Raw genomic sequence first — 54,905 nt, forward strand, 5'->3', positions numbered from 1 at the left:
GCTTTTTTCGTCGAAGCCGATGCCATTCACGATGTCGCCACGGTAGGCGGGCAGGGTGACCCCGTCGATGGTTTCATCGTTGGCCGAACGCGGCTTGGCGAACTGGCCGGCCATGCGCCCGACTTTCACCACCGGGCAGCCGGCGGCGAAGGTCATCACGATGGCCATCTGCAGCAGCACCTTGAAGGTGTCACGGATTTTCGCGGCGGAGAACTCGGCAAAGCTCTCGGCGCAATCGCCGCCTTGCAGCAGGAACGCACGCCCCTGGGTCACTTCGGCAAACTGGCGGCGCAACTCGCGGGCTTCCCCGGCAAACACCAGTGGCGGGTAGCTGGCCAGGTTCTGCTCCACTTGCAACAAGTGCGTAGCGTCCGGGTACTGGGGTTGTTGCTGGATCGGCAGGGCGCGCCAGCTGTCGGGGCTCCAGGGTTGGCTCATCATGAACTCGATTGGCTGATTGACGGTCGGGCGCCAATGTTATCAGCAATTAGTGCGTGACCTGTTGCCGCTGGTTGGCCGACAATCGCGCCTTTGCCGTGCAGCAAACCTGTTAGGAGTAGTGATGACCGAGGAGCGTGTCGAGCGCCTGCTCGCCGAAGTCCATGATGATTTCGGCATGATCCGTGTGCTCGAAGTGGCCGATTACCGTTTTCTCGAGTTCGGCGATGCCATCGAGCAAAGCTGCGTGTTCACTGCTGACCCGAGCTGGCTGGAGTATGACTACACTCGCGCGATGCTGATCGGCGCGTTGTGCCATGAACAGCCGGAAAGTGCGCTGTTCCTCGGCCTGGGCGCCGGCACCCTGACCCAGGCATGCCTCAAGTTCCTGCCATTGGAGGACGTGGAGGCCATCGAACTGCGCCCCGATGTGCCGCGCCTGGCCATCGAATACCTGGGGTTGGACGACGACCCACGGCTGTACATCCGTATTGGCGACGCCCTGCAATTGCTCGACAGCGCCGAGTCGGCCGACCTGATTTTCGTCGACCTCTATACCGACGTCGGCCCCGGCGTCGGGCACCTGGCCTGGTCCTTCCTGGAAAACTGCCAGAAAAAACTCAACCCCGGCGGCTGGTTGGTGATCAACCAGTGGGCCACCGACGACGGTAAACCCCTGGGCGCGGCGTTGTTGCGTGGCTTGTACCACCGGCATTACTGGGAGCTGCCGGTGAAGGAGGGCAATGTGATTCTGCTGGTGCCTTCGGAACTGGATCAGGTGCTGGACCTGGGGGCGCTGTCCGCTCGCGCTGAAGCCTTGGCGCCGCGCCTTGGGTATTCGTTGCAACCGCTGATCAAGGCGATTCGGCCGGCGACTTAGTCGCCTGTCACGACGCCATCGGGGGCAAGTCGAATCGTCGCACCGCCCCTCCCACCTTTGAAATGCGTTCCAAGTGTGGGAGGGGGCTTGCCCCCGATGGCATTGGTACTGCCAACTCAAATACCTTTGAACACCCCAGGCCGCTTCTCAACCATCGCCCGCACCCCTTCCTTGGCATCCTCGCTATTGAGCAACTTGTTCACCAGCGCTGGCAATGCGGCGGCGGCAACGGCTTCACCTTCCATATGCGCCAGCCGTGCCGACATCAGCGTCGCCTGCACGCCCAGTGGCGCCTGGCGGGCGATGCGGTTGGCGAGTTCGACGGCGCGGGGCAGCAGGTCTTCGCTGGCCATCACTTCCTGCACCAGGCCCAGGCGCAGAGCGTCATGGGCGTCGAACTCATCACCGGTGAGCAGCCAGCGCATCGCGTTGCCCCAGCCGGCGATCTGATGAAAGCGCAACGTCGCGCCGCCGAACGGAAAGATCCCACGCTGTACTTCCATCTGCGCAAAGCGCGTGTTGCTCGCGCAAAGATTGATATCTGCCGCCAGCATCAACTCGATGCCGATGGTCAGGCAGTAGCCCTGGGCCGCGACGATCACCGGCTTGCTCACCCGTGGGCCGGCGAACACGCCCCAGGGGTCGCATCCACCCAACGGTGGTTGCCAGCCGCCGGCCATCACTGCGCTGACGTTGGCCAGGTCCAGTCCGGCGGTGAAGTGGTCGCCATGGGCGAACACCACCGCCACTCGTGCATCGTCATTTCGATCAAATTCGCCATACGCCAGGCTCAGCTCATTGAGCAGGTCCAGGTCGAAAGCGTTGCGTTTGGCCACCCGGTCCAGGCCCAGCAGCAGGACATGGCCCCGGAGTTCACGGCTGACGCGGCTGCTGCTGGCTTGATTCATCGGGTGTACCCTCGAGGGCGGGGAAAGCTTTCAGACCAAAGGGGCCGAAAGGTCGGGTGAACCGTTTAAGCTTTATGCCCAGCAGGGCCGGGCCTTTGAAAAATAGACCCTGCCAGTGTTATCTGCAAAGGCTGTGACGCAGCGCGGTTTATCGGCGCTTTCCGATAAAAAAAGCTCCCTTTTTCAGGTATTTCCGGTATAGTGCGCGCCGGCCTTTAACCGGGCCGCGTTTAGGTAGCGCAATTCCCCGAAGTCAGCTTCGGCTGCACGTCCGCACAGCGGACTCTTCCTTGACGAATCTTTTTCATTCATTCGTTTTCGCAAATCCCCGCCGACAAAGCAGCCAGGGCGACTCTTGAGTCTCAACACGGCATGCGCAGCTTTGGAGCATGGGTCTTTGCGGATGCACTTAGAGGCAGACCCATGACCCAGGAAACCGGCGGCTTCGCCGCTTTTAATCTTAACCCGAATATTCTTGCAGCCGTCGCAGCGACCGGCTACGAAGAGCCTTCGGCGATTCAGCAGCAATCGATCCCGATCATCATGGCCGGCCAGGACATGATTGGCCAGGCGCAAACCGGTACCGGTAAAACCGCCGCGTTCGCCCTGCCTATCCTGCACTGCATCGATCCTGCCAAGCGCGAACCGCAAGCCCTGATCCTGGCGCCAACCCGCGAGTTGGCGCTGCAAGTAGCAACCGCTTTTGAAACCTACGCCAAGCAAATGCCAGGCGTCACCGTTGTGGCCGTTTACGGCGGCGCGCCGATGGGCCCGCAACTCAAGGCTATCCGTAACGGCGCACAGATCGTTGTCGCCACCCCGGGCCGTCTGTGCGACCACCTGCGTCGTGACGAGAAAGTGCTGTCGACCGTGAACCACCTGGTTCTCGACGAAGCTGACGAAATGTTGAAGCTGGGCTTCATGGATGACCTGGAAGTCATCTTCAAGGCACTGCCACCGACCCGTCAGACCGTCCTGTTCTCGGCCACCCTGCCACAGTCGATCCGTGCCATTGCCGAACGCCACCTGCGCGATCCGCAACACGTGAAGATCCAGACCAAGACCCAGACCGTTACCGCGATCGAACAGGCTCACCTGTTGGTTCACGCTGACCAGAAGACCTCGGCTGTATTGAGCCTGCTGGAAGTCGAAGACTTCGACGCCCTGATCATGTTCGTGCGCACCAAGCAAGCGACCCTGGACCTGGCCAGCGCCCTGGAAGCCAAAGGCTACAAGGCCGCTGCGCTGAACGGCGACATCGCCCAGAACCAGCGTGAGCGCGTCATCGACTCCCTCAAGGATGGCCGCCTGGACATCGTTGTGGCGACCGACGTTGCTGCCCGTGGCCTCGACGTTCCACGTATCACCCACGTGTTCAACGTTGACATGCCGTACGATCCAGAGTCCTACGTGCACCGTATCGGCCGTACCGGCCGTGCTGGTCGCGAAGGTCGTGCACTGCTGCTGGTAACGCCGCGCGAGCGCCGTATGCTGCAAGTGATCGAGCGCGTAACCGGCCAGAAAGTGGCCGAAGTGCGCCTGCCGGATGCCCAGGCCGTTCTCGATGCCCGCATCAAGAAACTGACCAACAGCCTGGCGCCACTGGTGGCTGACGCTGAATCGACCCACGGCGATCTGCTGGACCGCCTGACCGCCGATATCGGTTGCACCCCGCGTGCCCTGGCTGCAGCCCTGCTGCGCAAAGCTACCAACGGTCAGGCCCTGACCCTGGCAGCCATCGAGAAAGAACGTCCACTGGTTCCGAACAGCGCGCCACGCGGTGATCGCCCAGAGCGTTCCGGCGACCGTCCAGACCGTGGTGATCGTGAGCGTCGCGCTCCGGTTCCATTGGCTGAAGGCCGTGCTCGTTGCCGTACCGCGCTGGGCGCGCGTGACGGTATCGCTGCCAAGAACCTGCTGGGCGCTATCCTCAACGAGGGTGGCCTGGCACGTGAAGCCATCGGTCGCATCCAGGTCCGTGACAGCTTCTCCCTGGTGGAGCTGCCGGAAGACGGTCTGGAAAAACTGCTGGCCAAGCTGAAAGACACACGCGTTGCCGGTAAGCAGCTGAAGCTGCGTCGTTATCGCGAAGATTGATCCGCCTTTGGGCTGATTGATCGCACATAAAAAATCCCGACTGGTTCGGGATTTTTTATGCCTGAATTGTTTGCACGGCATACAGCCCTTGCCGGCTCCTGCAAGGGCTGGCGCTAGCCGAAGCGGTAGATGTCCATGCCCAGCGCGCCCATCGTGAAGCCCTGGTGCGCCACGCTGAAGTCGCCACCGGCGCCCCGCGCAAAATACAGCGGCAACAGATGCTCATCACTGGGATGGCTGCGCACGGCATTTGGTGCCTGACGGCGATAGTCGTGCAACGCGGTTTCATCGTTGGCCGCCAGCTTGTCGACGACCCAATCGCGAAAAGCCAGCGCCCATGGCGTGATGGTCTCCGGCCCGGCGCGCCAATCAAGCTCACCGAGGTTATGGGTGATACTGCCCGAGCCGATCAGCAGCACGCCTTGCCCGCGCAGGCTGGCCAGGGCATGCCCGACGCGGGTCTGCAGGACTGGGCCCATGCGACTGGGCAGCGAAACCTGCACCACCGGGATATCCGCCGCCGGGTACATCAGCGAAAGGGGTACCCAGGTGCCGTGGTCGAAGGGGCGACGGTCGTCAATGCGGGCGTTCAGGCCATCGGCGTGGAGTAGCTGGACAATCTCGCTGGCCAGTTGCGGGTCGCCCGGCGCCGGGTATTGCACGGCAAACAATTCGCGCGGGAACCCGCCGAAGTCGTGCCAGGTTTCGGGCGCCGCACTGCCGCTGACCAGCAGCTCATGGCTTTCCCAATGCGCCGACACCACCACGATTGCCTTCGGCCGTGGCAGCTCGGCCGCCAGACGCTGCAACGCCGGGCCGCTGGCGCCAGGTTGCAGGGCGAGCATGGGCGAACCGTGGGAGATAAACAGGCTGGGGAACATAAGTGGGGTCCTGAGCGTTAACATGGGCCCATCTTCAATCAGATCATTGATCTAAATCTAATATAAGTTTTAGTGCCTTTTGATCGAATTTCCGGGGGGATCCATGGAGCCTAAGTTTTGGCAGGAGCGCTGGGCGCGCAATCAGATCGGCTTCCATTTGCCTGAGGTCAACCCGTATCTGCAACGACACTGGCCGCAGCTCGCTCTCGCCGAAGACGCCCAAGTGCTGGTGCCATTGTGTGGCAAGAGCCTGGACCTGATCTGGCTGGCCAGCCGTGGGCTGCGGGTGCTGGGCGTGGAGCTGTCGGAGCAGGCCGTCGAGGCGTTCTTCAGTGAGCAGAACCTGGTGCCACGCATCACACGGCAGGGCGCCTTCACGGTTTATCAGGCTGATCGGGTCGAGGTGTGGTGTGGCGATTTCTTCGCCCTGGACGCCGACGTCCTGGCCGGTTGCACCGCACTGTATGACCGCGCCGCACTGATTGCCTTGCCGCCGCTGATGCGTGCGCGATACGCCGAACACCTGAACAGCTTGCTGCCTCCAGGTTGCCAGGGGTTGTTGATCACCCTCGATTACGACCAGGCGCAGAAAGCCGGACCACCGTTTGCGGTGACGGATGACGAGGTGAAGGTGCTGTTCGGTTCGGAATGGACCTTGGAGGCGCTGGAGGAGCAAGACATTCTGGGTGAGAGCTGGAAGTTCGTGCAGGACGGCGTCACGCGGCTCGACGAGCGTGTCTATCAGCTAACGATGCGTTGACAATATAAGCGCCCACAAAGAAGGGGCGATCAAATCGCCCCTTCTTGTGTAACGGCTGGTTATCAGCCCCGACGGCGCAGTGCGTCGATCCGCTCTTCCAGCGGCGGGTGGCTCATGAACAGGCGAGCCATGCCCTGTTTGATACCACCGTTGATGCCAAAGGCGGTCAGGCTATCCGGCATATGCACCGGCAGGCCTTGTTCGGAGCGCAGGTGTTGCAGGGCCGCGATCATCGCCCCGGTACCGGCCAGGCGTGCCCCGGCTTCGTCTGCACGGAATTCCCGTTTGCGCGAGAACCACATGGTGATCGCGCTGGCCAGGAAGCCCAGCACCACTTCAGCGAAGAGGGTCGCCACGAAGTAGGCAATGCCGCGGCCCTCTTCGTTCTTGAAGATCACCTTGTCGACAAAGTTGCCGATGATACGGGCGAAGAACATCACGAAAGTGTTCACCACGCCCTGCACCAACGCCAGGGTGACCATGTCACCGTTGGCCACGTGGCCGATCTCATGGGCCAGCACGGCCTTCACTTCATCGTACGAGAAGCGTTCCAGCATGCCCTGGCTGACGGCAACGAGTGCATCGTTCTTGTTCCAGCCGGTGGCAAAGGCGTTGGCTTCATAGGCCGGGAAAATCCCGACCTCGGGCATCTTGATGCCCGCTTCACGGGACAACTGCTCGACGGTCTGCAGCAACCATTGCTCATGCCGGGTGCGTGGCTGGGTGATGACCTGGGTGCTGGTGCTCATCTTCGCCATCCACTTGGAGATGAACAGCGAGAACAGCGAGCCGGCAAAACCAAAGACCGCACAGAAAACCAGCAGCTGATTGAGGTTCAGGTCAACCCCGTTGGCCGCCATGAACCCGTTGAAGCCGAAAAGGCTCAAGGTGATGCTGGCAATCAGCACGACCGCAAGGTTAGTGGCCAAGAACAGCAGGATGCGCATCATGGTTGTAGAGTTCTCCTCATGCTTAATATGTCGCGTACTGCGGGGTATATAAGGTGCGGCATGGGGTGATTCAACCGAGCGACTATTTCAAACTGTGTCCTACAGCCTGAATGTAGAGCCTTGAAGGGCGTTTCGCTCATGGAAAAGGCTGCTTTATCGTTTCGCCGTTGCCTTGCAGCCCTGTAATCATAGGGGGTAGGTGATGTTTGCGGTGCCAGTGAAGTGCTCAAGCGGGTGAGGCGCAGAGAAGTGTTGCCAGATACTCGCTGTACGACCGATTGTCGGTCGTACAGCGGCGTTTCCGTTATTGGCGATAGGACTTGAGGAAGTTGCCGATGCGACCGATGGCCATGTCCAGGTCATCCACACGCGGCAGCGTCACCACGCGGAAGTGATCCGGCCACGGCCAGTTGAACGCGGTGCCTTGCACCACCAGCAGCTTTTCCGACAGCAGCAGGTCGAGCACGAACTTCTCGTCATTGAGGATCGGGCACACCTTCGGATCGATCCGCGGGAAGGCATACAGCGCACCCATGGGTTTCACGCAGCTCACGCCCGGGATCGCGTTGAGCAGTTCCCAGGTGCGGTTGCGCTGTTCCAGCAAGCGGCCCTGGGGCAGGACCAGGTCATTGATGCTCTGGTAGCCGCCCAAGGCGGTCTGGATGGCGTGCTGGCTCGGCACGTTGGCGCACAGGCGCATGTTGGCCAGCATGTCGATGCCTTCGATGTAGCTTTGCGCGTTGTGCTTGGGACCGGAGATGGCGATCCAGCCGGAGCGGAACCCCGCCACGCGGTAGGACTTGGACAGGCCGTTGAAGGTCAGGCACAGCAGGTCCGGCGCCAGGGAGGCGGTGCACACGTGCACGGCGTCGTCATAGAGGATCTTGTCGTAGATCTCATCGGAGAACACCACCAGGTTGTGCTGGCGCGCCAGTTCGAGCATGCCCAGCAGCACTTCCCTGGAATACACGGCGCCCGTCGGGTTGTTCGGGTTGATGATCACCAGGGCCTTGGTGTTCGGGGTGATCTTGGCCTTGATGTCGGCCAGGTCCGGGAACCAGTCGGCACCTTCGTCACACAGGTAGTGCACAGGGTGGCCACCGGCCAGGGTCACGGCGGCGGTCCACAGCGGGTAGTCCGGCGCCGGCACCAGCACTTCGTCGCCATTGTTGAGCAGGGCCTGCATGGACATCACGATCAGCTCGGACACGCCATTGCCCAGGTAGATGTCTTCGATGCCGACACCTTCGACCTGTTTCTGCTGGTAGTACTGCATCACCGCCTTGCGCGCGCTGAACAGGCCCTTGGAGTCGCTATAGCCCTGGGCGGTGGGCAGGTTGCGGATCACGTCCTGGAGGATCTCGTCCGGCGCTTCGAAACCAAACGGCGCCGGGTTGCCAATGTTCAGCTTGAGGATGCGATGGCCTTCCTCTTCCAGGCGTTTGGCGTGCTTGAGCACTGGGCCGCGAATGTCGTAGCAGACGTTGGCGAGCTTGTTCGATTTGCTGACCTGCATGGCGATGTGATCCTGAAAATGAACGATCCAGACGGTGGGGACACTACCGTACTGTGAATCCTGCGGGGCCCGCACCCATAAATACGTTTGAATGCCGGTAGCGCGGGTGCCAGACTGGCGTTTTGAAGAGGCGCAATCATACGTGCCGCCTGATCCATGGAAAAGACACAGATCAGGCTTTTTCAGTTGCCGAGGTGTACCGATGGAAAAGTTGGAAAAAACCCTTCAGGAATGGCAGGACATGCTGGACCCGGCGCAGTATCAGGTGTGCCGTCTCAAAGGCACCGAGCGGCCGTTCTCCGGCAAGTACAATGCCACCACCACGGACGGCGTTTACCACTGCATTTGCTGCAACGAGCCACTGTTCGACGCCAAGACCAAATTCGATGCCGGCTGCGGCTGGCCGAGCTTCTACGAGCCGATTGCCGACAGCGCGATGATCGAGATCCGTGACGTCAGCCACGGCATGATCCGCACCGAAGTCACCTGCGCCAAATGCGACGCGCACCTGGGCCACGTGTTCCCGGACGGCCCGCCGCCGACCGGCCTGCGTTATTGCATCAATTCGGTCTGCCTGGACTTGGTGCCGCGTTGATACACCTTCTGTAGACGCCCGGCTTGCCGGCGATGACGATCTCACGGGCGCCATCGCCGGCAAGCCGGGCTCCTGCAGGGTCCGGTGATGATGGGGTATCAGTCCAGTCAATTAAATTGCACGCAATTGAATTGCTTACTATGTTTACCCTTCTTTTCTCCTGATCGAGGCACTGCCATGAGTGACAACCTGCTGAGCATCCCTTGCACCACCATCAAGGGTGAGCAAAAGACCTTGGCCGATTTCGCCGGCAAGGCCATCCTGGTGGTCAACACCGCCAGCAAGTGTGGCTTCACCCCCCAGTACAAAGGCCTGGAGCAACTCTGGCAGCAGTACAAGGACCAGGGCCTGGTGGTGCTGGGTTTCCCTTGCAACCAGTTCGGCAAGCAGGAGCCCGGTAACGAAGGCGCGATCTCCGAATTCTGCGAGCTGAATTTCGGTGTCAGCTTCCCGCTGTTCAAGAAGATCGATGTGAATGGCAGCGATGCCCACCCTTTGTTCGTGCAGCTTAAAAAACAGGCGCCGGGCCTGCTCGGCTCCCAAGGCATCAAGTGGAACTTCACCAAGTTCCTCATTGGTCACGACGGCCAGGTGGTCAAGCGTTTCGCCCCGACCACCAAACCGCAGGACCTGACCCAAGAGATCGAAGCCCTGCTCAAATGACGGTATCCCTGGCCCTCGACAATCAGTTGTGCTTCAAGCTCTACGCGGCCTCTCGGGCGGTGACCCGCGCCTACAAGCCAATGCTCGATGAGCTCGGCCTGACCTACCCGCAATATCTGGTGATGCTGGTGTTGTGGGAATGGCACGCCGCAGCGCCGGCGCAACCCACGGTCAAGGCCTTGGGTGAGCGCCTGATGCTTGACTCGGGCACGCTGACGCCGCTGCTCAAGCGCCTGGAACACCTCAAATGGGTCAGGCGCCAGCGCAGCGCCGAGGATGAGCGGGAAGTGCACTTGAGCCTGAGCCAAGCCGGTGTGCAATTGCGCGACCAGGCCCATGGCCTCAAGACCCGGCTGTTGTGCGACAGCGGCGTCGACCTGAACCAGGCCGACACCTTGCGCGATGGCCTGGACCAATTGCTCCGACAGATCAGAGACTTGTCGTCTTCGGCACCCACAGATCCAGCAAACCGCTGAGTTCTTCTCGACGGAACGGCTTGGCCAAATAATCATTCATGCCCGCAGCCCGGCAACGCTCGCGTTCTTCGGACAAGGCGTTGGCGGTCAGCGCGACAATCGGCAGGTCCGGCCAGCGCCCGCTGCGACGGATCTGCCGGCTGGCCTCGTAGCCGTCCATCACCGGCATATTGCAGTCCATCAACACCAGGTCGAAGCGTTGTTCCTCCAGGAACTTGAGCGCCTCGCCACCGTGGGCGGCCACGACCACCTCGCACCCCAGTTTGCTCAGCATGCCCTTGGCCACCAATTGATTGACCGGGTTGTCCTCTACCAGCAGGATGCGCGCCCGGTGTACCAGCGGCGCGGCTTCCATCTGAACCGGGTCGAGGATCAGTTGGGTGTCGCTGCGCAAATTACGTTGCAGGATCTGATAAAGCGCGTTGCGGCTCAACGGGCGTGCCTGTTGCTGCAGCGGTGCCAGCGCTGCGACTTCTTCGCTGGGCATGAAATTGCCATAAGCGGTCACCAGCAGGATCGGTGCGGTAATGGATGGGCGCAGGCGAAACAGGCATTCGGGGCAGTCGGTGATCAGCAGGTCCGGGGTTTGCCCGCTCAAGTCTTCGTCACGTGGATAGCAGTGGGGCGTCAGCCCCCAGTGGGGCAGCAGGGTCGTGAGCAGTTCCGTCAGGCCGCTGCCGGCATTGGTGATGGCGATCACTTCACCGTTGAGTGGCGCCGGTTGCACGGCGGGCAAATGGATTGGCAGCGGCAAGTCTGCACAGAATTGGCTGCCGAAGCCGACCTCCGAACTGATGCTCAATCGGCCCTTCATCGCTTCACACAGGTTATGCGTCAGGGCCAGTCCCAGGCCTGTCCCGCCAAACTGGCGGGTGATACCGGCGCCGGCCTGGGTGAACGGCTGGAAGATCTTCACCTGGGCTTCCTGGGCAATGCCGATGCCGGTATCACAGACCTCAATGCGCACGCGTCCATCAAGCGCGCTGAGGCGCACATCCACACGGCCGAAACGCGTGAATTTCAGGGCGTTGGACAGCAGGTTGCTGACGATTTGCCGTACGCGGGTCGGGTCGCCCAACACCTGGGCGGGAAACTGCGGGTCGATCAGGCAGGTCAGCTCCACACTCGGCGCCGCGTTCTGCGACAGCAGGTTGGCGGTGTCTTCGACCAGCGAGCCCAGGTCGAACGGGATGCGCTCCAGCTCCAACTGACCGGCGTCGAACTTGGACAGGTCGAGGATATCGTTGAGCAACTCCACCAGCACCTTGCCCGAGTCATGGGCGATGGACAGTTGCTGGCGCTGCTCAGCGTTGAGCGGGCTGTCCAGCGACAGCGCGATCATCCCCAGCAGGCCGTTGAGCGGGGTGCGGATCTCGTGGCTCATGTTGGCCAGGAACGCCGCCCGTGCCTGGGCCATGCCCAGTGCGTGTATCTTCGCCGCTTCCAGCTCATCGTTGGACTGGCTCAGCCGCTGGTTGCTGGCCTTGAGCTCCAGAGTACGGGCGGAGACGATGTCTTCCAGTTGCCCCAGGTATTCGGTCAGTCGGTCCTCGGCGTGACGGCGTTGCTGGATCTCGGTCTCCATGTTTTCGAATTGCTGGTTGGCAACGTTCACCAACACGCCGATTTCGTCATGCTCGTGGCCTGGCGGGCAGTCCAGGCGTGCCTGTTTGCGGTTGCTCAGCTCGCGGATAATGCGCACCAGCGGCTGGGTCAACATCACGTAGAACAAGCCCAGCAGGATGCCGGTCAGCAACAGGCTGCGGACAAAGCCATTGAGCAGGGTGATCTCGGCACGGCGCAGAAAGCGGCTGCCAAAGGCATAGGTGTCCACGTCCAGGCGCAGTACGCCGAGGGATTCGTTGGGCATATGGCTGAGGAACAACCGGTCTTCGAACTGGCGGTTGGCGCCGAACAGGAAGTCGCTGAGGGGCCGGTAGGTGTTTTCCTTGCGCGGCCGGTCGACGTCGGCCAGCACCACGCCGTTGTTGTCGATCAACTGGGCGTGAATGATCGCGGGGGAGTGCAAAAGGCCCAGGGTCAGTTCCTGGGCCAGTTCGGCGTCGATGTTGTAGGCGATGCGTGATGCGGGGTTGTGGCTGATTTCGATCAGCGAGCGAATTTCACGGTTGATGGATGCGTCTTCGCTGGCATAATCAATGCCGATTTGGATCAGACTGAGCAAGGTTCCCAAGACGAAACCGACCAGCACAGTCAATCGGGCTTGTTTATAAGACAAGCGGTGGGCGAACTTGATATCCATCGAGTGTTTAACCACTTCACGTTTCCCTTCGCCCGGCAAGCATAGCTGAACATCCACAGGCTCTGGCTTACCCGGCATGAATCGTTTTTTTACGCAGCCTCGTGCGGTCTGCCGCAGGGCTGCCAATACGCCATCTTTTGCAAGAACTTGCCAGAGGAATAATCGTGGATTCTCGATTGAATGCCTTTCTTGAACGGGCCGATGCCGTGCTCGCCCGCCTGGAACCCTTGTTGCCCGCGCCGCGCCAAACCATCGATTGGAGCCAGTGCCTGGCGGCCCGCTGGCAGCGTGAAGGCCGCAGTGGTTTCCTGTTGCCGCTGGATGTGAGCCTGGAGATGCGTCTGTCCGACTTGATCGGCGTGGATAAACAACGTGAAACACTGGCGCGCAACACCCAGCAATTCATCGATGGCCTGCCCGCCAACCATGCGCTGCTGTGGGGGTCGCGTGGCACTGGCAAGTCGTCCATGGTGCGCGCGTTGCTGGCACAGCACGCCAAGGCCGGCTTGCGCCTGATCGAAATCGAACGTGATCATCTGGCCGACTTGCCGCGAGTGGTCGAGCAACTGGTCAAGCTGCCACAGCGTTTTATCCTGTTCTGCGACGACCTGTCGTTCGAGGCCGGCGAGGGTGATTACCGCGTGCTCAAAAGCGTGCTCGACGGCTCCCTCGAACAAGCCCCGGAAAACGTGCTGCTGTACGCCACTTCCAACCGCCGCCACTTGGTGCCGGAAAACCAGAGCGACAACGACAACTGGAAACGCGTGGATGGCGAGTTGCACCCGAGCGAAGCCGTGGAGGACAAGATTGCCCTGTCCGACCGTTTCGGCCTGTGGCTGTCGTTCTACCCGTTCACCCAGGAGCATTTCCTGGATGTGGTGGAGCACTGGATCGGCGAGCTGGCGAGCAAGGCCGGTTTGCAGTGGCAGCGCGATGAAGCCCTCGATATCCTCGCCGTGCGCTGGGCTACCGGCCGCGGCAACCGCAACGGCCGTTGCGCCTACCAATTCGCCCGTTACTGGGTGGGTCTCAAATTGCTGGAGCGTCAACCATGATCGATCTACACAGCGCCGGCACTGGCCTGGATGGCTACGCCATGCTCTGCGCGCAACTGGAGTCGCTGCTGGCCGATGAGCGTGACTTCATCGCCAACAGTGCGCAGTTCTCGGCGTTCCTGTTCAACCAATTGGACGACTTGAACTGGGCAGGCTTCTATCTCAACCGTAACGAAGAACTGGTGCTCGGGCCGTTCCAGGGCCAGATCGCCTGTGTGCGCATCCCGTTCGGTCGCGGGGTGTGCGGTACGGCGGCGGCATCGAGGCAAACCCAGCGGGTCGAGGATGTGCATGCGTTTCCCGGGCACATTGCTTGTGACAGCGCATCGAACAGCGAGTTGGTGGTGCCCTTGGTCAAGGCCGGTAAACTGATTGGCGTCCTTGACCTCGACAGCCCGTCGCTCGCGCGTTTCACCCTCCAGGATCAGGCGGGTATCGAACAACTGGCGGCGATTTTCCTGCGCTTGACCGACTGCTGATCACGTTAAGGGGCGGCAACCGCCCCTTACTCGCCATCCAGGCCGTGAAGCTGCACGTGCAGTAGCCGCTCCAGTTCCAGCATGAGCTTTTCCAGGGCTTTTGCCCCGGTTTCGATCGATGCCCATTCGTCACCGCGGGCACACGCCTGTTCAAGCGCTTCGCACTGCCCGGCCAATGACGTCGCCTGGACAATACGCGCAGCCCCTTTGATCCTGTGGGCCTGTTCGATGATCTCGTCGAGCGGGGCGTGTGCGGCCATCAACGCGTTCAGCGCCTGGCGATCCTGTCGACTGCTGCTCAACAGCTCCTTGAGCAAACGCCAGTTCAGTTGTCGATCGCCGCCGGTCAAGGCTTCGAAGTTGCCAAGGTCCAGGTGCAGCTCGGCGGGTTGAGGAGCGATCTGCGCCAGTTGACGCTCCAGTGCCGTGAGGCTGATGGGTTTGAACAGGCAATCGTTCATGCCCGCCTCGGCGCAGCGTTGCTTCTCTTCGGGCTGGGCATTGGCGGTAAAACCCAGCACCACGCACGGTGCCAGTTGCTCGCGCTGTTCGTATTCGCGGATCGAGCGACTCAACTCGTAGCCATTCATGATGGGCATGTTGCAGTCGGCAATGACCAGGTCGAAGCGTTCCTGGCGCCAGGCCTGGAAACCGGCAGCGCCGTTCTGGGCCGCCGTGAACTGATGGCCCAGGTAACCCAGCTGCTGGCACATCAGCAAGCGGTTTGCGGGATGGTCATCCACCACCAGCACATTGAGTACCGGCGCGGTTGCAGGCACTTCCGGTTTCAGTTCATTCGTTGCCTGGTCTGGCTGCAGGCGCGTCATTTTCAGGCTGACATGCACCTGGGTACCCACCATGGGCACGCTGCTCAGGCTCAGTTGCCCGCCCATCATTTCGCACAGGCTGCGGCAGATCACCAGCCCCAGCCCGGCGCCGCTCCTGGCCAGCTGTCCGGAGTTGTCGGCCTGGGCAAAGGGTTCGAACAGGCGCAACTGATCATCCCGGCTGATACCGATCCCGGTGTCCTCGACCACCAGTTTCATTTCGACCTGTTGTGCCCATTCGGTGGGCACCACGTCCACCTTGATTTTCACCTGGCCGCGCTCGGTGAACTTGATGGCATTGCTGACCAGGTTCGACAGTACCTGCTTGAAACGCAGCGGGTCGATCAGGACTTCGGTGTCGTCGTGGTCGGGCTTGAATTCAAGGGACAGGCTGAGGGTTTTCTGGCGCGCCAGGCCGTCGAAGACGCGCGCCACCGACTCGATCACCTCGCGCAGGTTGACCCGCTCCGGCGCCAGGCTAAGGCGGCCGGACTCGATGCGTGCGATGTCGAGGATATCGCCGATCAGCTCCAGCAGGTCCTTGGCCGAGTTGTATGCCACTTCGATGGCCGGGCGATCGAGATGGCCCTGGTCGGCGCGTTTGAGGGTCAACTCCAGCATGCCGATCACCGCGTTCATCGGCGTGCGTATTTCATGGCTCATGGTGGCGAGGAACGTGCTCTTGGCGCGGTTGGCTTCGTCGGCGCGCTCCTTGGCTGCGCGAATTTCATCGAACAGTTGGCGTCGCTCGCTGATGTCGATCCAGCCACCGATGATCCCCTGTACTTCTCCGGTAGAGTCGCGGTACGGCAGGATCCAATGGTAGATCGTCAGTTTCTGCCCGTGAATGTGCAGGGTGCGATCCAGGATCAGCGGGTTGCCTTCGGCCATCACCCGCTGGTAGTCGGCATGGTATTGGGTCGCGTCGGTTTCAAGGGCCTGGCTCATCTGGATCGCGTTTTTGCCGATCACGTCTTCGCGCTTGACGTCGAACACCTGCAGGTAGCTGTCGTTGCAGGTCTGCAGCAGGCCTTTGCGATCACGCACGTAGATCGGATGCGGGGTTTCGTTGACCAGCGCACGCATGAACTCGAACTGGTCATTGAGGGCGCGCTCGGCCATTTTGCGGTGCCTGATCTGGCGGCGCATGTAGGCATTCCAGGTCAGGGAGATCAGCAGCAAAAGCCCGGTACCGATGATGATGCGGGCGATCAGTTGGTGATAGTCGCGCCAGTAACTGTCGGAGGCGGCCGTATAGCCACGCCAGCGGCTGTTGATCACGCCGAGTTCATCCGGCGCGATGCTCAGCAGGGCCTTGTCGAGAATCGAGCTGAGTTCGGTGGCACTGCGCGCTGTCGCCAGGGCGAAGGTGGCTGGCAAGGTGCCGATACTGGTGCTGATCTGCAGTTTGTCCTGGAACACTTGGGACGACAGTAAGTAGTTGGCGACCACCAAGGAGTTCACCGCACCTTCCACTTGGCCGTTAGCCAGCATTTCCGATGCCCTGAAGGTGTCGCTGGCTCTTACCAGTTGGATGCCCGGGAAGTCGCGGTGCAGGAGGGGCTCCAGCGGGTTGCCCGGGGTGATCGCCAGGCGCTTGCCGGCCATCTGCTCCAGGCTCGAGGGCGCATCGGGCTCTTTGCGTGTCAGCAGCACATAGGAGTTTTCCAGGTAGGGGCGGCTGAAATTCAGTTGCTCCTCTCGTTCAGTGCTGGGCACGATTGCACCGATGATATCGACGTTGTTGGCGTCGACCTGTTCGATCATCGCGTTCACGTCACGCCCGCGTTCGATCTCGAAACGCAGCCCGGTTCGCAGGCGAATGAGTTCCAGCAGGTCGGCGGTGATACCACGGAAGTTGCCGTCGACGTCGAAGAACGTCAGCGGGGCGAAGGCTTCGTTGACGATCACCTTGACCACCGGGTGATCCTTCAACCAGCGCTCTTCGCGTTGGGTCAGTTGCAGCTTCTGGGCCGTCAGCAGGATATCGCTACCGGCACTCCAGCGTTTGGCGATGGTTTCCCGTTCACTGGTGGGCACGGCGGTCAGCACAGCGTCGACGATGCTCAAGAGGGTGCGCTGATGCTGGGCCATGGCAAAGCTGAATCCGTAGGCTTCGTGTTTACCGAAGTTGGCCATGCGGATGTTCTTCAGGTAGCCCTTGTTGATCATGTAGTGGGTGGAAATGGTATCGCCGAGGAACACATCAGCCTGGTCGAATGCCACCGCATTCAATGCGTTCTGATAAGACGGGTAGGCGCGGATGATCGCCTCGGGGTACAACTTTTCCACCTCGCCCAGAGGCAGGTAATGGTAGACCAAGGCCAGACGCATACCGGCCAGGCCACTATCCAGGCTACGGGTCTCTCCTTCGCGGGTGACCAGTACCGGCTGATCCACGGCATACGGTTCGGACAGCAGCAGGTTCGGGTTCGCCGCCTCAAAGCCGTTGGAGGTGCCCAATAAATCAATATCCCCCGTTTCAAGGGCGCGGATGGCGGCGTCTCGGGAGGCGTAGCGCAACACCGTTACCGGCAAGGCCAGGGCCTTCGACAGCAGGCCGGCGTAGTCGGCGGTGAGCCCCTCATAGTCATGACCACTGGACGTGAGGTCGAAGGGCGGGTAGTCAGGCGATGCGGTGCCCAATACCAGTTCGCGCTTGTTTTGCAGCCATTGGCGTTGGGCCTTGTTCAGGTGGGTTTCCAGTTGAACCGAGCCTGCACGGCTCAACAAGGTGAAATGCTCCGGGCCCGTTTGGTGGTTCGCGAGCACGGCGGTGCTGAAGCACAAACCGGCACTCAATGTAATCAGATAGTCCTTTATACGCCTGGGCATCCGCTTTCTCACACTAGCGCGTTTCGTTTTGCCATCTCGATAAGTTCTACCAAGGATTTGGCTTGAAGTTTTTGCATCAGCCGCTTTTTATAAGTACTTACTGTTTTGTTGCTCAGGAACATGCCTTTGGCAATTTCCTTGTTGGTGCGGCCTTGTGCAAAAAGTTGCAATACCATTAGTTCCCGGTCGTTGACGGTCTTGAACAATTCAAGCTCCTGGGATTCCACGCCATCTACACCGTTGGCGGTCAACGCCTGGCTGGGAAAATAGTTGTAGCCGGACAACACTGCGCGGATGGCGCTGAGCAACTCGCTCAGGTCGCCTTCCTTGCACACGTAGCCATCGGCGCCCGAGCGCATGCAGCGTGTGGCGAACAGCGTGGGGGACTGGGCGGTCAGGATCAGGGTCTTCATCGGCGTATTCATTGCGTTGAATCGGCACAGCACCTCGAGCCCATCCAGCTTGGGAATACTGATATCCAGGATGATCAGATCAGGCAGGCATTCGCGGACCATTTGGATGGCGTCGCACCCGTTGTCCGTTTCACCCACCACTTTGTAACCTTCATGCTCCAACAACATGCGGATGGCAAGCCGTATAACCGGGTGGTCATCGATAATAAAAACTGAGTTCATGATCACATTCCGTACAAGTGCAAATAAAGCGGGCACATTAGCTCAGAAGAGGCGGCAGGAGCATGAGCGCAGGGGGGAGTAGATATAAAACAGGAAAATTCCTACATTAAAAAAGGTAAAGGCCTACTAATCGCGAAGGCTTTGTGAAGTGATCTGTCAGTGCTTTTAAAGTGAGTGAGTTAAAGGCTGGAGATAGGGAACTAACTGGCGCCCTGCAGGCATGTTTCTTAGGTTCATGATGTTTAAAGTCCTACATCTTCAACCTGAGTAAAGGGCAGATCAAACGTGCAAGTTCATCTTTGTTCAACGGCTTCGATAAGTAGCCAAGCAGCGGCAGGCCACGCTCCGCGGCTTGGGCTATCAGGTTGGCGAGTTCCGCCACGGGCAATCCGCTCAGCAGGATGGCCGTCGTGGTAAAGCGCCGGCGGCTGGCGATTTCAATCAGCTCGAGGCCTGGCAGGTCGGGCAGGCATTGATCGCACAGGATGATGTCGAAGGGCGCCTCGGCCTGTGACATCAAGCAGATGGCCTGTTCGGCGTTTTCGGCCGGGGTCAGTCGTGCGAAGCCGAAGCTTCTGAGCAGGCACTGGGTGGCGAGAAGCTGAAACGGATGATCCTCCACCAGCAGGATACGAAGCGGGTAACTGGGCATTGGGGGCACACGGTGAGTCAAGCGTCGATGGAGGGCGCGTAGGAACAATTCGCCTGGGTCGCCCGGAGCGTGCGTGATTATTCATCGGGTGCTTGTGCGAATTCGATCAGGCCGCTCTGTTCCCTTCGTAGGTCAATTCCTTTCAGGTAACAGGCAGCTTGATCGTGTTCGTTATTGAGGGCTGGAACGTCCTGTCATTTCCCGCGCCATCTCCGTGGCATAGCTGTCGGTCATGCCCGCGATAAAGTCGATCATGCGCAGGAACGATGCGTGCAACGGCCACTGGGGGTTCGGCGCATTGTTGCCGAGCAAGTCGAGAATGCGTCGGTTCTTGAACGACGGCGTCCGCCCGCCATGCTGTTCCAGCGCTGCGCCGCAGAAGGCGTTCAGGAGAATTTCCAGGGTGGTGTAGGCGCCGATTTCATGCAGGGTCTTGCGCTTGTCCTGGAAGATTTTCTTGCGTGCCATGTCCTTGGCATCCAGTACGCAGCGTTTGGCCGGGCCATGCATGTGCTCCACCAGGTCGCCGGGCAGGGTGCCGGCGAGCAAGGCCTCCTGTTGTTCGACGAAGGCACTCGCCGCCGCATTGGTCAAATGCTCGATCGCTTTGCCGCGCAGGATGGCCAGCTTGCGTCGGCGCGAGTCCTGGGCGCCGAGCTGGCGGTAGGTCTGGGGCAGGTCGTCGCCCACCAGGTTGAGCAGCAGCGACTCGACTTCGGCGTATTCCAGCAACTCCATTTCCAGGCCGTCTTCCAGGTCGATCAAGGCGTAGCAGATGTCATCCGCCGCCTCCATCAGGTACACCAGTGGATGGCGCGCCCAGCGTTGTTCTTCGAGTTGCGGCAGGCCGAGCTTGTGGGCGATCTGCTCGAGGATCGGCAGCTCGCTCTGGTAACAGCCGAACTTGTGTTTCTTGTAGCCCAGGGAGTCGGCGTGGCGGGCGGTCCAGGGGTATTTCAGGTACGTGCCCAGGGTCGCGTAGGTCAGTCGTGTGCCGCCGTCGAACTGGTGGTATTCCAGTTGGGTGAGTACGCGGAAGCCTTGGGCGTTGCCTTCGAAGTTGAGGAAGTCATTGCGCTCGGCGCTGCTCATGTCATCCAGCCAGCCGCGTCCTGCGGCCTGCTGGAACCAGTGGCGAATGGCGTCTTCGCCGGAGTGCCCGAACGGTGGGTTGCCGATGTCATGGGCCAGGCAGGCCGATTGCACCACCATGCCCAGGTCGCTAGGGTCGCACCAGTCGGGCAGGGCGCTGCGCAGGGTTTCGCCGACACGCATGCCGAGCGAGCGACCCACACAGCTCACTTCCAGGGAGTGGGTCAGGCGTGTGTGGATATGGTCGTTGCTGGAGACCGGATGCACCTGGGTCTTGCGGCCCAGGCGGCGAAACGCGCCGGAGAAGATAATACGGTCATGGTCTTTGTGAAACGGGCTACGTCCCAGTTCTTCCGGGCTGTGCAGCGGTTTGCCAAGACGTTCGCGAGTCAGCAGGGTGGGCCAATCCAAGGCGGGTACTCTCCGTGCGGTGAATGACCCTGCCAGCTTCCCGGTTCAGCGCGGCCTGGGCAAGCGAAAATCTACAGCCCGGCCGCGTCGATATCGATTAACAGCAAACGCTGACCGTTATCGAAGAATTGTCCGGCGGTGAGGCAATACTGGTTGGTGGTTGCGTCGCGGTAGGTCGAGGACAGGGTCAGGCGTCGTTCTTCCCACCCTTCGGCCAGCAAGTGGTAGAAGTACGGGCGCCACGACCAGTTGTGGCCCAGGTAGCGGCTGTCGGCCTGCCAGGCGTCCTGGCGCCATTCGAAGTTGGGCGTCAACTGGGTGCCGTGCCGGTCGCACTGGTAGAAGCGCAGCAGCCAGGGAAAGGCCGGCAACTGCGGCAGTTGGCTCAGCGGCGCCCGTGCCTGGGCCCAGGTTTGCAGGATCGTCATCAATTCGGCCAATTGCAGGCGCAATTGCATGATGCGCCCGCGCTCTGCCAGTTTTTGCTGGACATAGGCGGTGCGCAACTGGGCAAAACACGGCACGAAGGCGTCGGCGGCGAACCAGTCCAACTGGGCCTGGGCGAACAGATAACCCTGCACATACCGCGAGCCGCACTCCAGGGCGAAACTCAACTGCGCCTCGGTCTCCACGCCTTCGGCAATGATCCAGCACCCGGTCTTCTCCGCCATTTGCGCGAGTGCGCGCACCACCTCGCTGCTCGGTCCGCCGCGGGCAGCGTCCTGGAACAGGCGCATGTCCAGCTTGAGAATATCCGGTTGCAACGCCAGCACCCGGTCGAGTTGGGAATAGCCGGCGCCAAAGTCGTCGATGGCGATGCGTGCACCGGCCTGGCGATAACGCGCCACCACGTCTGCCAGGCGCTGGATGTCGCCACCCAGTTCGGTGATCTCGAACACGATGCGTCGCGGGTCCACGCCATGGTTGTGGATCTGTTTCAGGCTCGGCAGGGCTTGGCCCGGGCGCAAGCGGTTGATCCAGCGCGGCGAGATGTTCAGGCTCAGGAACCAGTCTTCGGGGGCCTCGTGCAAGCGGCTCAGCGCGTTGTCGCGGATCTGCCGATCAAGGCGGCGCAAGGTCGCGCCAGGCGTGCGCGGGTCGGCGAACAGCGGGCCCACGGACTGCAAGCGGCCGTCGGCCTGGCGCAGACGGCCCAGGGCCTCGACGCCGGCGATGCGGCCGGTGGCGGTGTCGATGAACGGCTGGAAGCAGGCGAGCGGTTGCCCGTCGATCACGGGGCCTCCTTAAGAGAAGAGGTGGCGAAAAAAAGGCCCGGCCCTCGAAAACGAGGGCCGGGCCGATTCTGTTAGCAAGAATGCAGCCAGTCGGACTTAACTTTTACGCGACGTGCCCTGCATGGCCAGTTTGATCAGTGGAATCAAGCCGGCACCGAGGCGCACCAGGCGCGTCAGGCTGCCGATGCCGCCACCCTTGGCACCCTTGCCGGTGAAGAAACCCATCAGCGTCACGGCAGCCACGCCCCACAGCGGCGCGTGCTTGATGCCCAGGCTGTCCTGCCAGTTCTGGCCCATGTTGCGCACCTTGTTCAAAGGCAGCATCAATTGCTGGGATTCGTGGCGGATCTCCTGACGGTGCATTTCCATGCGCAGGCGAATCAACGCCTTGCGCATTTCGCGTCGTGACGTGTTTTGAGGCATTTCAGTCAGGCTCATGGCAGCAGGCGCTCCCGGTCATTGGCCAGCTCTTCGAGGGTGGCGTGGAACGGCGTGGATTCATCGAACACCGCCGCTTTCAAGCGCACCCCGCAGAACGCGGCGGCCAGGGTGTAGAACACGCAGAGGCAGATGATGCCGGTGAGGCGGTAGCCGGTGTCCCACACCAGGATCATCACCAGCGTCGACAGCCCCACCAGCAACAGCAGCGCAAACACCAGTGCCAGGCCGGCAAACAACAGCAGGCTGACGGTGCGGGCCTTCTGTTCCTGCAGTTCGATGCCAAACAATTCGACGTGGCTGTGCAGCAAGCCCAGAACGGCTGCGCCCAGGCGCTTTGAGGTTGTCCCTGTGGACGAGCCAGTTTCGCCGATAGACATGATTAGCGCCTTGTGGCCAGCAGGCCGATCAGAAAGCCCACCCCGGCGGCAATGCCCACCGACTGCCAAGGGTTGGCTTGTACATAGTCTTCGGTTGCAGTGACCGCCGCCTGGCCGCGTTCGCGCAGGGAGTCTTCGGTCAGTTGCAGGGTTTCACGGGCCTTGAGCAGGCTTTCGTGGATCTTGCTGCGCAGCTCATCAGCCTGGTCGCCTGCGAGAACCTTGGTGTCGTCCAAAAGCTTTTCGGTGTCACTGACCAGGGTTTGAAAATCCGCCATCAGTATTTCTTGAGCTGTCTTTGCAGTGCTTCTGGCCATGGTTATCTCCGTGATTGGCTGATCTGTACGACTGATTCGTTACGTTTGTTTTCGAGTCACCGGCTTCGGTGAAGGTTCAGTTCAATTGTCTGGTACAGCTTTTGCTTTGCCTTGGTGCGCGGGCCCTGGGGCCTGCGCCGAATCCGGGCAGCCCTGGGCAATGCCTTGAAAAACCTTACCCTAAATAACTGAAACTCGCGGAAAAACCCTGTCGGCAACAGCCTGTCGTGTTGATCGCTGCGCTAAAGCGGTTCACACCCTCTCAAGAGGGGTGGGACCGGTGGTGCCAATTTAGTGCGTGCAACCCTGGCTTGAACCGCTTTGGTGCTTTTTGCCTTTACTGCAGGCCTGCCAACCTCCATGGAAAATTTGCAAAGTGCAGTGGACACGCTCGTCCACAGTTCCAACACCCTGTTTATCCTGATCGGTGCGGTCATGGTCCTGGCCATGCACGCCGGCTTCGCGTTCCTGGAAGTCGGCACTGTGCGCCAGAAGAACCAGGTCAACGCGTTGTCGAAGATCCTCAGCGACTTCGCCATCTCGACCCTGGCCTATTTCTTTATAGGCTATTGGATCTCCTATGGGGTGAGCTTCCTGCAACCGGCGGCCGTGATCAGCGCCGACCACGGTTACGGCCTGGTGAAGTTTTTCTTCCTGCTGACCTTCGCGGCGGCGATCCCGGCGATCATTTCCGGAGGCATTGCCGAGCGCGCACGGTTTGCACCGCAGCTCTGCGCGACGGCGCTGATCGTGGCGTTTATTTACCCGTTTTTCGAAGGCATGGTGTGGAACGGCAATTTCGGCCTGCAGGCCTGGCTGCTGGCAACGTTTGGCGCCAGTTTCCATGACTTCGCCGGCTCCGTGGTGGTCCACGCCATGGGCGGCTGGCTGGCGCTGGCAGCAGTGTTGTTGCTCGGCCCACGCAATGGGCGCTACCGCGAGGGGCGCCTGGTGGCGTTTGCGCCGTCGAGCATTCCGTTCCTGGCGCTGGGCTCGTGGATCCTGATCGTCGGCTGGTTCGGCTTCAACGTGATGAGTGCGCAGACCTTGAACGGCGTCAGTGGCCTGGTGGCGGTCAATTCGCTGATGGCCATGGTCGGCGGCACGGTCGCGGCCCTGATCATCGGTCGCAACGACCCAGGCTTCCTGCATAACGGCCCGTTGGCCGGGCTGGTCGCGATCTGCGCCGGTTCCGACCTGATGCACCCGGTAGGCGCGCTGGTCACCGGGGCTGTCGCCGGTGGTGTGTTTGTGTGGTTTTTCATCGCCGCCCAGGATCGCTGGAAGATCGACGATGTACTCGGTGTGTGGCCGCTGCATGGCCTGTGCGGCGTATGGGGTGGCATCGCCTGCGGCATTTTCGGCCAGACCGCCCTGGGTGGGCTGGGTGGCGTGAGCCTGATCAGCCAGTTGATCGGCACGGCCCTTGGCGTGCTGGTGGCGCTGGTCGGCGGCCTGTTGGTGTACGGCGTGATCAAGCGCGTGCACGGGCTGCGCCTGAGCCAGGAAGAGGAGTATTACGGCGCGGACCTGTCGATCCACAAGATCGGCGCGGTCAGTCAGGATTGATCGGCGCCTCTTCCGGGGCGTTCGGGTGCGAGTAGAAGCCGTGCAGCAGGCGGTAGCGGTTCTGCCGCACTTCATCGACCCGCGCTTGCACCTGTTGGTCCGGCAGGCCCAGCAGGATCAAGGCATGGGAGGCGAGCATCAGGCTCGATTCCAATAGCTCGGGCACCACTTCACTGGCGCCCGCGGCTTTCAGCTCGGCGAGGTGGCTGTCGTCACGGGTGCGCACCAGGATCGGTACCTCGCTGTTGATCCGGCGCGCCTCTTTCAGCACCGCCAACGCGACATCGCTGTTGTCCACCGCGATCACCACCAACCGCGCACGCTCCAGGCCGACCGCACTGAGCAGGGCGCCACGCCGACAATCGCCATAATGCACGCTGCTGTCTTCGGTGGCGGCTTCCTGCACTCGTTCCGGGTCGTCATCCAGGGCGATAAACGCCTGCCGTTCCTTGCGCAGAAAGCGCCCGATGGACTGGCCGACGCGTCCATAGCCGCAGATCACCGCGTGCCCATGTAATTCGGCGTTCAGCGCGGTGATTTCCTCCAACTGCACTTGCTGGTTGGGTTTACGGTGCAGGCGCAGAGCGATGCCCGGTGCGGCGCGCAATAGCAGTGGCGTCAGCAGCATCGAGCAGAAGGTGGCAGCGAGCAGCAAACCGTTGAATTCGTCCGGAATCAGCCGGCTCTGCTGCATCTGCGCCATCAATGCAAAGCAGAACTCGCCACCTTGGGCCAGGGCCAGGCCACTGCGCCAGGCGGTTTCACGGTCGCTGCCGCGCAGCTTGACCAGCGCCGCAACCACGCAGCCTTTGACCAGCATCAGCGCAAGGGTAAGGCCGAGGATCAGCAGGCTATGGCTGACGAACAGTTGCAGGTCGATGAGCATGCCGATGCTGACGAAAAACAGCCCCAGCAAGATGTCGCGAAACGGGCGGATATCCGCTTCGATCTGATGGCGGTAGTGGCTTTCCCCCAACAGCATGCCGGCCAGGAAAGCCCCGAGGGCAGGGGAGAGCCCCAATAGATGGGTGAGCCAGGCGGTGAGCAGCACGATCACCAGCGCCAGCAGCACGAACAGCTCCGCCGAATGGGAGGCGGCGACTTCATGAAACAGGCGCGGCAGTAACCAACGACTGGCGAGCAGCAGGCCGACGAACAGCACTACCGTCTTGCCCAGGGTCAGCGGCAGTGCCCAGTACCAGGCTTGTTCGCCAGTGCCGGCGAACACCGGCACCAGGGTCAGCAGCAACACTGCCACCACATCCTGGAACAGCAACACGCCAATGGCATTCTGGCCATGGCTGCTGAAGATCTCACCGAGGCTGGTCAGCTCCTTGCTGACAATCGCCGTAGAGGACAACGCCAGCCCGGCCCCCAGCAACAAGGCGATGCCCGGCGCCACCCCAAAGCCCATCAACAGGGCTCCCAGCAGCGCCCCGCAAGCCAGCACCTGCATGCTGCCCAGGCCAAACACCACGCGGCGCAGGGCGAGCATCTTCGTCAGGGAAAACTCCAGTCCCAGGGAGAACAGCAGGAACACCACACCCAACTCGGCAAGGTCGGGCAGCTCTTCGCTGTCATTCACCCAGTCCAGCGCGGTGGGCCCCACGGCCAGGCCCACGCACAGGTAGCCCAGTACCGGGGGCAATTGCAGCCGGCGAAACAGTGCAATCACCACCAGGGATGAGGCCAGAATGATCAGCAGGTTGGCAAACACACGCATCTCCGTTGCAAGGGGGCAGGCAAAAAGCCGCGAGAATCGCTGAATCAGTTATAGGCCATGGTGACCTGGATCAGGTCTTTTACGGGCAATCGGACTTCATGCAGGAGCGAGCTGGCTCGCGAAGGACGTCAATGGCATCGCGATTAACCAGAAAGCCCGCGTTATCGTTAACGCCCTTCGCGAGCAAGCTCGCTCCTTGGAGGCTGTGTTTGGCTTAGAATGATGGCCTGTTTTCTGAACGGGTCTACTCGCCATGCTTCCTGAATGCCAGTTATTCGGCACCCTGGGCTGCCATCTTTGTGAGATTGCCGAAGCCGAGATCATGCCGTTGGTCGAACATGGGCTGTTGGTGGAACTGGTGGATATCACCGATCCCGAGGACCTGACCGAAGCCTACGGCCTGCGGATTCCGGTGCTTCGCCGGGTGGACACCGGGGCCGAGCTGGATTGGCCTTTCGATGTGGATCAGGTGGTCGCCTTCCTGCGCTGACGTTTATGCGATGGCGGGTTTCCAAATATTAAGTTACTGTATGTTTGTACAGCGATTGAATAGAGGGAACGCCCGTGGTGAATGTCGAACAACTGAAAAGCAGCGTCAATCGCATGTCCGCCGACGTCGTGCGCGACGCGGTGAACGAGCTGCGCCTCGATGGCCTGGTCACGGAAGGCAAGACGCCGTTCAACAAAGTGCATTTCAACACCTGCTTCGCCGAGATCGAGGCACTGTTCCAGCGCGCCGGTTACCACAAGCAGCTGGATGTGGTGGGTTACCAGGGCTTGTTGTACGCGTTGTACGATCCGGGCCGTTGGGAAGCGGTGGACGTGCTGCGCTGGCTCAAGGAGTTCACCGAAGCCGCGAGTGCCTCGCCGATCCTGCGGGCGGAGTTGGCCAAGGCCTGAGATCCGCCCTAGGCTCAATCCCGCTCCATGCGGGATAATGCCCGCCTGTTTTTTCCAGGCTTCGAGCAATTCCATGTCCACATCCGGTTTTTCCGCGTCCCAGCACCAAGCCAGCACCTTGTACCTGCCGCCCGGCCCCTGGGCGACGGTACTCGATTGCCTGTGCGACCACTTCCCGGCGATCGGCCGTGAACACTGGCTGGACCGCATCGCCCGGGGCCGGGTGCTGGACATCAACGGCAGCCCGATCAGCCTGGACCTGGCCTACAAGGAAGGCTTGTGCATCTACTATTTTCGCGAAGTGCCAAACGAGAAGGTCATTGCGGTGCAGGAGACCATTCTGTACGCCGACGAGCACTTGGTGGTCGCCGACAAACCGCACTTCCTGCCTGTGACCCCGGCCGGTGAATATGTCGAGCAGACCCTGCTGCGCCGCCTGATTCGTCGCCTGGACAATCCCTCGCTGGTGCCTTTGCACCGCATTGATCGGCACACCGCTGGGCTGGTGCTGTTCTCGGCCAACCCGGCCAGCCGTTCGGCTTATCAGCAACTGTTTCCCACGCGCCAGATCGATAAATTCTACGAAGCCATCGCGCCAGCCCTGCCCGGCCTGACGTTCCCCCTGGTGCATAAAAGCCGCCTGGTGGATGGCGAACCGTTCTTTCGCATGCAGGAAGGCGTGGGTGCGGCCAACACTGAAACGGCTGTGGAAGTGCGGGAAAAGCACGGCGATCTGTGGCGTTACGGCCTGTTCCCCGTCACCGGCAAGAAGCACCAGTTGCGCGTGCACATGACCGCACTCGGCGCGAGTATCTGCAATGACCCGTTCTACCCCGACGTCATCAAGGATGCCGTGGACGACTACGCCAACCCGCTGAAACTGCTGGCCCAGGGCGTACGCTTTATCGACCCGGTCACAGGTGAAGAGCGCAGTTTCCGCAGCCAGATCATCCTCGACTGGTAACCCCCAGAAACGACAAGGCCCGCGCGAGGCGGGCCTTGTTGGCAAACGCTAAGACTTACAGGTCTTTAACGGTGCGAACCTGATCTTTGTTGATGCGGGTGCGCTTGCCGTCAAGTTGTTCGAATTCGTAGAAACCCGAATCGGCGTCGAATTTCGGGGTGTCGACAGCCTGGATTTCGCGACCGTCATTCAGGGTGATCACTGTTGGCGAGGCGCAACCGGCGAGGGTAGCGAGGCCCAGTGCAAGCATGAGAGCGGCGATGGTCCGTTGAGTCATGAGTGTGTCTCCGAGAGAATACTTTTTAGTGGCTGACCTTGTGACGCATGCGGCGCCGACAAAGTTCCTTGTGCGAGGTTCATTCTGACACGCCCGAAGGCGTCTGTAACAGCTCCGGCGTATTAAGGTTGGCCAGGCGCGGGTCATTCGCCGGGCACTCCAGGCCCACGCCGCCCAGTTGCAGGAATATCTTGCGCGGGCTGCGTTCACCGGCATGCCAGGCGCTTTCCACCGCGTCACTCAAGGCGGTCGGGACAATGCAGATCAGCGGTTCCCAGAATTCTCCATGGCGCACCATCACCGGCAGCAGGGGGTTGCGCTGTAGGGTCTCACGCAGGTCGGCGAGCAGTCGCGCGTCGATCTGCGGCACATCGCACGGCAGTATCAGCAAGTGCGCGTGGCGCGCGGCGGCGAGTCCCGCACGGATACCCGCGAGCGGGCCGGGAAAGTCCGGGCTGTCGTCGCTCACCAACTGGTCGGCATAGGTGGCGTAGCGTTCGGTATTGCGGTTGCACGAGATGATCAGGTCATCCGTCAGCGGCCGCACCAGGCGTTGCAAATGGGCGATCAAGGGCTGGCCGCGCCATTCCAGCAAGCCTTTGTCCTGGCCGCCCATGCGCTGGCCACGGCCACCGGACAGCAGCAGAACCGAACAGGGCAGGGGCGACGAATCGATAGGCATGATGGTTCCGCAGCGGCAGTAAAAGGGGGCCCTGTGATATAACATCGGGCTGTTCCTTCGACAACCGGACCGTGCCATGAAAGCCAAGGCAGATGCGCCCTTCGTACCCCTGAACATCGCTGTACTGACCGTCAGCGACACCCGTACCCTCGAAACCGATACCTCCGGGCAGGTCTTCGTCGACCGCTTGACCGCCGCCGGTCACAACCTGGCCGAGCGTGTGCTGCTCAAGGACGACCTCTACAAGATCCGCGCCCAGGTTGCCCACTGGATCGCCGAAGACGTGGTGCAAGTGGTGCTGATCACCGGTGGCACCGGCTTCACCGGCCGCGACAGCACGCCCGAGGCGGTGAGCTGCCTGCTGGACAAGCAGGTCGACGGCTTTGGCGAACTGTTCCGCCAGATCTCCGTGGCCGATATCGGCACCTCCACCGTGCAATCCCGCGCCTTGGCCGGCCTGGCCAATGGCACCCTGGTGTGCTGCCTGCCGGGTTCCACCAATGCCGTGCGTACCGGTTGGGACGGCATCCTCGCCGAGCAATTGGACAACCGTCACCGCCCGTGCAATTTCGTGCCGCACCTGAAACAGGCCGAGCCTTGTGAATCCCGTGGGTAAGCCCGGCAAGACCGGTGCGCTGATGCCGGTAGAACAGGCACTGCAACAGCTGCTGGCGATGGCCGAAGCCGCGCCGATCCGCGAGCAGGAAACCCTGCCCCTGGCGCATTGCGACGGGCGTGTATTGGCACAAGACCTGATCTCCACCCTCGACCTGCCGCCTTGGCCCAACAGTGCCATGGACGGTTACGCCCTGCGCCTGGGCGACTGGACCGGTGAGCCCCTGGTGGTCAGCCAGCGCATCTTCGCCGGCCAGGCGCCACAGCCCCTGGCCGCCGGCACCTGCGCGCGCATCTTCACTGGCGCGCCGGTACCCGAAGGCGCCGACTGTGTCGAGATGCAGGAAAACGCCGTGGTCCACGCCGATGAACGCGTGAGCTTCACCGAGCCCTTGCACACCGACCAGAACATCCGCCCCCAGGGCCAGGAAACCACCGTGGGCGAGTTGGTCCTCACCGCCGGTACGCGCCTGGGCCCGATTGAACTGGGCCTGGTCGCGTCCCTCGGCCGTGACCGCCTCGCCGTGGTCCGCCGCCCACAGGTGGCTGTGTTGTCCACCGGCGACGAGTTGATCGAACCCGGTTTGCCGCTGGGGCCGGGGCAGATCTACAACAGCAATCGACGGGTGCTGTGCTCATGGCTCGCCCGCATGGGCTGCGAAGTGATCGATGCCGGCATTCTCCCGGATGACCTGGAAAAAACTCGTACACAGTTGGCGAGCCTGGGCAGCGTCGACCTGATTCTGTCGACCGGCGGTGTGTCGGTGGGCGAGGCGGACTTCCTCGGCATCGCCCTGCGTGAAGAGGGGGAACTGGCGTTGTGGAAACTGGCGATCAAGCCGGGCAAGCCGCTGACCTTCGGGCACTTCCGTGGTGTGCCGGTGATCGGCCTGCCGGGCAACCCAGCCTCGACGCTGGTGACCTTCGCGCTGCTGGCGCGGCCTTATCTGCTGCGCCGCCAAGGCGTGCAAGACGTCGAACCGCTGCGCTTTGAAGTGCCGGTGGGGTTTACCTGGCCCAAACCGGGCAACCGCCGCGAATACCTGCGCGGGCGCATCGAGCAAGGCAAGGCGATCATCTACCGCAACCAAAGCTCCGGCGTGCTGCGCAGTGCCGCGTGGGCGGAAGGCTTTGTGGAGGTGTTGGAAGGCACGACCTTGGAGATCGGCGATACCGTCAATTTCATCCCGCTCAGTGAAGTCCTGAACTAACCCCTGTAGGAGTCGGCTTGCCGGCGATGCCGGTCTACCCGTCCGATGAAGGTTGACTGGAGTACCGCTATCGCCGGCAAGGGGCGTTGGGTCAGTAGTCGTCGCCGCGTTCGGTCACATCCCGCTCCACCGGCCCCGCATCCGGGTCATACCCCACCGGGAACTTGCCCTTCAATGTCCACGCAAACGCGATGATCTCGGCAACCGTGCGGTACAACTCCTCCGGAATGCTGTCCCCCAGTTCCATACGTGCCAGCAGCTTCACCAACTCGGCGTTTTCATAGATGGGCACTTCATTTTCCCGCGCCAGCTTCAGAATGGCTTCGGCCAGGGCATCGTCGCCCTTGGCCGTCAGGGTCGGTGCCTGCTGGCCGTCGTACTTGAGGGCAATGGCCTGGCGCGGTGGCGTAGGGTTCTTCATGCGGTCTCATCCACCCAGCGTTGCTCCAGTCCGGTCTTTGGCCCGCGCGGCGGGGTGCCGAGGTGGCAATCGAGGTCGCCGACGTTGATGCCTGAAGTCACCAGGCGTTCGCGCAGGTTGCCCAAATGGCTTTCGATCAAGCTGGCGGTGAACGGTCGGGTGGCCCACAGCTGGCTGGACAGTTTGCCCTGACTCAATTGCGCCTGGACCTGCAACGGCCCCAGCGGCTCCATGTCGAAGGCCAGTTCGACGCGCCAGAGCATCTGCTTGGCGTCCTTCTTGTCCTTGCGTTCGGGTTGGTCCTTGTCCGGCGTCGGCTCTTCGCGCTGGAACTTGACTTGCAGCGGCACGATGTCCTGCAGCGTGCGCATCGGGATTTCCAGCTGCCACGTGGTCTGCAGGCGGCCGTCGGCGGTGGTGCCGGTCTGTTCCAGGCTCGACAACTGATGACTTTGCAGCCGAGAGATCGCGCCGGCGGCCAGGCGCAGCAGGTTTTCCAGGTCGCCTTCGCCTTCCAGTTTCGCCATCAATCGTTCGGGCAATGGGAAGCCGGCGGGTATCTGCCGGGCACTGACTTGGCCGAGGGTGTTGAGTGGGCTGCGTACGAAGTTGGGCAGCATCTGGGCCAGGGTATTGGCGGCGAGGATGGCATTCATATTGGTGCTGGCGGGCAGGGCGGGCAGCAAGTCCGCGACCAGGCGCAGCAGCGCGCCTTTCATGTCCAGCGGTGGGATCTGCGGATTTTGCCCGGCCAGCAGTTTGGCCTCCAGAAAGGCGCCGCTGTTCTGGATGACTTGCGCCAGCACCTTGGGGTTGCTGACCTGGGCCAGGTCCGGCAAGGCCGCCAGCAGACGGTCGGCGGCGGCGCGCAGGTCGGCGGAGGTGCTGTCGCCACGGGGCAGGTTCTGCAGCGCGGTGAACACCGCGTCCAGTGAGCCTTGGCGGCTTTGCTGGGTTGACAGTTGCTGGGTGACGGCCAGTTGATCCTTGAGCCCGCTCAGCGGCACAAAGCTCAAGGTCTGCTCGTTCTGCACCACGGCGCTGAGCAAGCTGCCGACGCGCAGGGGTTGCGGGCTTTCCACGGTCAGGGTCGCGCCCGCCAGGGCGTTGTTGAGCACGGTGACCAGCGAGCGGTAGATCGCCGGTTGCGCCGTGCCCTGGGGCAGCATCTGGGTGGTCAGCACCTTGGCCTGCAACAACGTGCCCACCGGCATCTGGTGGGTGTCGATGCGGGTGAGGGCGGCGACATTGGCGCTCAGGGCCTGCTGCAGACTGAGGGTGAGGTTGCCCGTGGGCGTCTGGCTCACGGCCACATTGCTGCCCAGCGGCAGCGGCTGGGGGCTGCTCGCCTGTACCAGGGTCTGGCGACCGCCTTCAAGGGTCAGTTTGAGCAACAACTGGAAGGCTTCACCGCCTTGTTTCAGGGCGATGACTTCGGCATTCGCGGTTTTCCCGGGGTCGATCAGGCCGATCTGTGGCTCCAGCAGTTTCAACAACTCGCCGGTCGCAGGCGCAGGACCGGGCCCGGCGGCAGGGGCGGGTGGAAGCGTAGGAAGGTTGATCTCACCGGTCATCGCGTGCGTCGTCTCTGGGGAAATTGCCCTCTTTAGAGTAGGGCATCGCATGTATAATGCCGCCCGTCTGCAAAGAGAGCGGTAAAAACCTCACAACTATTTGATCCAGCTCTCTAAAATCGGTCGCCAAAGCCGTTATTGTGCATTTCTCTTTAACGGCCGCTGCACCGCCGACTTGAACCGTAAAGGCCCGCGATCTTTTGACCAGCCCTCTTCTTGAAGCCGTAGCGCTCTCCTGTGAACGCGACCTGCGCCTGTTGTTCGAGCACCTCGAATTGCGGCTGACGGGCGGCGACATGGTGCAGGTCAGCGGCCCCAACGGCAGCGGCAAGACCAGTTTGCTGCGCCTGCTGGCCGGGTTGATGCAGCCGACGGCCGGCGAAGTCCGCCTCAACGGCAAGCCCCTCAACGAACAGCGTACTGAACTGGCGCGTAACCTGGTCTGGATCGGCCACGCCGCCGGCATCAAGGATGTGCTCACCGCCGAAGAAAACCTCAGTTGGCTCAGCGCCCTGCATCATCGCGCTTCCCGCGACGCCATCTGGCAGGCCCTGGCCGCGGTCGGCCTCAAGGGCTTCGAAGACGTTCCCTGCCACACCCTGTCCGCCGGCCAACAGCGCCGCGTGGCCCTGGCGCGCCTGTACCTGCCGGGCCCGCCGCTGTGGATTCTCGATGAACCGTTCACCGCCCTCGACAAACAGGGCGTTGCCCAGTTGGAAGAACACCTGGCCCAACATTGCGAGCGGGGCGGCCTGGTCGTACTCACGACTCACCACACCCTGGCGCGCATGCCTGCCGGTTACCGTGACCTCGACCTGGGCCGGTGGTCGCTATGAGCGTCTTCGCCCTGTTGGTCGCCCGCGAGGCGCGGTTGCTGTGCCGCCGTCCGGCCGAGTTGGCCAACCCGCTGGTGTTCTTCGCGATTGTCATCGCGTTGTTCCCGTTGGCGGTCGGCCCCGAGACTAAACTGTTGCAAACCTTGTCCCCTGGACTGGTGTGGGTCGCCGCGCTTTTATCGGTCCTGCTCTCGCTGGACGGGCTGTTTCGCAGTGATTTCGAGGACGGTTCCCTCGAACAGTGGGTCCTTTCGTCGCACCCCCTGCCACTTCTGGTACTGGCAAAGGTACTGGCACACTGGGCTTTTTCCGGCTTGGCGCTAGTCTTGCTCTCGCCGCTGCTGGCGATGATGCTCGGCTTGCCCGTCGAATGCCTGCCGGTGTTGCTCCTGTCCTTGTTGCTCGGTACGCCGGTGCTCAGCCTGTTGGGGGCGGTGGGCGCAGCGTTGACCGTCGGTTTGAAGCGGGGTGGCCTGTTACTGGCCCTGTTGATTCTGCCTTTGTACATCCCGGTGTTGATCCTGGGCAGCGGCGCTTTGCAAGCCGCGCTCATGGGCATGCCGGCGACCGGTTACCTCTTGTGGCTTGGTAGCCTGGCCGCCCTGGCGGTAACCCTGACACCCTTTGCTATAGCGGCTGGCCTGAAGATCAGCGTCGGCGAATAATGAGGTCTGGTTAAGCGTTATAACCTTAATCAGTAAAGACCCTGAGCTTCTTGCAATGACAAGAAGCCACCGTGATGGAAACAGCAATGAACTGGACCTGGTTTCACAAGCTCGGCTCGCCCAAATGGTTCTATGGCATCAGCGGCAAGCTGCTGCCGTGGTTGAGCGTTGCCGCCGTGTTGCTGATCGGCATCGGCCTGGTCTGGGGCCTGGCCTTCGCGCCGCCGGACTACCAGCAAGGCAACAGCTTTCGCATCATCTATATCCACGTTCCCGCCGCGATGCTGGCCCAGTCCTGCTACGTGATGCTGGCGGTGTGCGGCATCGTCGGCCTGGTGTGGAAGATGAAGCTGGCGGATGTGGCCCTGCAATGCGCCGCGCCCATCGGTGCGTGGATGACCGCCGTGGCGCTGGTCACCGGCGCGATCTGGGGTAAACCGACCTGGGGCTCGTGGTGGGTGTGGGATGCACGACTGACGTCCATGTTGATCCTGCTGTTCCTGTACTTCGGCCTGATTGCCCTGGGCAACGCCATCAGCAATCGTGACAGCGCCGCCAAGGCCTGCGCGGTGCTGGCGATTGTCGGCGTCATCAACATCCCGATCATCAAATACTCGGTGGAGTGGTGGAACACCCTGCACCAGGGCGCCACCTTCACCCTCACCGAAAAACCGGCGATGCCCGTGGAAATGTGGGCGCCGCTGCTGCTGATGGTGCTGGGGTTCTACTGCTTCTTCGGCGCCGTGCTGCTGATGCGCATGCGCCTTGAAGTGCTCAAGCGTGAAGCCCGCACCAGTTGGGTCAAGGCCGAAGTGCAAACCAGCCTGGGAGCGCGTGGATGAGTTTTGCTTCTTTCAGCGAGTTTCTCGCCATGGGCCATCACGGCCTGTATGTCTGGACGGCCTATGGCATCTGCCTGGCCGTGCTGGCCGTCAACGTCGCCGCGCCGATCCTGGCCCGCAAGCGTTACCTGCAACAAGAGGCGCGTCGTCTGCGCCGGGAGACCGATAAGTGAATCCGCTGCGTAGAAAGCGTCTGTTGATCATCCTTGCCATCCTGGCCGGCGTCGGCATTGCCGTGACCCTGGCCTTGAGCGCCCTGCAGCAGAACATCAACCTGTTCTACACCCCGACCCAGATCGCCAATGGCGAAGCGCCTGTCGATACGCGGATTCGCGCCGGTGGCATGGTGGAGAAAGGCTCGCTGAAACGTTCTTCCGACTCCCTCGACGTGACCTTCGTGGTCACCGACTTCAACAAGGCCGTGACCATCACCTACCGCGGCATCCTTCCGGACCTGTTCCGCGAAGGCCAGGGCATCGTCGCCCTGGGCAAACTCAATGCCGACGGTGTAGTAGTGGCCGACGAAGTGCTGGCCAAGCACGATGAGAAATACATGCCGCCGGAAGTCACCAAGGCCCTGAAAGACAGCGGCCAATCCGCGCCAACGCCTGCCAAGGAGGGCTAAGTGATGACGTCCGCACTGTTTATTCCGGAACTGGGCCAGTTGGCGATGATCCTCGCGCTGTGCTTTGCCATCGTCCAGGCCGTGGTGCCGTTGCTCGGCGCGTGGCGCGGCGACCGCCTGTGGATGAGCCTGGCGCAGCCGGCTGCCTGGGGCCAGTTTGCGTTTCTGCTGTTCGCGTTCGGTTGCCTGACCTACGCCTTCATGACCGACGACTTTTCCGTCGCCTACGTGGCCAATAACTCCAACAGCGCGCTGCCTTGGTACTACAAGTTCAGTGCCGTGTGGGGCGCCCACGAAGGTTCGCTGCTGCTGTGGGCCTTGATCCTCGGCGGCTGGACCTTCGCCGTGTCGGTGTTCTCGCGCCAACTGCCACAGGTGATGCTGGCTCGGGTGCTGGCGGTGATGGGCATGATCAGCATCGGCTTCCTGCTGTTTCTGATCATGACCTCCAACCCGTTCAGCCGCATCCTGCCGCAGATCCCGGTGGACGGGCACGACCTCAACCCGCTGTTGCAAGACATCGGCCTGATCGTGCATCCGCCGATGCTCTACATGGGTTACGTGGGTTTCTCGGTGGCCTTCGCCTTCGCCATCGCCGCCTTGCTCGGCGGGCGCCTCGATGCCGCCTGGGCGCGCTGGTCGCGGCCATGGACCATCGTCGCCTGGGCCTTCCTCGGCATTGGCATCACGTTGGGTTCGTGGTGGGCCTATTACGAACTCGGCTGGGGCGGCTGGTGGTTCTGGGACCCGGTGGAAAACGCCTCCTTCATGCCCTGGCTGGTCGGCACTGCGCTGATCCACTCCCTGGCCGTCACCGAAAAACGCGGCGTGTTCAAAAGCTGGACCGTGTTGCTGGCCATCGCGGCGTTTTCCCTCAGCCTGCTCGGCACCTTCCTCGTGCGTTCGGGCGTGCTGACGTCGGTGCATGCGTTCGCGTCCGACCCCGAGCGCGGCGTGTTCATCCTGATCTTCCTGCTGTTTGTGGTCGGCGGTTCCCTGACGTTGTTTGCGTTGCGCGCGCCGGTGGTCAAGAGCCAGGTCGGCTTCAACCTGTGGTCGCGGGAAACCCTGCTGCTGGGCAATAACCTGGTGCTGGTGGTGGCCGCGTCGATGATCCTGCTCGGCACCCTGTACCCGCTGGTGCTGGACGCCTTGAGCGGTGCCAAGCTGTCCGTGGGCCCGCCGTACTTCAACGCGTTGTTTATCCCGTTGATGGGCCTGTTGATGGTGGTGATGGCGGTCGGCGTGCTGGTGCGCTGGAAAGACACGCCGGTCAAATGGCTGGCCGGCATGCTGATGCCGGTGCTGCTGGGCAGCGTGGCGTTGGCGGTGATCGCCGGGTTTGCCTACGGCGACTTCAACTGGGCGGTGCTCGCCACCTTCCTGCTCGCCGCCTGGGTATTGTTGGCTGGCGTGCGCGACCTCTTCGACAAGACCCGTCACAAAGGCTTGATCAAAGGCTTGCCGACCCTGACCCGCAGTTACTGGGGCATGCAGATCGCCCACATTGGCATCGCCGTGTGTGCCCTCGGCGTGGTGCTCTCCAGCCAGAACAGCGCCGAGCGCGACCTGCGCCTGGCACCGGGCGAGTCCATGGACCTGGCCGGTTACCACTTCATCTTCGAAGGCGCCAAGCACTTCGAAGGGCCGAACTTCACGTCAGACAAAGGCACGGTGCGTGTCGTGCGCAATGGCAAGGAAATCGCCGTGCTGCACCCGGAAAAACGCCTGTACACCGTGCAGAGCTCGATGATGACCGAGGCCGGCATCGACGCCGGTTTCACCCGCGACCTGTATGTGGCGCTGGGTGAACCCTTGGGCGAGGGCGCCTGGGCGGTGCGGGTGCACGTGAAACCGTTTGTGCGCTGGATCTGGTTCGGCGGCTTGCTCACCGGTTTCGGTGGTTTGCTCGCGGCGCTGGACCGGCGTTATCGGGTCAAGGTCAAGAGCCGGGTGCGTGAGGCCCTCGGTCTGCAAGGAGCGGCGGCATGAAGCGTTGGTTGATGGTGGTACCGCTGGCACTGTTTCTGGTGGTGGCGGTGTTCCTGTATCGAGGTCTTTATCTGGACCCGGCCGAGTTGCCCTCGGCGATGATCGGCAAACCGTTCCCGGCGTTTTCGCTGCCGACCGTGCAGGGCGACAAGACCCTGACCCAGGCCGACCTGCTGGGTAAACCGGCCCTGGTCAACGTGTGGGGCACCTGGTGCATCTCCTGCCGCGTCGAACACCCGGTGCTGAACAAGCTGGCCGAGAAGGGCGTGGTGATCTACGGCATCAACTACAAGGACGACAATGCCGCGGCCTTGAAGTGGCTGGTGGAATTCCACAACCCGTACCAGCTGGATATCCGCGATGAAGACGGCAACCTCGGCCTGAACCTCGGCGTGTATGGCGCCCCGGAAACCTTCTTCATCGATGCCAAGGGTGTGATCCGCGACAAGTATGTCGGCGTGATCGACGAGGTGGTCTGGCGCGAGCAACTGGCTGCCAAGTACCAGGCCCTGGTCGATGAGGCCAAGCCATGAAGCGTCTGTTAGCCGCTGCTGTTTTAGCGTTGGGCCTGGCAAGCGTGGCCCACGCCGCCATCGACACCTACGAATTCGCCAAGGACGGTGACCGCGAACGTTTCCGCGAGCTGACCAAGGAACTGCGCTGCCCCAAGTGCCAGAACCAGGACATCGCCGACTCCAACGCGCCCATCGCCGCCGACCTGCGCAAAGAGATTTTCCGCATGCTGGGGGAGGGCAAGGACAACCAGCAGATCATCGACTTCATGGTCGACCGCTATGGTGATTTCGTGCGCTACAAACCGGCCCTCACCGGCAAGACCGCGCTGCTGTGGTTCGGCCCCGCCGGGCTGTTGCTGGCGGGCGTAGTGGTGCTGGCCGTGATCGTGCGCCGTCGCCGTGCCGCGCCGACCGATGGTTCCGACGCGCTGTCCCTGGATGAGCGTAAACGCCTCGACCAATTGCTGGACACCAAGACTGATGATTGATTTCTGGCTCGCAGCCGGCTTGCTGCTTCTGATTGCCCTGAGTTTCCTGTTGATCCCTGTCCTGCGCGGCCGCCGCGCCCAGCGTGAAGAGGACCGCACCGCACTGAACGTGGCGCTCTATCAAGAACGTGTCGCCGAGCTGCAAGTGCAGCAGGACGAAGGCGTGCTCAACGCCGCACAACTCGACACCGGCCGCGCCGAAGCCGCCCGCGAATTGCTGGCCGACACCGAAGGCGTGGAAAAACCCCGCGAGTCGCGCCTGGGCAAGCCACTGCCATTTCTGGCGGCATTCCTGGTGCCTGTCCTCGGCGTTGCGCTGTACCTGCACTATGGGGCGAGCGACAAGGTCGAACTGACCCGCGAATTCTCCCAGCCACCGGTCTCCATGGAAGACATGACCCACCGCCTGGAACGTGCCGCCGCTGCCCAGCCGGACTCGGCGGAGGGCCTGTATTTCCTTGGTCGCGCCTACATGGCCCAGGATCGCTCCGCCGAGGCCGCCAAGGTGTTCGAACGCACCGTGGCCCTGGCCGGGCGCCAGCCGGAACTGCTCGGCCAGTGGGCCCAGGCGCAGTACTTTGCCGACAACAAACAGTGGTCGCCCCAGGTCCAGGCGCTGACGGACGAGGCATTGAAGCTCGATCCGAAGGAAGTCACCAGCCTTGGCCTGCTCGGTATCGCCGCCTTTGAAGGCCAGCGTTATCAGGAGGCGATCGACTACTGGAGCCGACTGCTGGCGCAACTGCCAGCGGAAGACAACTCCCGTGCGGCGCTGCAAGGTGGCATTGATCGAGCTGCCGAGAAGCTCAAAGAGAGTGGCGGCACCGTTGCTCCTCAAAAAGCCGCGATGAACGTTCGCGTGGATCTGAGCGCCGACGTGAAGGCCAAAGCCCTGCCTACTGACAGCGTATTCATCTTTGCCCGTGCCGTGAGCGGCCCGCCGGCACCGTTGGCGGCCAAACGCGTGACCGTCGCCGAACTGCCGATCACCGTCGAACTGGGCGATGCCGACGCGATGATGCCGCAGTTGAAACTGTCGAACTTCCCCGAAGTCCAACTGGTTGCGCGCATATCCCGGGCAGGTGTTCCGACAGCTGGCGAGTGGATCGGCCGCAGCCAACCCTTGGCCAGCACCACCACTGCCTTGCAGCAGCTGACCATCGACAGTCCGGACAAATAATTTCGAGGAAACGCCTATGACCGCATTTGCACGCATCACCTTGCTCAGCCTGGTATTGGGGCTGAGCGCTTGTGCGGTCCACCGCCCACCTCCGGCACCCACCGGCCCGACCATCCCACCCTCGGGCCCGTCGACCCAGCCGGGCACCAAACCGTCCGGCCCGGTAACCCCGGCGCCGAAACCCGTGCCCACCAAATCCGCGACCTTTGCCCCACCACCGGGCGCCGTGAGCCACTGGGACGGCAAGATGCAGGTGTATGTGCTGGACGAGCAGCCCGACACCTTCTATCGCCAGCGTACGTATTACCGCTGGAGCAACGGCTGGAGCCGCTCCATCAGCCCGAACGGCCCATGGGAAGAGACCGACGTGCAGGGCGTACCGCCGGGGTTGAGCAAACAGTACGCGCAATGACAAAAGGCGACCTTCGGGTCGCCTTTTTCATGCCTGTGAATCGCGTTCTCCAATCCAATGAAGATCAACTGTGGGAGCGCTGCTCAGTGTGAGTCAGTTAGCCATATCCCACTGATCTCCCGGCATGATTCGTTTCATAAACTCATCGAAAAGAGGGACTGTAAATGCCGTGTCCCCATGATTCGGGCTCCAGATCATGCCTTTCGCAATCAGGCTATTGCGGATGGGCCCCAGTGCCTGGACCCGGCGACCCAGTCGATCAGCAATATCACCGGATCGGTGCGGCCCGGGTCCGAGTTCCGCCATGGCTCGTAGGTACTTCTTCTCCGTTGGAGTGAGACGATCAAAGCGTACCCGAAAGAAGCTCTCATCGAGCGCTGCTACGGCTTCGCCGGAGGCAAGTTCTACGTCGGTGATCGTGATAGGGCTTTCCCCCGCGACATCCCATGCGTGATTGCCCCACTCTTGGAGGAAATAAGGATAACCTCGTGTTCTGCGGACGATGATTTCAACGGCTTCGGGATCGTACGCAACGCCTTCGTCTTCAGCGGGTTTGACGATGGCGAGTGTTGCCTCTGCCTCAGATAGAGGCCCAATTTCCGGATAGTCGAACAGCCTTTCTGCATATGATTTCGCGTTGCCTGCTCGACCCCGTAACTGAGGAAGACCGGCCCCCACCACGGTGACAGGCAGGCGTGACTGGGCGCAGCGGTGCAATGCAGAGATGAGTGCAGAGAATTGCGACTCTTCGACGTATTGCATTTCGTCTATAAAAATCACCAGCGCGGAGCCAACTGATTTGGCTGCCAGGCCTGCTTGCTCAAGCAGAGCTGAAAGATCTGCCTCCAGATCGCCGTTATCCGCTAGGCCCGCCTCAGGTTCCAGGTCCAGTCCCACCTCAATATCCGCATAGATGACTTTCAGTGAGCCTGCAAAGCCTGCCAGCGCGCGCAAACCACGGCGGGCCAAATCCTTTGCCGCGTCCAGACGGCTCAGCCGGAGGAGGGCCAGACGCAACTGCGGGGCGAGTAAAGCCGGAAGAGATCGATTCTCAGGGGCTTCAATACGTATGGTATGTACACCTTCACCTTCTGCATCCAGACGCATCTGATCCAGCAATACGGTTTTTCCAACCCCTCGGAGCCCGACCATCAACACGCTTTTTGCCGGACGGCCTGTTCGCAAGCGGGCTATACCTATCCGCACACGTTCTCGTAGCTCACCTCTTCCGGCAAGCTCGGGCGGTGGTGTGCCAGCTCCGGGGGAGTAGGGATTCGTAATAGGGTTCATGGATATACCGAAGTTATCAATGTTATGCGATTTTCATAAACTAGCTAAACTCCCTACATATCTCAAGCTTTAGCCTACGTCGCGCATAGATATTGAGCGCTTCAAACAGATTGAAGCAGAGGCTGTCTCCGCTGCCATCAAAACCTTGCATCAAACCTTAACCAAACATTTTTCTGTCCAGAATGCGCCGGTCATGCTGATCGCGCCCAGGCTCTAAGTGGGAGCGATCAACGAAATGCATCAGTTCACGGGCATTCCCGCTCCAGCGCCGTATCCACCAACAACTGTGCAATCTCAATCATCTGCACCACCGCCAACACCTGCTTGCGGCCCGAGCCATCCAGATGCTCGGCACAGTCATAGGCGCACACAGTCGCCGATTCCAGCATCTCGCTGGCATTGTTCAAGGCAGCTTCGGTGCTTAGGCCGGGGCGGATGGTGAAGATGAGATTGGGTGGGGTTTGAGGCGTGTCATCCGAGGTGGATGGCGGGGTTTGGAGTAACTTTTTTAATGCAGTCAATCTCCATTCAGTTGGAGCTCACACCATCCGCGACCAAGCAGAAGGGTGGCGAGCTGTACGCAGGTTGGTCGACCAGGGAATGGAAACCCGGCAGGGCCTAAGCCCTCCCACGCACAGCTCCCCATGACGCGAGCATGATAATGCCGCTTGCGCGGCACTGTGCGCCATTCTAATCCAGGCGACCAAGCCTGATCGCTTATGAGCAGCGACTGCGAGAGGCTAGCGATGCGTTATAGCGACGGCAACCGACAGAGAAGGTCGGAAAAATCGCAAATTTTGTGGTGAGCAGGCTTGCCCCGCGCTGGGCTGCGAAGCGGCCCTGAAACCTGGCGACGTGTTGTGCCTGAATGAACACGGTGGCCTTATTGGGGCTGCTGCGCAGCCCAGCGCGGGGCAAGCCCGCTCACCACAGCAAGCCCGCTCACCACAGTAAGCCTGCTCACCACAGCAAGCCCGTCCACCCCTTAGCTGGAGTGTGCTTTCAGATCCACTTCCAACCTTTCACAAAACCTTCATCCAACCGACCCCCTCCAGTCATGTGCAAGTAATAGCGCTGACACCTCCCGCGCCTACTGTCGTTTGAACTCAACCGCAGCCATCCCCTGGCTGTTCAAACAAGACAGAGAAGCCCATGACTCACGCTATCCATGTCGATCACTTGAACAAGACCTTTGCGAAGAAGTCCGCATTGGTTGACCTCGAACTCACCATTGCCTCGGGTGAGATGGTCGCGCTGATTGGCGCTTCCGGTTCCGGCAAATCCACGTTGTTGCGTCACCTGGCGGGCCTGGCCTGTTGCGACAAGAGCAATGGCGGCAGCGTCAAGGTGTTGGGCCGGGAAGTGCAGGCCAGTGGGCGCTTGAATGGCAAGGTGCGGCGGTTGCGCGCGGACATCGGCTACATCTTCCAGCAGTTCAACCTGGTCAATCGCCTGAGCGTGCTCGACAACGTGCTGCTCGGTTGCCTGGGCCGCATGCCGCGCTGGCGCGGCAACCTGGGGTTGTTCAATGCCGAAGAGAAGGCGTTTGCCCTGGAGTCCCTGGCGCGCGTGGGCCTGGCCGATCTGGCCGCGCAACGTGCTTCGACCTTGTCCGGCGGCCAGCAGCAACGCGTGGCGATTGCCCGTGCATTGACCCAGCGCGCCGAGGTGATCCTCGCCGACGAACCCATCGCCTCCCTCGACCCGGAGTCGGCGCGCAAGGTCATGGAGATCCTCGCCGACATCAACCGCCGCGACGGCAAGACCGTGGTGGTGACCCTGCATCAAGTCGATTACGCCATGCGTTATTGCCCCCGCGCCGTGGCGCTCAAGGGCGGGCGGATTCATTTCGACGGGCAGGGCAGCGCGATGAGCAGCCAGTTCCTCAATGATTTGTACGGTGCCGACGTCGACACCAGCCTGATGTTTTCCGACCAGACCCGCCGCACCGAGGTTACCCCTCGGCTGGCCCTGGCGCGCGCTTGAAACCCTACTCACGACCCACAGGAATCCCGTCCATGTTCAACCGTATCGGCCAAGTGTTTCTGTCTGCCGTGTTGCTGGCCAGTGTCGCCATGGGCAATGCCCAGGCGGCCGACAAAGCCATCAATTTCGGCATCATGTCCACCGAGTCTTCGCAGAACCTCAAGAGCATCTGGCAGCCGTTCCTGGATGACATGCACAAGAAGACCGGCCTGACCATCAACGCCACTTTCGCCTCTGACTACGCCGGCCTGATCCAGGGCATGCGCTTCAACAAGGTCGATGTGGCCTGGCTCGGCAACAAGGCCGCAATGGAGGCGGTGGACCGCTCCAACGGCGAGATCTTCGCCCAGACCGCTGCCGCCAACGGCGCCGCCGGCTACTGGAGCGTGCTGATCGTGCGCAAGGACAGCCCGATCAACAACGTCGACGACATGCTCAAGAATGCCAAGAACCTGACTTTCGGCAACGGCGACCCGAACTCCACCTCGGGCTACCTGGTGCCGGGCTACTACGTGTTCGCCAAGAACAATGTGGATGCCGCCACCGCGTTCAAGCGCACGTTGAACTCCAGCCATGAAGTCAACGCGTTGAGCGTGGCCAAGGGGCAGTTGGACGTGGCCACCTTCAACACCGAGAGCTGGGAGCGTCTTGAGGTGACCCAGCCGGACAAGGCCGCGATGCTCAAGGTGATCTGGAAATCACCGCTGATCCCTGCCGACCCGATGGTGTGGAGCAAGGCGCTGAGCGACAGCGAGAAGACCAAGATCCGCGACTTCTTCGCCCACTACGGCGACACCGATGAAGAGAAGGCTGTGCTGAAGAACATGCAGCTGGGCAAGTTCCTCGCGTCGAGCGACGACCAACTGTTGCCGATCCGCCAGTTGGAGCTGTTCAAGCAGCGCACCACCATCAGCGCCGACGACAAGCTAGAAGCCGCTGACAAGGCCAAGAAACTCGCCGACATCGACGCCGACCTGGCCAAGCTGCAACAGCGCATCTCTGAACTCGACAAAAAAACTGCAGCAAACGGCTAACCGCCTGTGGGAGCTGGCTTGCCTGCGATTGCGGTGTATCGGCTCGCACATTTGTGACTGACAGACCGCCATCGCAGGCAAGCCAGCTCCCACATTTAGATCGAGGACAACCATGACCACTTTGCACGCTGAAGCCGTCGGCAAACGCACCTGGCCGCAATACCTCGGCTGGGGCCTGTTCCTGGTCCTGCTGGCCTGGGCCTGGCACGGCGCGGAAATGAACCCGCTGGCGCTGTACCGCGATTCCGGAAACATGGCGACCTTCGCCGCCGACTTCTTCCCGCCGGACTTTCACGAATGGCGCTCCTACCTCAAGGAGATGATCGTCACCGTGCAAATCGCCCTCTGGGGCACGGTGCTGGCCATTGTCTGCTCGGTGCCGCTGGGCATCCTCTGCGCCGACAACATCACCCCGTGGTGGGTGCACCAACCGCTGCGCCGCGTGATGGACACCTTCCGCTCCATCAACGAAATGGTGTTCGCCATGTTGTTCGTGGTCGCCGTCGGCCTCGGTCCTTTTGCCGGCGTGTTGGCGTTGTGGATCAGCACCACCGGCGTGCTTGCCAAGCTGTTCGCCGAAGCCGTCGAAGCCATCGACCCCGGCCCGGTGGAAGGCGTACGTGCTACCGGCGCCAGTGCCTTGCAGGAAGTGATCTATGGCGTGATCCCCCAAGTGATGCCGCTGTGGGTGAGCTACGCGCTGTACCGCTTCGAAGCCAACGTGCGTTCGGCCACGGTGGTGGGCATGGTCGGTGCCGGCGGGATCGGTGTGATCCTCTGGGAAAACATCCGCGCCTTCCAGTTCGTACAAACCTGCGCGGTGCTGCTGGTGATCATCGTGGTGGTGAGCTTGATCGACGTGCTGTCCCAACGCCTGCGCAAGCAGTTCATCTGACCTCGGAGGGGTGCCCGCGCGGCGCTTTTTTTAAGCATGCAGTTGTCTAGACAAGATGAGCCGGTGTACCGCGAGCTCGCGGATATCCTGCGCCGTGAACTCAGCAACTACCAGGCCGGCGACTTCCTGCCCGGTGAGGTGCACATGGCTGAGCGCTTCGGCGTCAACCGTCACACCCTGCGCCGCGCCATCGATGAGCTGGTGTTCGAAGGCAGCCTGTTGCGCCGCCAGGGCAAGGGCACCCAGGTGCTCGATCGTCCGCTGATTTACTCGATGGGCGCCGAGACCTCCTACAGCCAGTCGCTGTCGGCCCAGGGCGTGGGTGTGCAGGCGGTGTTGCTCAAGCGCCGCTACTGCTACGCCAGCCGCGATGAAGCCATGCACCTGGGCATCGCCGAAATGGCCCCGATGATCGAGCTGCAAACCCTGCGCAAGCTCGACCACCAGCCCGTCAGCCTGATCCGCCACCGCTACTGCGCCAGCCGTGCGCCGTTGCTGGCCGACTACAACGGCGGCTCCTTGCGCCAGTACCTGCGCGAACGCGACCTGCCGCTGACCCGCACCCAAAGCCTGATCGGTGCGCGTTTGCCCAACCGTGATGAAGCCGCGCTGCTGATGATGCCTCGGCACTTGCCGGCGCTCACCGTCTTTACCCTTTCCTGCGATCGTGACGGCCGCCCGGTGGAGCTCGCGCAGTCCACCAGCCGTTCGGATCGCTTCCAGTACCAAGTGGTGACTTGAATGATGAGTGTGTCCCCGCGACAACATTGGATCGGCGTATTAGCCCGCGCCCAGCTCAATGAACTGCAACCTCACGAAGCCGCGTTGAAAGACGCCGAATACCAACTGATCCGCGCCCCGGAAATCGGCATGACCCTGGTGCGCGGGCGCATGGGCGGCAACGGCGCGCCGTTCAACGTCGGCGAAATGAGCGTGACCCGCTGCGTGGTACGTCTGGCCGATGGTCGCACCGGCTACAGCTACCTGGCCGGGCGCGACAAGGTCCATGCCGAGTTGGCCGCCCTGGCCGATGCCCACCTGCAAGGCGCTCACCCAAGCAGTTGGCTCAGCGACCTGATCACCGTGCTGGCCAGCGCCCAAGCTCAGCGCCGCGCGCAAAAAGAAGCCGACACGGCGGCCACCAAGGTCGAGTTCTTCACCCTGGTGCGAGGAGAAAACTGATGAATGCTCAGCTGTTGCAACCGGCGTTTGTCGACCCGGTACTCGATGCCCAACGCGGTTTTCGCGCCGCGCTCAAAGCCCTGGCCGAACCGGGCTTGATCCAGCACCTGCCATCCGCACCGCGCCTCGACGGCCTGGCACCCGCCACCTACGCCTTGTGCCTGGCCCTGTTGGACACGGACACGCCGCTGTGGCTGGCGCCGAGCTTCGACACGCCGCTGATCCGCGCCAACCTGGCCTTCCACTGCGGCTGCCCGTTGACGTCGAATCGCGATGACGCGGTCTTCGCGCTGCTCGGTGAACAGGATCTGCTCGACCTTGGCGGCTTCGACCACGGCAATGACCGTTACCCCGACCAGTCCTGCACCTTGCTCGTGCAGCTCACCGACCTTGAGTCCGGTCGCGGCCTGCTCTGGCGCGGCCCAGGCATCAAGGCCCAGCGCCAGGTGCACCTGCCGGTGCCACAAGCCTTCTGGCAGGAACGCCAACGCCGCGAAGCCTTTCCCCGTGGCCTCGACGTGCTGTTCGCCGCCGGCCATCACCTGATCGGACTGCCACGCAGCAGCCGCATCACAGAGGAGCACGCCTGATGTACGTAGCCGTCAAAGGTGGCGAACAGGCCATCGACAATGCCCACCGCCTGCTGGCGAAAAAGCGCCGGGGCGACACCGCGATTCCGGAACTGAGCGTGACGCAAATCCGCGAGCAATTGCCATTGGCCGTGGCGCGGGTGATGACCGAAGGCTCGCTGTTCGATGAAGAACTCGCCGCGCTGGCGATCAAGCAAGCAGCGGGCGACCTGGTGGAAGCGATCTTCCTGCTGCGTGCCTACCGCACCACGCTGCCGCGCTTCAGCCCGAGCCTGCCGATCGATACTGCGTACATGTCGCTGAGCCGGCGCTTGTCCGCCACGTTCAAGGACGTGCCCGGCGGACAACTGCTCGGCCCGACCTTCGACTACACCCATCGCCTGCTGGATTTCGCACTGCTGGCCGAAGGTGAATACCCAGGGCCGCAGACTACGCCGGAGGCGACGTTGGAAGCCTGCCCACGCGTGCTCGGCCTGCTCGCCAAAGAAGGCCTGATCAAGCACGAAGCCGACGACAACGCCAGCGTCGCCGACATCACCCGCGACCCGCTGGAATACCCTGCCAGCCGCGCCGAACGCCTGCAAGCCCTGGCCCGAGGCGATGAAGGTTTCCTGTTGGCGCTGGGTTACTCGACCCAGCGTGGCTACGGCCGCAACCACCCGTTTGCCGGCGAGATCCGCATCGGCGATGTGGAGGTGTGGATCGACCCGGAGGAACTGGGCTTCCCCATTTGCCTGGGCAGCATCGAGGTGACCGAGTGCGAGATGGTCAACCAGTTCGTCGGCTCGGCCACCGAGCTGGCGCAGTTCACGCGTGGCTATGGCCTGGCGTTCGGGCATGCCGAGCGCAAGGCCATGGGCATGGCGCTGGTCGACCGCTCGCTGCGCGCCGGGGAATACAACGAAGAGATCGTCTCGCCGGCCCAGCGTGAAGAGTTCGTGCTGGCCCACTGCGACAACGTCGAGGCCGCGGGCTTTGTCTCGCACCTCAAATTACCGCACTACGTGGACTTCCAGTCCGAACTGGAACTGATCCGCAAACTGCGCCAACCCGCCGAGGGCTCTCGCCATGAATGACACGGCCTACAACTTCGCCTACCTCGACGAACAGACCAAACGCATGATCCGCCGCGCCTTGCTCAAGGCCGTGGCGATCCCGGGTTACCAGGTGCCGTTCGGTGGTCGCGAGATGCCATTGCCGTATGGATGGGGCACCGGCGGCATGCAACTGACCGCCGCGATCCTCGGTGCGGACGACGTGCTCAAGGTCATCGACCAGGGCGCCGACGACACCACCAACGCCGTCTCCATCCGCCGCTTTTTTGCACGCACCGCTGGGATTGCTACCACCGAAGCCACGCCGGACGCCACGGTGATCCAGACCCGCCACCGCATCCCGGAAACGCCGCTGCAGGCCGGGCAGATCATGGTCTACCAAGTGCCGATCCCGGAGCCGCTGCGCTTCATCGAACCGTCGGAAACCGAGACCCGCACCATGCACGCCCTCAACGATTACGGGGTGATGCACGTGAAGCTCTACGAAGACATCGCCACCTTCGGCCATATCGCCACCAGCTACGCCTACCCGGTGATGGTCGATGAGCGCTATGTGATGGACCCGTCGCCGATTCCCAAATTCGACAACCCGAAACTCGACATGAGCCCGGCGCTGATGCTGTTCGGCGCCGGTCGCGAAAAGCGCCTGTACGCGGTGCCGCCGTACACCGAAGTCACCAGCCTCGACTTTGAAGACCATCCGTTCGAAGTACAGCAGTGGGCACACAACTGCGCGATCTGCGGCAGCCATGAATCGTTCCTCGATGAGCTGATTCTGGATGACGCCGGGACCCAGAGTTTTGTGTGTTCCGACACCTGGTATTGCGCCCAACGGGTGAAGGAGAACAACCAGTGAACCAGCCGTTATTGCAAGTGCGTGACCTGTCCCTGTTGTACGGCCCAGAGAAGGGTTGCCAGGGTGTTAGCTTTGATCTGTACCCCGGCGAAGTGCTGGGCATCGTCGGCGAATCCGGCTCGGGTAAATCCACCTTGCTTTCATTGTTGAGCGGGCGCCTGCCACCCCAAGCCGGCAGCATCGGCTACCGCAGCAAGGACGGTGAATGGCTCGATCTCTACAGCGCCAGTGAGGCCGAACGCCGCACGTTGTTGCGCACCGAGTGGGGTTTTGTCGAGCAGAACCCCCGCGATGGCCTGCGCATGGGCGTGTCGGCCGGCGCCAATATCGGCGAGCGCCTGATGGCCCAGGGCATGCGCAATTACGCGCAACTGCGTGGCGCGGGCCTCGACTGGTTGAGCCAGGTGGAAATCGATCCGCAACGCATCGACGACTTGCCGCGCACGTTCTCCGGCGGCATGCAGCAGCGTCTGCAGATCGCCCGCAACCTCGTCTCCAGCCCACGCCTGGTGTTCATGGACGAACCCACCGGCGGCCTGGATGTGTCGGTGCAGGCGCGCCTGCTCGACCTGCTGCGCGGGCTGGTGCGTGAGCTGGATCTGGCGGTGGTGATCGTCACCCACGACCTGGCCGTCGTACGCCTGCTGGCCGACCGCCTGATGGTGATGCGTCGCTCGCGGGTGGTGGAGACCGGGCTTACGGACCAAATCCTCGACGATCCACAGCACCCTTACTCTCAACTGCTGGTGTCTTCGGTATTGCAGCCATGATGAATGCCTTGATCGAGGTCCGTGACCTCTCGAAAACCTTCACCCTGCATCAGCAGAACGGCGTGGTGCTCAACGTACTGCGCGGCGTCGAGTTCAGTGTGCAGGGCGGTGAATGCCTGGTGCTGCATGGCCAGTCCGGTGCGGGCAAGAGCACCTTGCTGCGCACCCTCTACGGCAATTATCTGCCGGCGGGCGGCAGCATCCGCGTACGACATGCCGGCGAGTGGCTGGAACTGGTCGGCGCCGAACCGCGTGACATCCTGCAGGTACGCCAGCAGACCCTGGGCTATGTCAGCCAGTTTCTGCGGGTGATCCCCCGCGTGGCCTGCCTGGATGTGGTGATGGAGCCGGCCCTGGCCCGTGGCTGGTCCAAGGGCAATGCGCAGTCCCGCGCCGAACACTTGCTGACGCGCCTGAACATCCCCCAGCGCCTATGGCAGCTGGCGCCCGGCACCTTCTCCGGTGGCGAGCAACAGCGCGTCAACATTGCCCGCGGCTTCATGGTCGATTGGCCGGTGATGCTGCTGGACGAACCCACTGCGTCCCTGGACGACAACAACCGCCAGGTGGTGCTGGAACTGATGAACGAAGCCAAGGTTGGCGGTGCCGCGCTGATCGGCATCTTCCACGACCGCGCTGCCCGTGAAGCTGTTGCCGACCGCCATTTCGACATGACCCCCACGCCTGTTGCCCCAGAGGAATACGCCCATGCCCGCTGAACAGATCCTCAGTAATGCCCAGATCGTCACGGCGGATCGCATGTTCCTCGGTTCGGTGGTGCTGCGCGACGGCAAGATCGTCGACCTCGCCGAAGGCCGCAGCCAGTTGCCCCAGGCCCAGGACCTGGGCGGTGATTACCTGTTGCCGGGCCTGGTGGAGTTGCACACCGACAACCTGGAAAAACACATGACCCCGCGCCCGGGTGTGGACTGGCCGTCGACCTCGGCGGTGCTCAGCCATGATGCGCAGATCATCGCGGCGGGCATCACCACCGTCTTCGATGCGGTGTCCATCGGCGATGTGAACCCCAAGGGCAACCGCATGAAGAAGCTGCCGGCGATGCTCGATGCCATCGCCCAGGCGGAAGGCGCCGGCCTGACCCGCGCCGAGCACCACCTGCACCTGCGTTGCGAGCTGTGCCACCCGGACACCCTCAGCGTGTTCCGCGACCTGGTGGAAAACCCGCTGGTGCAACTGGTGTCGGTGATGGACCATTCGCCGGGCCAGCGCCAGTTCGTGCTCGAGTCCAAGTACCGTGAGTACTACATGGGCAAGTACCACCTGAACGACGAAACCATGGACGCGTTCATCGTGCTGCAAAAGGCCAACTCCCTGGCGTACAGCGACCGCTACCGCGCGGCCATCGTCGAGCATTGCCTGGCGCGGGGCCTGTCGGTCGCCAGCCACGACGACGCGACCCTGGCCCATGTGGAAGAGTCGGCGCGCTACGGCATGACCATCGCCGAATTCCCCACCACCCTGGAAGCGGCGAAGGGCTGCCAGGCACTGAACATGAAAGTCTTGATGGGCGCGCCGAACGTGGTGCGCGGCGGGTCGCACTCGGGTAATGTGGCCGCCGCGGGCCTGGCGGCCGAGGGATTGCTGGATATACTTTCCAGCGACTACTACCCGGCCAGCCTGTTGCAGGCCGCGTTCGTGCTGGCCGACCAACAGGACGGCGGCGACCTGTCGCGGGCGGTCAAGATGATCAGCCTGGCGCCCGCGCACGCGGCAGGCCTCAAGGATCGCGGTGAAATTGCCATCGGCCTGCGTGCGGACATGGTACAAGCGCGCAGCCGCGAAGGGCTGCCTGTGGTGCAACAAGTGTGGCGACAAGCGAAGAGGGTGTTTTGATGGCAGGCAGGTTGATCTATCTCATCGGGCCCTCCGGCTCGGGCAAGGACAGCCTGCTGGATGCCGCACGCCCACGTCTGGCCGAGCGCGGTTGCCGCGTCGTGCGCCGCGTCATCACCCGCTCGGCGGAAGCGGTGGGCGAGGCGGCGCAGGGCGTGAGCCCGGAGCAATTCGCCGCGATGCTGGCCGAGGGCGCGTTTGCCCTCGACTGGCAGGCGAACGGCTTGTCCTATGGCATTCCCAGGGAGATCGACGACTGGCTGGCGGCGGGCGACGACGTGCTGGTCAACGGCTCCCGCGCGCACCTGGCACAGACGCGTGAGCGTTATCCGACAGCGCTGGTGTTGCTGCTGACGGTTGATCAGGCAGTGTTGCGACAGCGCTTGATCGCTCGGGGACGTGAGGCATTGGCGGACATTGAAGCGCGCCTGGCACGCAATGCGCGCTTCACGGCCGACTTGATCGCCGGGAACGGTGAGGGGTTGTTTGTACTGGACAACTCCGGGCCGCTGGCACATACGGTCGAGCGCCTGCTGTGCTGCCTGGACCACGGGCACTCGGCATGCGCCTGACGTTGCTCGGCACCGGCGACGCGCGGCAAGTCCCGGTGTATGGCTGCGAGTGCCCAGCGTGCGGTTTGGCGCGCAGCGATGCCAGCCTGCGCCGGCGTCCCTGCAGTGCGCTGGTCGAATGCGGCGACCAGCGCTGGTTGATCGACAGCGGTTTGCCCGACCTCACCGAACGTTTCCCGCCGCGCAGTTTCAACGGAATTTTCCAGACCCACTATCACGCCGATCATGCCCAGGGGCTGCTGCACCTGCGCTGGGGCCAGGGACTGGTGATTCCGGTGCACGGGCCGGCGGATCCGGAGGGTTTGTCCGACCTCTACAAGCATCCGGGCATCCTGGATTTCAGCCAGCCATTCAGTGAATTCGAAACCCGGCAGTTTGGCGAACTGAGCGTCACGGCGTTGCCGTTGCAGCATTCCAAACCGACCCTGGGTTACCTGCTGGAAGGCGAGGGGCGGCGTATCGCCTACCTTACCGACACCGTCGGCCTGCCACTGGCGACTCTGGCCTGGCTGCAACGCTTACCGCTCGACGTACTGGTGCTGGATTGCTCCATGCCGCCGCAGCCGCAAGCGCCGCGCAATCACAATGACCTGACGCTGGCGTTACAGAGCATTGACGAAACTGGCGCACAGTTGGGCGTATTGACCCATGTGGGGCATACGCTGGACGCGTGGCTGCTGGAGCATCGCCGCGAATTACCCCGCCACATCAGCGTAGGTTGGGACAACCGAGTCATCTGAACACCGCACAACCCCGTAGGAACCGGTTTGCCGGCTCCTACAGGTGGGCCGATGGGGTTTCAGCCAGCAGCTGTTCCACGTATTCGACAAACGCACGCGCCTTGGCACTTGCCATGCGCCCCGTAGGAAACACCGCCCATAAGGCCCTGGGCGGCAACGTCCAATCGGTCAGCACGGCCTTGACCTCGCCACTGGCCAACTCCGGTGCGAACATCCAGGTGGAAGACAGGGTCAGGCCCAAATGCCCCAGCACACCGGCGCGTACACCTTCCGCTGCGGTGACGCGCAGGCGGCCGTGGGCCACAAGGGGGTAGTGCGTGTCGCCCTGGGTGAAGTTCCAGTGCGAGCCTTCGCCGCGGGTATAGATGATCGCCTGGTGTTGCAGCACATCCGCCGGCGTGGCGGGTTCGCCGAAGCGTTCGAAGTACGTCGGAGTGCCGAGGATCACGCAAGGCGATTCGCCGATCTTGCGCGCCGTGAGGCTGGAATCATTCAGGTTGCCCATGCGCAGGCCAACGTCGATACCTTCTTCCACGAGGTTGAGGGTTCGGTCATCCAGCACCACCTCGATGTTTACATTCGGGTATTGCGCCAGGAACGGTCCCAGGTGAGGAATGATATGCATGCGAGCGAAGGTCACCGCCGCGCTGATACGCAGGTTGCCCGACAGCCCGGCGCCTGCCCCCCGCGCAGCCTCGTCTGCCTCGTTGGCCTCATCGATGGCACGCCTGGCTTTTTCGAAGAACGCCAGGCCTGCTTCGGTCGGTGTCAGGCCTCTGGTCGAACGCAGCAACAACCGCACCGCCAGGCGCGCTTCCAACTGCGCAATGCTTTTGGAGACAGCGGGCTGGCCGATGCCCAAGCGCTTGGCGGCCGCCGAGAACGAGCCGGTTTCGACAACGTGGACGAAGGTTTCCATCGCGGTAAGGCGGTCCATCGGGCGTCCTTGGGTTAGCGGCTGAGGGCGTCGAGCATTGCTGCCGGTTCTGGGCGTTGAGTGTAATCGGGGTTGACCTCGGCGTAACGGATCACGCTGTCCTGGCCGATCACATAGCGGGCGGGCATGGGCAGGGTCCACGCCGGGTCATCATTGATCAGTGGCAGGTTGTTGCCCAGGGCCTTGTACAGCTCGACCAGATAATCCGGCAGTTCAAAGCGCAAGCCGAAGGCATCGGCGACATCGTTGTGAGTATCGCTGAGGATCGGAAATTGCAGGTCGGTGATACGCGTGGACTTGCGGCTGTTGGCGGCGGTCTGCGGAGACAGTGCCAGCAGGTTGGCGCCGGTGGCCTTCAGCGTGGGCAGAAAGGCTTGCAGCGCCTGCAGTTCCAGATTGCAGTACGGGCACCACACGCCTCGGTAGAACGTCAGCACCAACGGGCCTTGAGCCAACAACGCAGCAGAGGAAACCAGCGTGCCATCGGCATCCTTGAGGCTGAACAGCGGCGCCTTGTCCCCGACCTTGAGTGCACGTAGCGCCGCGCCGCTAGCCATCAGCTCGGCAGTGGCGCGTTCCATGATCGGATGAATATGCGCCGGGGCGTTGTAAGGCGGCTTGCCGGCCTTGAAGTCGGCGCGGAAGGCATCGAGTGTGGCTTGAAGTGTCATGGCGTGTTCCCTCGGGAGATGAGCCGGGTTGGCTGGAGGGATGATGGGCGTGCGGGCAACAGCCTGAAAGTAGGGTGCGAGGCATAGGATTTATGCTTGGTTGGAATGGGAAAAGCCGTTTACGGTTTTCAACCGTGCCCGCTATTTATTCCCGTGCGAGGGCGCTCAATAGACGCCCACGTGTTTGAGTGCGCAGTAT

Annotated in this window: 60 protein-coding genes; 37 read left to right on the plus strand and 23 right to left on the minus strand. The window is 62.1% G+C overall.

The window, feature by feature from the left end; translation table 11 throughout:
- Window positions 1-438 (minus strand): 3-deoxy-7-phosphoheptulonate synthase (locus BM70_RS31460; protein ID WP_043274320.1); only part of this gene is annotated, 438 nt, incomplete at its 3' end.
- A gap of 124 nt (window positions 439-562) precedes the next feature.
- On the opposite strand from BM70_RS31460, the gene BM70_RS0121250 reads away from it, so the two are divergent.
- Window positions 563-1,318 carry a spermidine synthase gene (locus tag BM70_RS0121250; protein WP_025857859.1) on the plus strand — a complete coding sequence of 252 codons (756 nt, stop codon included), beginning with the start codon at window positions 563-565 and terminating at the stop codon, window positions 1,316-1,318.
- A 116-nt stretch (window positions 1,319-1,434) separates the two neighbouring features.
- Here BM70_RS0121250 and BM70_RS0121255 read toward each other — a convergent pair whose 3' ends face one another.
- A complete protein-coding gene (locus BM70_RS0121255; RefSeq protein ID WP_025857860.1) occupies window positions 1,435-2,226 on the minus strand; it encodes a crotonase/enoyl-CoA hydratase family protein in 792 nt (263 codons plus the stop codon).
- A gap of 423 nt (window positions 2,227-2,649) precedes the next feature.
- On the opposite strand from BM70_RS0121255, the gene BM70_RS0121260 reads away from it, so the two are divergent.
- Window positions 2,650-4,323, plus strand: a complete 1,674-nt coding sequence (locus tag BM70_RS0121260) for a DEAD/DEAH box helicase (RefSeq protein WP_025857861.1) — start codon at window positions 2,650-2,652, stop codon at window positions 4,321-4,323.
- Between the two features lie 113 nt (window positions 4,324-4,436).
- Here BM70_RS0121260 and BM70_RS0121265 read toward each other — a convergent pair whose 3' ends face one another.
- Entirely contained in the window at window positions 4,437-5,204 is a 768-nt protein-coding gene (locus tag BM70_RS0121265; RefSeq protein WP_025857862.1) for a class III extradiol ring-cleavage dioxygenase, read from the minus strand.
- Between the two features lie 103 nt (window positions 5,205-5,307).
- Between BM70_RS0121265 and BM70_RS0121270 the strand changes: the two genes are divergently transcribed.
- Window positions 5,308-5,964 carry a thiopurine S-methyltransferase gene (locus BM70_RS0121270; protein WP_025857863.1) on the plus strand — a complete coding sequence of 219 codons (657 nt, stop codon included), beginning with the start codon at window positions 5,308-5,310 and terminating at the stop codon, window positions 5,962-5,964.
- Window positions 5,965-6,026: 62 nt separating this feature from the next.
- Here the strand turns inward: BM70_RS0121270 and htpX are convergent, their stop codons facing one another.
- Both htpX and BM70_RS0121280 read right to left on the minus strand, forming a co-directional pair.
- Window positions 6,027-6,914: a protease HtpX gene (gene htpX, locus BM70_RS0121275; RefSeq protein WP_025857864.1), complete on the minus strand. Its 888-nt coding sequence runs from the start codon at window positions 6,912-6,914 to the stop codon at window positions 6,027-6,029.
- Between the two features lie 304 nt (window positions 6,915-7,218).
- Window positions 7,219-8,430, minus strand: a complete 1,212-nt coding sequence (locus BM70_RS0121280) for a pyridoxal phosphate-dependent aminotransferase (RefSeq protein ID WP_025857865.1) — start codon at window positions 8,428-8,430, stop codon at window positions 7,219-7,221.
- Window positions 8,431-8,632: 202 nt separating this feature from the next.
- On the opposite strand from BM70_RS0121280, the gene msrB reads away from it, so the two are divergent.
- From msrB to BM70_RS0121295, 3 genes are all read left to right on the plus strand, one after another.
- A complete protein-coding gene (gene msrB, locus BM70_RS0121285; protein ID WP_025857866.1) occupies window positions 8,633-9,025 on the plus strand; it encodes a peptide-methionine (R)-S-oxide reductase MsrB in 393 nt (130 codons plus the stop codon).
- 177 nt (window positions 9,026-9,202) lie between these two features.
- The gene (locus BM70_RS0121290) at window positions 9,203-9,688 is read left to right on the plus strand and encodes a glutathione peroxidase (RefSeq protein ID WP_025857868.1); all 486 of its coding nucleotides are present in this window, start codon (window positions 9,203-9,205) and stop codon (window positions 9,686-9,688) included.
- The gene (locus tag BM70_RS0121295; protein ID WP_025857869.1) at window positions 9,685-10,164 is read left to right on the plus strand and encodes a MarR family winged helix-turn-helix transcriptional regulator; all 480 of its coding nucleotides are present in this window, start codon (window positions 9,685-9,687) and stop codon (window positions 10,162-10,164) included. Before BM70_RS0121290 ends, BM70_RS0121295 begins: the two co-directional genes overlap by 4 nt.
- Here the strand turns inward: BM70_RS0121295 and BM70_RS0121300 are convergent.
- On the minus strand, window positions 10,118-12,427 hold the full coding sequence (locus BM70_RS0121300; protein WP_025857870.1) for a response regulator: 2,310 nt from the start codon (window positions 12,425-12,427) through the stop codon (window positions 10,118-10,120). The genes BM70_RS0121295 and BM70_RS0121300 overlap by 47 nt on opposite strands.
- Window positions 12,428-12,591: 164 nt before the next feature.
- On the opposite strand from BM70_RS0121300, the gene BM70_RS0121305 reads away from it, so the two are divergent.
- Together BM70_RS0121305 and BM70_RS0121310 are read left to right on the plus strand one after the other, a co-directional pair.
- Window positions 12,592-13,482, plus strand: coding sequence for an ATP-binding protein (locus BM70_RS0121305; RefSeq protein ID WP_025857871.1), 891 nt, complete (start codon window positions 12,592-12,594; stop codon window positions 13,480-13,482).
- Window positions 13,479-13,961 carry a GAF domain-containing protein gene (locus tag BM70_RS0121310; protein WP_025857872.1) on the plus strand — a complete coding sequence of 161 codons (483 nt, stop codon included), beginning with the start codon at window positions 13,479-13,481 and terminating at the stop codon, window positions 13,959-13,961. The genes BM70_RS0121305 and BM70_RS0121310 overlap by 4 nt, the downstream gene beginning before the upstream one ends.
- A gap of 26 nt (window positions 13,962-13,987) precedes the next feature.
- Here the strand turns inward: BM70_RS0121310 and BM70_RS0121315 are convergent, their stop codons facing one another.
- The 8 genes from BM70_RS0121315 to BM70_RS0121350 form a co-directional block, all read right to left on the minus strand.
- On the minus strand, window positions 13,988-17,623 hold the full coding sequence (locus BM70_RS0121315) for a transporter substrate-binding domain-containing protein (RefSeq protein ID WP_051556781.1): 3,636 nt from the start codon (window positions 17,621-17,623) through the stop codon (window positions 13,988-13,990).
- Window positions 17,624-17,631: 8 nt separating this feature from the next.
- Window positions 17,632-18,258 carry a response regulator transcription factor gene (locus BM70_RS0121320; RefSeq protein WP_025857875.1) on the minus strand — a complete coding sequence of 209 codons (627 nt, stop codon included), beginning with the start codon at window positions 18,256-18,258 and terminating at the stop codon, window positions 17,632-17,634.
- 250 nt (window positions 18,259-18,508) lie between these two features.
- Window positions 18,509-18,910 (minus strand): response regulator, encoded by a 402-nt coding sequence (locus BM70_RS0121325; protein ID WP_025857876.1) that lies wholly within the window; start codon window positions 18,908-18,910, stop codon window positions 18,509-18,511.
- Between the two features lie 171 nt (window positions 18,911-19,081).
- Window positions 19,082-20,413, minus strand: a complete 1,332-nt coding sequence (locus BM70_RS0121330) for a deoxyguanosinetriphosphate triphosphohydrolase (RefSeq protein ID WP_025857877.1) — start codon at window positions 20,411-20,413, stop codon at window positions 19,082-19,084.
- 71 nt (window positions 20,414-20,484) lie between these two features.
- Window positions 20,485-21,648, minus strand: coding sequence for an EAL domain-containing protein (locus BM70_RS0121335; RefSeq protein WP_025857878.1), 1,164 nt, complete (start codon window positions 21,646-21,648; stop codon window positions 20,485-20,487).
- A gap of 96 nt (window positions 21,649-21,744) precedes the next feature.
- Window positions 21,745-22,086, minus strand: coding sequence for a hypothetical protein (locus tag BM70_RS0121340; RefSeq protein WP_025857879.1), 342 nt, complete (start codon window positions 22,084-22,086; stop codon window positions 21,745-21,747).
- On the minus strand, window positions 22,083-22,466 hold the full coding sequence (locus BM70_RS0121345; protein ID WP_025857880.1) for a phage holin family protein: 384 nt from the start codon (window positions 22,464-22,466) through the stop codon (window positions 22,083-22,085). Before BM70_RS0121345 ends, BM70_RS0121340 begins: the two co-directional genes overlap by 4 nt.
- Window positions 22,467-22,468: 2 nt before the next feature.
- Window positions 22,469-22,783, minus strand: a complete 315-nt coding sequence (locus tag BM70_RS0121350) for a YqjD family protein (protein ID WP_025857881.1) — start codon at window positions 22,781-22,783, stop codon at window positions 22,469-22,471.
- A 360-nt stretch (window positions 22,784-23,143) separates the two neighbouring features.
- Here BM70_RS0121350 and BM70_RS0121355 point away from each other — a divergent pair, with 360 nt between their 5' ends.
- Window positions 23,144-24,352 (plus strand): ammonium transporter, encoded by a 1,209-nt coding sequence (locus tag BM70_RS0121355; RefSeq protein WP_025857882.1) that lies wholly within the window; start codon window positions 23,144-23,146, stop codon window positions 24,350-24,352.
- On the opposite strand, the gene BM70_RS0121360 is transcribed toward BM70_RS0121355, so the two are convergent.
- Window positions 24,339-26,075 carry a monovalent cation:proton antiporter-2 (CPA2) family protein gene (locus BM70_RS0121360; protein ID WP_081782107.1) on the minus strand — a complete coding sequence of 579 codons (1,737 nt, stop codon included), beginning with the start codon at window positions 26,073-26,075 and terminating at the stop codon, window positions 24,339-24,341. The genes BM70_RS0121355 and BM70_RS0121360 overlap by 14 nt on opposite strands.
- Window positions 26,076-26,328: 253 nt before the next feature.
- Between BM70_RS0121360 and BM70_RS0121365 the strand changes: the two genes are divergently transcribed.
- From BM70_RS0121365 to BM70_RS0121375, 3 genes are all read left to right on the plus strand, one after another.
- Complete coding sequence (locus BM70_RS0121365) at window positions 26,329-26,565, plus strand: glutaredoxin family protein (protein ID WP_025857884.1); 237 nt, start codon at window positions 26,329-26,331, stop codon at window positions 26,563-26,565.
- Between the two features lie 74 nt (window positions 26,566-26,639).
- Window positions 26,640-26,975, plus strand: a complete 336-nt coding sequence (locus BM70_RS0121370; protein ID WP_010565034.1) for a hypothetical protein — start codon at window positions 26,640-26,642, stop codon at window positions 26,973-26,975.
- 73 nt (window positions 26,976-27,048) lie between these two features.
- Window positions 27,049-27,939, plus strand: coding sequence for a pseudouridine synthase (locus BM70_RS0121375; protein ID WP_025857885.1), 891 nt, complete (start codon window positions 27,049-27,051; stop codon window positions 27,937-27,939).
- Window positions 27,940-27,994: 55 nt separating this feature from the next.
- Here the strand turns inward: BM70_RS0121375 and BM70_RS0121380 are convergent, their stop codons facing one another.
- The gene (locus tag BM70_RS0121380; protein ID WP_025857886.1) at window positions 27,995-28,216 is read right to left on the minus strand and encodes a YgdI/YgdR family lipoprotein; all 222 of its coding nucleotides are present in this window, start codon (window positions 28,214-28,216) and stop codon (window positions 27,995-27,997) included.
- A gap of 79 nt (window positions 28,217-28,295) precedes the next feature.
- Window positions 28,296-28,898 (minus strand): molybdenum cofactor guanylyltransferase MobA, encoded by a 603-nt coding sequence (gene mobA / locus BM70_RS0121385; protein ID WP_025857888.1) that lies wholly within the window; start codon window positions 28,896-28,898, stop codon window positions 28,296-28,298.
- Between the two features lie 76 nt (window positions 28,899-28,974).
- Between mobA and moaB the strand changes: the two genes are divergently transcribed.
- Together moaB and glp are read left to right on the plus strand one after the other, a co-directional pair.
- The gene (gene moaB, locus BM70_RS0121390) at window positions 28,975-29,514 is read left to right on the plus strand and encodes a molybdenum cofactor biosynthesis protein B (RefSeq protein WP_025857889.1); all 540 of its coding nucleotides are present in this window, start codon (window positions 28,975-28,977) and stop codon (window positions 29,512-29,514) included.
- Window positions 29,498-30,724, plus strand: coding sequence for a gephyrin-like molybdotransferase Glp (gene glp, locus BM70_RS0121395; RefSeq protein ID WP_025857890.1), 1,227 nt, complete (start codon window positions 29,498-29,500; stop codon window positions 30,722-30,724). Before moaB ends, glp begins: the two co-directional genes overlap by 17 nt.
- Window positions 30,725-30,815: 91 nt before the next feature.
- Here the strand turns inward: glp and BM70_RS0121400 are convergent, their stop codons facing one another.
- Together BM70_RS0121400 and BM70_RS0121405 are read right to left on the minus strand one after the other, a co-directional pair.
- Window positions 30,816-31,145: an EscU/YscU/HrcU family type III secretion system export apparatus switch protein gene (locus tag BM70_RS0121400; protein ID WP_025857891.1), complete on the minus strand. Its 330-nt coding sequence runs from the start codon at window positions 31,143-31,145 to the stop codon at window positions 30,816-30,818.
- Entirely contained in the window at window positions 31,142-32,719 is a 1,578-nt protein-coding gene (locus tag BM70_RS0121405; protein WP_025857892.1) for a flagellar hook-length control protein FliK, read from the minus strand. Before BM70_RS0121405 ends, BM70_RS0121400 begins: the two co-directional genes overlap by 4 nt.
- 200 nt (window positions 32,720-32,919) lie before the next feature.
- Here BM70_RS0121405 and ccmA point away from each other — a divergent pair, with 200 nt between their 5' ends.
- From ccmA to BM70_RS0121455, 10 genes are all read left to right on the plus strand, one after another.
- A complete protein-coding gene (ccmA, locus tag BM70_RS0121410; RefSeq protein ID WP_025857893.1) occupies window positions 32,920-33,555 on the plus strand; it encodes a cytochrome c biogenesis heme-transporting ATPase CcmA in 636 nt (211 codons plus the stop codon).
- Window positions 33,552-34,220, plus strand: coding sequence for a heme exporter protein CcmB (ccmB, locus tag BM70_RS0121415; protein ID WP_025857894.1), 669 nt, complete (start codon window positions 33,552-33,554; stop codon window positions 34,218-34,220). Before ccmA ends, ccmB begins: the two co-directional genes overlap by 4 nt.
- An 86-nt stretch (window positions 34,221-34,306) precedes the next feature.
- Complete coding sequence (locus tag BM70_RS0121420) at window positions 34,307-35,062, plus strand: heme ABC transporter permease (protein WP_025857895.1); 756 nt, start codon at window positions 34,307-34,309, stop codon at window positions 35,060-35,062.
- Window positions 35,059-35,235, plus strand: coding sequence for a heme exporter protein CcmD (gene ccmD / locus BM70_RS0121425; RefSeq protein ID WP_025857896.1), 177 nt, complete (start codon window positions 35,059-35,061; stop codon window positions 35,233-35,235). The genes BM70_RS0121420 and ccmD overlap by 4 nt, the downstream gene beginning before the upstream one ends.
- On the plus strand, window positions 35,232-35,687 hold the full coding sequence (ccmE, locus tag BM70_RS0121430; RefSeq protein WP_025857897.1) for a cytochrome c maturation protein CcmE: 456 nt from the start codon (window positions 35,232-35,234) through the stop codon (window positions 35,685-35,687). The genes ccmD and ccmE overlap by 4 nt, the downstream gene beginning before the upstream one ends.
- Window positions 35,688-35,690: 3 nt before the next feature.
- Complete coding sequence (locus BM70_RS0121435; protein WP_025857898.1) at window positions 35,691-37,679, plus strand: heme lyase CcmF/NrfE family subunit; 1,989 nt, start codon at window positions 35,691-35,693, stop codon at window positions 37,677-37,679.
- Window positions 37,676-38,212: a DsbE family thiol:disulfide interchange protein gene (locus tag BM70_RS0121440; RefSeq protein WP_025857899.1), complete on the plus strand. Its 537-nt coding sequence runs from the start codon at window positions 37,676-37,678 to the stop codon at window positions 38,210-38,212. The genes BM70_RS0121435 and BM70_RS0121440 overlap by 4 nt, the downstream gene beginning before the upstream one ends.
- Window positions 38,209-38,682: a cytochrome c-type biogenesis protein gene (locus BM70_RS0121445; RefSeq protein WP_025857900.1), complete on the plus strand. Its 474-nt coding sequence runs from the start codon at window positions 38,209-38,211 to the stop codon at window positions 38,680-38,682. The genes BM70_RS0121440 and BM70_RS0121445 overlap by 4 nt, the downstream gene beginning before the upstream one ends.
- Window positions 38,675-39,862, plus strand: coding sequence for a c-type cytochrome biogenesis protein CcmI (ccmI, locus tag BM70_RS0121450; RefSeq protein ID WP_025857901.1), 1,188 nt, complete (start codon window positions 38,675-38,677; stop codon window positions 39,860-39,862). Before BM70_RS0121445 ends, ccmI begins: the two co-directional genes overlap by 8 nt.
- A gap of 16 nt (window positions 39,863-39,878) precedes the next feature.
- Entirely contained in the window at window positions 39,879-40,274 is a 396-nt protein-coding gene (locus tag BM70_RS0121455) for a hypothetical protein (RefSeq protein ID WP_025857902.1), read from the plus strand.
- Between the two features lie 93 nt (window positions 40,275-40,367).
- Here BM70_RS0121455 and BM70_RS0121460 read toward each other — a convergent pair whose 3' ends face one another.
- On the minus strand, window positions 40,368-41,564 hold the full coding sequence (locus tag BM70_RS0121460; protein ID WP_025857903.1) for an ATP-binding protein: 1,197 nt from the start codon (window positions 41,562-41,564) through the stop codon (window positions 40,368-40,370).
- A 245-nt stretch (window positions 41,565-41,809) separates the two neighbouring features.
- The gene (locus BM70_RS33150; RefSeq protein WP_155952180.1) at window positions 41,810-41,971 is read right to left on the minus strand and encodes a DUF6124 family protein; all 162 of its coding nucleotides are present in this window, start codon (window positions 41,969-41,971) and stop codon (window positions 41,810-41,812) included.
- A gap of 745 nt (window positions 41,972-42,716) precedes the next feature.
- On the opposite strand from BM70_RS33150, the gene phnC reads away from it, so the two are divergent.
- The 13 genes from phnC to phnP all read left to right on the plus strand — a co-directional run bounded on the left by phnC (window position 42,717) and on the right by phnP (window position 53,098).
- Window positions 42,717-43,550, plus strand: coding sequence for a phosphonate ABC transporter ATP-binding protein (phnC, locus tag BM70_RS0121470; RefSeq protein ID WP_025857904.1), 834 nt, complete (start codon window positions 42,717-42,719; stop codon window positions 43,548-43,550).
- Between the two features lie 32 nt (window positions 43,551-43,582).
- Window positions 43,583-44,584: a phosphonate ABC transporter substrate-binding protein gene (phnD, locus tag BM70_RS0121475; RefSeq protein ID WP_025857905.1), complete on the plus strand. Its 1,002-nt coding sequence runs from the start codon at window positions 43,583-43,585 to the stop codon at window positions 44,582-44,584.
- A 112-nt stretch (window positions 44,585-44,696) separates the two neighbouring features.
- Window positions 44,697-45,479, plus strand: a complete 783-nt coding sequence (gene phnE / locus BM70_RS0121480) for a phosphonate ABC transporter, permease protein PhnE (protein ID WP_025857906.1) — start codon at window positions 44,697-44,699, stop codon at window positions 45,477-45,479.
- Between the two features lie 36 nt (window positions 45,480-45,515).
- Window positions 45,516-46,220 (plus strand): phosphonate metabolism transcriptional regulator PhnF, encoded by a 705-nt coding sequence (gene phnF / locus BM70_RS0121485; RefSeq protein WP_177326575.1) that lies wholly within the window; start codon window positions 45,516-45,518, stop codon window positions 46,218-46,220.
- 3 nt (window positions 46,221-46,223) lie between these two features.
- On the plus strand, window positions 46,224-46,661 hold the full coding sequence (gene phnG / locus BM70_RS0121490; protein WP_025857908.1) for a phosphonate C-P lyase system protein PhnG: 438 nt from the start codon (window positions 46,224-46,226) through the stop codon (window positions 46,659-46,661).
- Entirely contained in the window at window positions 46,661-47,251 is a 591-nt protein-coding gene (phnH, locus tag BM70_RS0121495) for a phosphonate C-P lyase system protein PhnH (RefSeq protein WP_025857909.1), read from the plus strand. Before phnG ends, phnH begins: the two co-directional genes overlap by 1 nt.
- Window positions 47,251-48,327 (plus strand): carbon-phosphorus lyase complex subunit PhnI, encoded by a 1,077-nt coding sequence (locus BM70_RS0121500; protein ID WP_025857910.1) that lies wholly within the window; start codon window positions 47,251-47,253, stop codon window positions 48,325-48,327. Before phnH ends, BM70_RS0121500 begins: the two co-directional genes overlap by 1 nt.
- On the plus strand, window positions 48,320-49,162 hold the full coding sequence (locus BM70_RS0121505) for an alpha-D-ribose 1-methylphosphonate 5-phosphate C-P-lyase PhnJ (RefSeq protein ID WP_025857911.1): 843 nt from the start codon (window positions 48,320-48,322) through the stop codon (window positions 49,160-49,162). The genes BM70_RS0121500 and BM70_RS0121505 overlap by 8 nt, the downstream gene beginning before the upstream one ends.
- Window positions 49,123-49,932: a phosphonate C-P lyase system protein PhnK gene (gene phnK / locus BM70_RS0121510; protein ID WP_155952181.1), complete on the plus strand. Its 810-nt coding sequence runs from the start codon at window positions 49,123-49,125 to the stop codon at window positions 49,930-49,932. Before BM70_RS0121505 ends, phnK begins: the two co-directional genes overlap by 40 nt.
- A complete protein-coding gene (phnL, locus tag BM70_RS0121515; protein ID WP_025857913.1) occupies window positions 49,932-50,651 on the plus strand; it encodes a phosphonate C-P lyase system protein PhnL in 720 nt (239 codons plus the stop codon). Before phnK ends, phnL begins: the two co-directional genes overlap by 1 nt.
- A complete protein-coding gene (locus tag BM70_RS0121520) occupies window positions 50,641-51,786 on the plus strand; it encodes an alpha-D-ribose 1-methylphosphonate 5-triphosphate diphosphatase (protein ID WP_025857914.1) in 1,146 nt (381 codons plus the stop codon). Before phnL ends, BM70_RS0121520 begins: the two co-directional genes overlap by 11 nt.
- Window positions 51,786-52,358 (plus strand): phosphonate metabolism protein/1,5-bisphosphokinase (PRPP-forming) PhnN, encoded by a 573-nt coding sequence (gene phnN, locus BM70_RS0121525; RefSeq protein WP_025857915.1) that lies wholly within the window; start codon window positions 51,786-51,788, stop codon window positions 52,356-52,358. Before BM70_RS0121520 ends, phnN begins: the two co-directional genes overlap by 1 nt.
- Window positions 52,349-53,098: a phosphonate metabolism protein PhnP gene (gene phnP / locus BM70_RS0121530; protein ID WP_025857916.1), complete on the plus strand. Its 750-nt coding sequence runs from the start codon at window positions 52,349-52,351 to the stop codon at window positions 53,096-53,098. The genes phnN and phnP overlap by 10 nt, the downstream gene beginning before the upstream one ends.
- Window positions 53,099-53,135: 37 nt before the next feature.
- On the opposite strand, the gene BM70_RS0121535 is transcribed toward phnP, so the two are convergent.
- Both BM70_RS0121535 and BM70_RS0121540 read right to left on the minus strand, forming a co-directional pair.
- A complete protein-coding gene (locus BM70_RS0121535; protein ID WP_025857917.1) occupies window positions 53,136-54,035 on the minus strand; it encodes a LysR family transcriptional regulator in 900 nt (299 codons plus the stop codon).
- A gap of 14 nt (window positions 54,036-54,049) precedes the next feature.
- Window positions 54,050-54,706 (minus strand): peroxiredoxin-like family protein, encoded by a 657-nt coding sequence (locus tag BM70_RS0121540; protein WP_025857918.1) that lies wholly within the window; start codon window positions 54,704-54,706, stop codon window positions 54,050-54,052.
- Window positions 54,707-54,905: the final 199 nt, after the last annotated feature.

It is taken from the genome of Pseudomonas sp. CHM02, from assembly GCF_000612585.1.
Taxonomy (GTDB): domain Bacteria; phylum Pseudomonadota; class Gammaproteobacteria; order Pseudomonadales; family Pseudomonadaceae; genus Aquipseudomonas.

Coding starts and splice junctions, on each gene's coding strand:
- BM70_RS0121250 (WP_025857859.1), top strand. CDS start 563: ATGACCGAGGAGCGTGTCGAGCGCCTGCTCGCCGAAGTCCATGATGAT.
- BM70_RS0121255 (WP_025857860.1), bottom strand. CDS start 2,226: ATGAATCAAGCCAGCAGCAGCCGCGTCAGCCGTGAACTCCGGGGCCAT.
- BM70_RS0121260 (WP_025857861.1), top strand. CDS start 2,650: ATGACCCAGGAAACCGGCGGCTTCGCCGCTTTTAATCTTAACCCGAAT.
- BM70_RS0121265 (WP_025857862.1), bottom strand. CDS start 5,204: ATGTTCCCCAGCCTGTTTATCTCCCACGGTTCGCCCATGCTCGCCCTG.
- BM70_RS0121270 (WP_025857863.1), top strand. CDS start 5,308: ATGGAGCCTAAGTTTTGGCAGGAGCGCTGGGCGCGCAATCAGATCGGC.
- htpX (WP_025857864.1), bottom strand. CDS start 6,914: ATGATGCGCATCCTGCTGTTCTTGGCCACTAACCTTGCGGTCGTGCTG.
- BM70_RS0121280 (WP_025857865.1), bottom strand. CDS start 8,430: ATGCAGGTCAGCAAATCGAACAAGCTCGCCAACGTCTGCTACGACATT.
- msrB (WP_025857866.1), top strand. CDS start 8,633: ATGGAAAAGTTGGAAAAAACCCTTCAGGAATGGCAGGACATGCTGGAC.
- BM70_RS0121290 (WP_025857868.1), top strand. CDS start 9,203: ATGAGTGACAACCTGCTGAGCATCCCTTGCACCACCATCAAGGGTGAG.
- BM70_RS0121295 (WP_025857869.1), top strand. CDS start 9,685: ATGACGGTATCCCTGGCCCTCGACAATCAGTTGTGCTTCAAGCTCTAC.
- BM70_RS0121300 (WP_025857870.1), bottom strand. CDS start 12,427: ATGGATATCAAGTTCGCCCACCGCTTGTCTTATAAACAAGCCCGATTG.
- BM70_RS0121310 (WP_025857872.1), top strand. CDS start 13,479: ATGATCGATCTACACAGCGCCGGCACTGGCCTGGATGGCTACGCCATG.
- BM70_RS0121315 (WP_051556781.1), bottom strand. CDS start 17,623: ATGCCCAGGCGTATAAAGGACTATCTGATTACATTGAGTGCCGGTTTG.
- BM70_RS0121320 (WP_025857875.1), bottom strand. CDS start 18,258: ATGAACTCAGTTTTTATTATCGATGACCACCCGGTTATACGGCTTGCC.
- BM70_RS0121325 (WP_025857876.1), bottom strand. CDS start 18,910: ATGCCCAGTTACCCGCTTCGTATCCTGCTGGTGGAGGATCATCCGTTT.
- BM70_RS0121340 (WP_025857879.1), bottom strand. CDS start 22,086: ATGAGCCTGACTGAAATGCCTCAAAACACGTCACGACGCGAAATGCGC.
- BM70_RS0121345 (WP_025857880.1), bottom strand. CDS start 22,466: ATGTCTATCGGCGAAACTGGCTCGTCCACAGGGACAACCTCAAAGCGC.
- BM70_RS0121350 (WP_025857881.1), bottom strand. CDS start 22,783: ATGGCCAGAAGCACTGCAAAGACAGCTCAAGAAATACTGATGGCGGAT.
- BM70_RS0121355 (WP_025857882.1), top strand. CDS start 23,144: ATGGAAAATTTGCAAAGTGCAGTGGACACGCTCGTCCACAGTTCCAAC.
- BM70_RS0121360 (WP_081782107.1), bottom strand. CDS start 26,075: ATGCGTGTGTTTGCCAACCTGCTGATCATTCTGGCCTCATCCCTGGTG.
- BM70_RS0121365 (WP_025857884.1), top strand. CDS start 26,329: ATGCTTCCTGAATGCCAGTTATTCGGCACCCTGGGCTGCCATCTTTGT.
- BM70_RS0121375 (WP_025857885.1), top strand. CDS start 27,049: ATGTCCACATCCGGTTTTTCCGCGTCCCAGCACCAAGCCAGCACCTTG.
- BM70_RS0121380 (WP_025857886.1), bottom strand. CDS start 28,216: ATGACTCAACGGACCATCGCCGCTCTCATGCTTGCACTGGGCCTCGCT.
- mobA (WP_025857888.1), bottom strand. CDS start 28,898: ATGCCTATCGATTCGTCGCCCCTGCCCTGTTCGGTTCTGCTGCTGTCC.
- moaB (WP_025857889.1), top strand. CDS start 28,975: ATGAAAGCCAAGGCAGATGCGCCCTTCGTACCCCTGAACATCGCTGTA.
- BM70_RS0121400 (WP_025857891.1), bottom strand. CDS start 31,145: ATGAAGAACCCTACGCCACCGCGCCAGGCCATTGCCCTCAAGTACGAC.
- BM70_RS0121405 (WP_025857892.1), bottom strand. CDS start 32,719: ATGACCGGTGAGATCAACCTTCCTACGCTTCCACCCGCCCCTGCCGCC.
- ccmB (WP_025857894.1), top strand. CDS start 33,552: ATGAGCGTCTTCGCCCTGTTGGTCGCCCGCGAGGCGCGGTTGCTGTGC.
- BM70_RS0121420 (WP_025857895.1), top strand. CDS start 34,307: ATGAACTGGACCTGGTTTCACAAGCTCGGCTCGCCCAAATGGTTCTAT.
- ccmD (WP_025857896.1), top strand. CDS start 35,059: ATGAGTTTTGCTTCTTTCAGCGAGTTTCTCGCCATGGGCCATCACGGC.
- BM70_RS0121435 (WP_025857898.1), top strand. CDS start 35,691: ATGACGTCCGCACTGTTTATTCCGGAACTGGGCCAGTTGGCGATGATC.
- BM70_RS0121440 (WP_025857899.1), top strand. CDS start 37,676: ATGAAGCGTTGGTTGATGGTGGTACCGCTGGCACTGTTTCTGGTGGTG.
- BM70_RS0121445 (WP_025857900.1), top strand. CDS start 38,209: ATGAAGCGTCTGTTAGCCGCTGCTGTTTTAGCGTTGGGCCTGGCAAGC.
- ccmI (WP_025857901.1), top strand. CDS start 38,675: ATGATTGATTTCTGGCTCGCAGCCGGCTTGCTGCTTCTGATTGCCCTG.
- BM70_RS0121455 (WP_025857902.1), top strand. CDS start 39,879: ATGACCGCATTTGCACGCATCACCTTGCTCAGCCTGGTATTGGGGCTG.
- BM70_RS0121460 (WP_025857903.1), bottom strand. CDS start 41,564: ATGAACCCTATTACGAATCCCTACTCCCCCGGAGCTGGCACACCACCG.
- phnC (WP_025857904.1), top strand. CDS start 42,717: ATGACTCACGCTATCCATGTCGATCACTTGAACAAGACCTTTGCGAAG.
- phnD (WP_025857905.1), top strand. CDS start 43,583: ATGTTCAACCGTATCGGCCAAGTGTTTCTGTCTGCCGTGTTGCTGGCC.
- phnE (WP_025857906.1), top strand. CDS start 44,697: ATGACCACTTTGCACGCTGAAGCCGTCGGCAAACGCACCTGGCCGCAA.
- phnF (WP_177326575.1), top strand. CDS start 45,516: ATGCAGTTGTCTAGACAAGATGAGCCGGTGTACCGCGAGCTCGCGGAT.
- phnG (WP_025857908.1), top strand. CDS start 46,224: ATGAGTGTGTCCCCGCGACAACATTGGATCGGCGTATTAGCCCGCGCC.
- phnH (WP_025857909.1), top strand. CDS start 46,661: ATGAATGCTCAGCTGTTGCAACCGGCGTTTGTCGACCCGGTACTCGAT.
- BM70_RS0121500 (WP_025857910.1), top strand. CDS start 47,251: ATGTACGTAGCCGTCAAAGGTGGCGAACAGGCCATCGACAATGCCCAC.
- BM70_RS0121505 (WP_025857911.1), top strand. CDS start 48,320: ATGAATGACACGGCCTACAACTTCGCCTACCTCGACGAACAGACCAAA.
- phnL (WP_025857913.1), top strand. CDS start 49,932: ATGAATGCCTTGATCGAGGTCCGTGACCTCTCGAAAACCTTCACCCTG.
- BM70_RS0121520 (WP_025857914.1), top strand. CDS start 50,641: ATGCCCGCTGAACAGATCCTCAGTAATGCCCAGATCGTCACGGCGGAT.
- phnN (WP_025857915.1), top strand. CDS start 51,786: ATGGCAGGCAGGTTGATCTATCTCATCGGGCCCTCCGGCTCGGGCAAG.
- phnP (WP_025857916.1), top strand. CDS start 52,349: ATGCGCCTGACGTTGCTCGGCACCGGCGACGCGCGGCAAGTCCCGGTG.
- BM70_RS0121535 (WP_025857917.1), bottom strand. CDS start 54,035: ATGGACCGCCTTACCGCGATGGAAACCTTCGTCCACGTTGTCGAAACC.
- BM70_RS0121540 (WP_025857918.1), bottom strand. CDS start 54,706: ATGACACTTCAAGCCACACTCGATGCCTTCCGCGCCGACTTCAAGGCC.